The following is a 55,435-nucleotide window of genomic DNA, read 5'->3' on the forward strand; positions in this document are numbered from 1 at the left end:
CGGCCCGCCCTGTGGAGGAAACAACGCCCAAAAGACCCGCACCGGACGCCGGGAGAACGGTGGACCGACGTTGCTGACGGGCTGAACCGCAGGCCCGGACCCGGTCGCAGGCCCTACCCGACGGACGCCGACACGCAGGCTCGAGGACGCCCAAGCTTGGCTTCGCCTGCGCCGAAACACGGAAGCTCCGGTCCAACGGCAGGCTGCTGTTCCCCGGCGCCCGGCCGGTCCGTGCGGCCAGTGGGCGCACCTGCCCCGGCCATGCCGGGAGGGCCGAGTGGCCAAGTGAAAGGACAGCGTCATGGCTGGGGACGATGAGTCCGGGCGCCGCCTTCATCTGCACGGGCCCGAACCGGCGGCATTGCATGTAGCCGGCGTTTTTTGCAGTGCCCTGGATGCCTTCGCGGGCCCGCCCGGCACGCCGATTGAAGTTGTCATTCAGTGTGGGGCTGCCGCCGGGCTGCCGGCCGACGGGGCATTGGCTGGCCTGGCGGCCCAGGTCATGGAGGGCTGCGCGACCCTGACAGCCTGTGAAAACAGCATGGGTCCGCTGCCATCGACAGCGGCACGCTTCCGCTCGGTGTGTCGTCCGTGCCGTCCGGTGTCGTCCATCCCGCCCGGCTGCAGCGGAACCACCGTGCCTACGTCGGGCTGTAAATGCCGGCGACTGGCATCGCCAACCCTTCGATGCGGCCAGCTTGGGTGCCGGCGTGCCCTGCAAGCCCCGTCGCCGCCCGAGGCGCCGCCCACCGCCGCCGCCCGAGGAGGGGCCCGGCGTCGTGCATCCCACGGCCAGAAGGCGCCTTGCCCCGCGGCCGTGGCCGGCCCGGCACCGTGTGACCCGGCCCAAGAATCCCTTGCGCGCTTCCGGCTGCGCCTTTAGCGTGGAAAACGTAGCTGCAATATCCGGGTTGCGGGCCGTGCCCGCAGGGAATGGCAAGCGGGAGGCGCGAAATGCCAGGGAAGAAGAATCCAAGCCTGAAGGATCCCGAAATGTACGAGGAATTGCGGGACGATGGCGCGTCCAAGGAAAAGGCGGCCAGGATCTCCAACGCGGCGGCCAAAAGAGGGCGCGCAGCGGTGGGCCGTAAAGGTGGCAAGGCCGGGTCCTATGACGACTGGACCGTTGCACAGTTGCGTGCCAAGGCCAAGGAGATCGGCCTGAGCGGATATTCGAGCCAGCGCAAGCAGGAATTGATCGACTCACTGCGAAACTCCTAGTTCAGGCGGCGGTGCCGTGCAGGTGCAGTGCCGGGCGCGGTGCCGAGACAAGCGGGATCGCCCGCCCAGTGTGGGTCGCCAGCGTCAAGGCCGCGGCGGTTATTTCACCGTGAGCCGCAGGACCCGGTCTGCCCGGTGGGACATGGATTCGATGAGCCTGGCGTTGTCCTCGTCGCTTCCCAGGGCCCACAGGCGCGCGTCGGCGGCGGACTTGCCGTAGTCCATGTGGCGGGAAATGAGCCAATTGTGCCGGTGTTCCCGGGCCGGGTTGAGAAACCACGATTCAGTGAGGCAGTCGCGGGCCGACGGCCAGGCGCCCGACTCGGCGAGCAGGTAGTTTCCTTCCGTCACGACCAAGGGGACTTCGGCCAGGACGGGGATGCTGCCGGCTATGGGTTCCTCCAAGTCACGGTTGAAACTAGGGGCGTAGATGACTTCGCCGGACTTTTGCCCGCGAATTCGCTGAATCAGGTTGGCGTATCCCGCATCGTCAAAAGTCTGGATGGCACCCTTCACCTGGCGAAGCCCCTTCGCCAGCAATACGGCATTCGAGAGGTGAAAGCCGTCCATCGGAACCAGCACTGCCTTGTCAGGGCCCAGGGCATCCACAATCTGGCTGCCGACGGTGGATTTTCCGGCACCAGGGGGGCCCGTGATGCCCAGGATTGCCCGGCCTCCCGTCGCGGCCAGGACGCCGGCACTGGCGATGAGGTCTTCAAGATGGACAGTTGTTGTCATGGCCGTTCCGTCCTCAAGTGGTCAAGGGGTTTTTCCCCGGCAATCAGGCCGAGCCATTCCCGCGTACCGGGAACGGTGCATTTCAGTGCCGCCAGGCGGGCGGCAAATCCCAGCGAAGTGGCGGGGTCGGGCGCCTGCCCGGCCCCGTCAAGGGCTGTTCGGGCAAGGCTATAGGCACCGTGGAAGAAATCGCCCGCACCCAAGGTGTCCACGGCGTGGATCTGTTCCACGGCCACGCTGCCTTCACGGAGATGGGTCCGCCACTCGATGGGAGAGGGGCCGGCCGTCACGGCGGCAAGCGCGGCACCCCCGTCCAGGATCCACTGCATCGGCCCCTCCGGGTGGGACGGGACGGCAAAATCCGCCGAACAGATGACGTCCGTTGACAGCGGAACGAGCTCGGCCATGACCAGCTTCCACCGGCCGGCGTCGAGCACCCGGGGAATGCCCAGGTCCCTGCCCCATCTGGCCGCTGCCACCTGGAGGTCGGGATGGTGGCCGTCAAGATGCACGACGTCGGCGCGGCCCAGGGATTCCAGGACGGACCCGATGTCCCCTGCCGCGGCGGATCCCGCCCGGTTTCCCGGCGCTGATTGCGCGTCAGTCGAGACGATCTGCCGGTCGCCGGTCGCGTCGTCGATGGTGATGGTTGAGACCGCCGGTTGGTACCTGGCCCCTGCGAGGTCGGCCACGATCACACCGTGGGATGCGAGGTCCTCCCGAATGACAGTGGAAATGCTGCCGTGGCCCAGCCGCGTCACCAGGGTTGCCTTGCCCCCGAGCCGGGCGAAGAGCACCGCCGCGTTGAGGGCCGGGCCCCCGCCGGCAACGTCCTGGCGCAGGGCCGTGGCCTTCGCATTGCGCCCGGGCAGTTCGCTGACGCGCTGGATGATGTCCAGCGTGGCCAGTCCCACGAAGATTCCGTGCGGCCTGGAGGGCGGTTCATGCCCCACCGTTGCGTTCCTCCTCCGTTGGTTCCAGGGCGCCCGTCATCAACGCGACGACGTCGGACATGCTGCGCGCCGTGGGATCCACCACTGCTGCACGCTTGCCCAGGCGGTGCACGTGGATCCGGTCGGCCACTTCAAAGACGTGCGGCATGTCATGGCTGATGAGGATGACCGGCAGGCCGCGCTCCCGAATCTGGCGGATCAGGTCCATCACCATGCCTGATTCCTTCACGCCCAGCGCGGCGGTGGGTTCGTCCATGATGATGACACGCTTGCCGAACGCCGCGGAACGGACCACGGCCACGCCCTGCCGCTGGCCACCCGAGAGGGTCTCCACGGCCTGGGTAGCCGATTTGATGCCGATTTTCAGGTCGGAGAGGTGTTGCATGGATTCGCTGCGCATCCGCGGCTTGTCGAGTTGGCGCAGTACGGAGCCCATGAATCCCTTTTTGCGCAGTTCGCGGCCCAGGAACACGTTGCTGGCGATGTCCAGGGCAGGGATTACGGCCAGGTCCTGGTACACCGTTTCAATGCCATGGTGCCGGGCGTCAAGGGTGGTTTTGAACCGGACCGGTTCGCCGTCCATCTTGATTTCGCCGGAATCGGGCACGAGCGCACCGGACAAGGCCTTGATCAGGCTGGACTTGCCGGCACCGTTGTCGCCAATGACGGCCAACACCTCGCCGGCGCGTAATTCGAATTCAGCCCCGTTGATCGCGGTGACTGAACCATAGCGCTTGACCAGGTTGTGCGCTTCGAGCACGACTGCCTGTGGCTTGTTCACTGTGTCCTCCTGCGGGCCAGCTGGTCAAAGGCGACGGCCAGAATGACCAGGGCGCCTGTGGCAATGTTCTGGTAAAGGTTGTCCACCCCGATGAGTGTCAGGCCGTTGCGCAGGACCCCCACTATCAGCGTCCCGATAAGGGTCCCCACCACGGATCCCCGGCCGCCGAAGAGGCTCGTGCCGCCGATGACGACGGCGGTGATCGTATCCAGGTTGGCCGTCTGGTAGGCGTTGGGGTCGGCATTGGGGATGCGTCCCAGGGCCGCCCAGGCGGCAATCATGGCGATCACCCCGGTCATGATGTACACCATCACGAGGGTCCGGTTGATCTTGATGCCGGTGAAGCGGGCCGCCGTCGGATTGCCGCCCACCGCGTAGACGTGCTGGCCGCCGGCGGTTTGGCGCAAAACGTAGAAACAGACGGCGTAAACAATGACCAGCACCCCCACGCCCAGCGTGGTCCGCCAGGCGCCGATTCCAAAGTCCTGGCCAAAGAATGTCAGCAGCGGGCTCGTCACCGGATAGGTGGCCGAACCGGCATACAACTGGCTGGCGGCCGCGACCGCCGTATAGGTGCCCAGGGTGACGATGAAGGGCGGCAGCCGGAGAAACGAGACCAATGAGCCGTTGACCGCGCCGATGGCCACGCACACCACCAGTGCGATAAGCAGGGCCCCGAAGCCGCCGGCCTGCGGTACGGTCTTGGCCATCACGATGGTGCCCAGGACCGCAATGGCACCGATGGAAAGGTCAATGCCGGCCGTCAGGATCACAATTGTCTGGGCCACGGCCAGAATCCCAATCACAATGGATTGCTGGCCGATCAACGACAGGTTGTAGGGAGTCAGGAACCGGGGCGAGCCGATGGCAAACACGATGACGGCAACGATGAGTGCTGCCAGGGGGCCCACAAGCGGTTGCCGTGCAACCCAAGTCCAATCACGGTGTGTCCGTGGCGGGGCGGGGCTGATCTGGGTGGTGCTGGTAGTCATGGCTTACCTTCCTTGAGCGCCTGTGCAAGGGTGCCCTTCAGCGGCAGTGGCGGGTGAATGGCGGGCGCCGGGGCGGGGAGCGCGCACCGTCCGGTCCGGCCGTGCCCACCCCTGCCGGGGGACAGGGGTGGGCACGGCGTGGTGACTAGCCCCAGCAGTTCTGCAGGCCCCAGGCGGTGTCCTTTGAGTCCAGCCCGGCAACAGGGTGGTCGGTGATGAGCTGTGCCCCCGTGTCAATGAAGCCGCTGGGCTTGGTGCCGTTCTTGGCGAAAGTGACCACGGCGTCAACGCCCTGCTGGGCCATCTTGGCGGGGAACTGCATGACCGTGGCACCGATCTTGCCGGATTTCACGTTCTGCACACCCGTGCAGCTGCCGTCAATCGAGGCCATGGTGATTTGGCTCGTCTTGCCGGCTGCGGAAATGGCCTGGTAGCCACCGGCAGCGGCCGGTTCGTTGATCGTGTATACCGAGTTGGCGTCGGGAACACGCTGGAGCAGGTTTTCCATGGCGGTCTGGGCCTTGGTCTGGTCTCCGTTGGTGTTTTCCATGCCGGCGATCTCGGGGGAGCCGGGCTTGATGCCCATGCCTTCGAGGAAGCCGTTGTGGCGGAAATCGTCCACCGTGCCGCCGGGAGTGCCGTCAAGCATCAGGAGCTTGGGCGTCTTGGTGCCCAGCGTCCCCTTGACCCACTTGCCTTCGAAGACGCCCGCCTGCTTGTTGTCCGTGGCGTACGTTGCGTCCACCGCGTTGGCCGGGTCGGTTGCCGTGTCGAGGGCAATGACCACGACGCCGGCATCCCGAGCCTGCTTGATGGCGGAAAGAATGCCTGTGGATGAGTTCGGCGTGATCAGGATTCCCTTGACGCCCTGGCTGACCAGGTTTTCAATCGCGGTCACCTGGCCTTCATTGTCGCCGTCGAACTTGCCGGCGAGGGCAATCAGGTCGGCGCCCTTCTTGGCGGCTTCAGCCTTGGCCGCTTCGCGCAACTTGACGAAATACGGGTTCGTATCCGTTTTGGTGATCAAGCCGATCTTGACGTTGCCCGCCCCGCCGCTGCCAGAGGATGCGGGCGTCCCGGATCCTCCGCAGGCTGATGCCGTCAGTGCGATGGCGCCTGCCAGGACGAGGGCTGAAAGGGAGCGGTGGATCCCGCTGCGGGGGGTGGTTTTCCTGGGACTGCGGTTCTTCGTCATCTGGACTCCTTCGACCAGTGAGGCAGGGGCCTGCCATCGAGTGGCTCCACTCTAAGCACCTCGCAAACGCTTGCGCAAGCGTTTGAATTAAAATAATGTGAGAACTGCCACATCGTGGAACCACTGCACTGAAGGAGGCCCCCTTGGGCACCATGGCCGACGTCGCCCGGGAAGCGGGAGTCTCCATCAGCACGGTCTCCCATGTGCTCAACGCGACGCGGGCCGTCAGCCCGGAAACGCGGCAACGCGTGGTGGACGCCATGGCGGCAACGAACTTCCGGCGCAATGTCCTGGCCACGGCGCTGGTGACGTCGCGGACACACGCCATCGGCCTGTCCATCTCCGCCTTGCAGAACCCGTATTTCGCCAACCTGGTCCACTCCATCGAGAAACGCGCCTCCGCCAGGGGCTACAGCCTGGTCATGGGGGACTCGCACGACGACGAGGAGGTGGAGGGCGCGCTGTTGGGCACGCTGCTGGACCGGCGCGTTGACGGCATGATCATTGCCCCCGCCCCGCACAGCGAAACTGCCAACCTCCCGCGCGTGCTCAACGACGGCACCCCGGTGGTCCTGATCGACCGGCACGCGGACGTGGAGTGTGACCAGATCGCTCCGGACAACGTCGAGCCGACGCGACTGATCTCCAGCCACCTCGTCGAATTGGGCCACAGCTACATCGCGGCCGTCACCGGCCTGCCGGCGATACAGTCCACCGAGGAGCGGATCCAGGGTTTCGAAGCAGCCATTGCACAAGGCGGCCCTGGGGTGAAGTCGACCATGGTCCGCGGAAATTCCAAGGCCAAGGAGGCCTACCGGGCCGTCCACAGGCTGTTCAGCGGCACGTCGCACCGGCCCACGGCGCTGGTTGTCCTGAACAATGCCATGACCATTGGGTCGATGCAGGCCTTGAAGGACCTGGGGCTCAGGGTGCCCGGTGACGTCGCCCTGACATGCTACGACGACTTTGAATGGGCTGATGTGTTCGAGCCGCAGCTCACCGCCATCGAACAAGACGTCAAGGCCATGGGCCACACGGCCGTGGACCTTTTGATCGACAGGATTGACGGCAAGGCCGGGCCACGCAAAGTGCTGCGCACCAAGACCATTTACCACCACCGGAATTCCTGCGGCTGCACCAACTGACCAAGGAGCCTGCCATGCCCATTGCCACCCCGGATGAATACAGCGCGATGCTGGACACTGCCAAGGCGGAACGGTTCGCCTACCCGGCCATCAACGTCACCTCTTCCCAGACGCTGAACGCGGCATTGCGCGGCTTTGCCGAGGCGGAGAGTGACGGCATCATCCAGGTGTCCGTCGGCACCGCGCAATACCTTTCGGGAGCGGCACGAAACCGGATGGCGGGCTCGCTGGCATTGGCTGCCTATGCCCATGAGGTGGCCCCGCACTACAACGTGCGGATTGCCCTGCATACCGACCACTGCCCAAAGGCCAACCTTGACGACTGGGTCCTGCCGCTGCTGGAGCATTCGATCCGGCGGGTCAAGGAAGGGCGGCTCCCGCTTTACCAGTCCCACATGTGGGACGGCTCGCAATTGCCGCTGGCCCAGAATCTACAGGTGGCCGACCGCCTGCTGGCGCTGTCCGGCCGGGCACGGACCATCCTCGAGGTTGAAGTGGGCGTGGTTGGCGGCGAGGAGGACGGCCTCGTGGGGGCCATGGACGAGAGGCTCTACACCACCGTCGATGAAGCCCGGCAGCTCATGACGGCCCTGGGCACCGGGGACCGAGGCCGGTACCTGGCCGCCCTGACATTCGGCAACGTGCACGGCGCCTACAAGCCGGGCAAGGTGAAACTTCGGCCTGCCCTTTTGGGCGAAATCCAGGCCGCCCTGGCGCAGGAGACCGGCATTGAACGGCCCCTGGACCTCGTGTTTCACGGCGGTTCCGGCTCAACCGCCGGGGAAATCAGCGAAGCAGTCCGCCACGGGGTGGTCAAGATGAACATTGATTCGGACACCCAATACGCCTTCACCCGCTCCATTGCCGGCTACATGCTGTCCCGCTACGACGAAGTCCTCAAGGTGGACGGTGAGGTGGGGGTGAAGAAGTCCTACGACCCGCGGTCCTGGGGAACGCCCGCCGAGCAGGCCATGGCAGGCCGTGTCATGGAAGCGGCCCGGCAGCTCGGATCGGCCGGCCGAAGCCTGAAATAACGGACGGTTGGGGGTGTCCGGTACACAGTGCCGGGGCCCGCGCGGCGACACTGCCGCTGTGCCCTAAGTGCCGGGATCGCGGCCCCAATCGATGCTTGATAGGGTCGAGGTTCCACTGAAAGGACACATCATGGTTGAGCGCAACGACGCACCGCGGGGCCTGCTGATGCACGGATTCGGTGTGGGTGCCGAAAACGTGGCGGGAGTTTTCCGCAGTGCCCTGAACGCTGCCGCCGGCCTCCCCGGCGCGGACATTGAAATTGTCATCCAGGGCCCGGCCGTTGCGGCGCTGGTTTCCGGGGGCGCCCTGGCCGGGCCGGTGGGCGAGGCCCTGCAGCGCGGCATCGCCGTCCGCGCCTGCGAAAACAGCATGCGCTCGGCAACCGTGGATGCGGCCGGCCTGGCACCTGGCATCCTGCCGGTCCCGTCCGCCGTCGTCCACCTCGCCCAACGGCAGTGGGAGGGCTGGGCCTACATCCGCCTGTAAGCTCGGAAAGGCAGGCCGCCACCGCGCACCACCCGTGCCGCGCCGGTGACTTCGCATGGGCTGCCGGTGGCCTGTCCGGCCCCGTGTGGGAATGCGGAACTGGAACAAGGGAGACGATCATGGACGACCCCGAGAACGCCCGGCACGGCCGGAGGCACGCCCCCGAAGCCATGGTCGAACGCAGCCGGTTCGGTGCCACCGAACGGCGCAGGCCCCAGGAGCCGGACGAGAACCGCCCGCCGATCACCAGCAGCGAACTGAGCAAGGGGCCCGCCGAGCTGGCCACCGCGGCCCAGCTTGCCGAGGGCCGCAAGCCGCATGTCAACTGGCGCGTGTTCATTATTTCCGCCGCCATCATCATTGCCTTCTCCGTCTGGGCCATGGCCATGCCCCAAGGTGCCAGGGACACCATGCATGCGGTAGTCACCTGGATCGCGACGAACCTCGGCTGGTATTACGTCCTCACCATCACCCTGGTCATCGTGTTCGTCCTGTGGGTGGCGTTGTCCAAGGAAGGCAGTGTGCGCCTGGGGCCGGACCATTCCCGCCCCCAATACAACCTGTTCACCTGGGTGGCCATGCTCTTCGCCGCCGGGGTGGGCATCGACATGCTCTTTTACTCGGTGACCGGGCCCATCACCCAATACGTCTCGCCGCCGTCGGGCACGCCGGAATCCGCTGTCGCGGCCCAGGATGCGGTGGTCTGGACCATGTTCCACTACGGCATTGCCGGCTGGTCCATCTATGCCCTGCTCGGCATGGCCATGGGCTACTTCGCCTTCCGCTGGGGCATGCCGCTCTCCATCAGGGCCGCCCTCTACCCGCTGCTGGGCAAGCGGGTGCGCGGCGCCACCGGCGACGCCATCGACATCTTTGCCCTCGTGGGCACCGTCTTTGGCGTGGCCACCTCGATGGGGATCGGCGTGGTCCTGCTCAACGTCGGAATCGCCTGGCTCTTCGGGCTGCAGGAGGGCCTGGCCCTGCAGATTGCCCTGGTGGCCGTGGCCGTCATCATGACTGTCGCAGCCTGCACCTCAGGGGTGGACAAGGGCATCCGGATCATTTCCGAGCTGAACCTGTGGGCGGCGGCGGCCATGATGCTCTACATCCTGGTCACCGGCAACACCTCCTTCCTGCTCAACGCCATGGTGGAGAACATCGGCCGGTTCATCTTCACCCTGCCGGAACGCACCCTGCAGACCTTTGCGTATTCGCCCGGCGGCGTCGACTGGATGGCCGGCTGGACCTTGTTCTTCTGGGCTTTTTGGCTGGCGTGGGGTCCGTTTGTGGGACTGTTCCTGGCCCGCATTTCCCGCGGACGCACGCTCCGCGAGTTCGTCATTGCCGCCATCACCGCCCCGGTGCTGTGTGACTTCTTCATTGTCTCGATCTTTGGCAACAGCGCCCTGCGTGAAGTGCTGGACGGGAACGCCGCCTTTGCCCAGGAAGCCATCAAGAGCCCTGAACACGGCTGGTATTCGCTGCTGCAGATGTTCCCGGGTGCGCCGTTCCTGATTGGGCTGGCCACGCTGTCCGGGCTGCTGTTCTACCTCACCAGCGCCAATTCCGGGGCCATGGTGATGAGCAACTTCTCTTCCTCCATTCCGGACCCTTCCGTGGACGGGGCGAAGTGGCTGCGCATCTTTTGGGCCCTCGTCACCGCCCTCCTCACCGTGGCCATGCTGGTGGCCGGCGGCGTGGCAACCATGGAGTACGCAACGCTGATCTTCGCCCTGCCGGTGACAGTCATCGCCTACCTCGTCATGGCCTCCTTTTCGAAGGTCCTGCGGATGGAGCGGGCCGAACGCGAGGGCCAGGTGATGCGGCGCCGCTCGGCCGCGATGCACGGCGGGCAGACACCGGAAAAGACCTGGCGCCAGCGGCTGGCCCACCTGCGCTCCTACCCGTCCACCAAGGCCGTGGCGCAGTTCATGGACCGTGTGGTGGAGCCTGCGCTGCGGGACGTGGCCGATGAGTTCAAGCAGCTGGGCTACGATGCCGCGCTGACGTCCACCCCCAACGCCGAGACGGGCATCCACGAACACACCCTGGTGGTCAACATGGAGCAGCACCGCAATTTCCATTACCAGGTGGCCGCGGTGGAGGCCCCGGTGCCCATGTTTGGCGGACGCAGCATGTCCCGGGAGACCGACGTCTACTACCGCCTGGAGGTGTTCACGCTGACCGGCACCGAGGGCTACGACCTCATGGGCCTGACGCGCCAACAGGTCATCAACGATGTCCTGGACCGCTACGAGGCCCACCTGTCCTTCCTGCGGTACTCCAGTGAGCGCGACTACGCCTCCGTGCTCACCCCGCCCCCGCCGGGCACCGAGCCCATCCCCAGGGTGTCCCTGAAGGACGACGGCGGGGACGACGACGGACGGAAGGCGTAGCTCCCGGGGCCGGGCGGCACAAAAGCCCTCCGGCCCGGGTGCGGGGCCGGAGGGCTTTAGGTCCCGGGGTCAGGCCTGCTTCACGAGGGCCGCGTCAAGCTCAATCTTGACCTTGTCGCTGACCAGCAGTCCGCCGGCCGCCAAGGCAGCGTTCCAGGTCAGGCCGAATGCCTTGCGGCTGATCTCGGCCTCGGCGGTGAAGCCGGCGCGGGTGGCGCCGAAAGGGTCCACGGCCACGCCGGTGAACTCCACTTCCAGTTCCACCGGCTTGGTGACGTCGCGGATGGTGAGGTCCCCGGTCAAGGTGTACTCCTCGCCGTCGCCCTCGATTGCAGTGGCCCGGAACTTCATCTCGGGGTACTTGTCCGTGTCGAAGAAGTCCGCACTGCGCACGTGCTGGTCACGGTTCGCGTCGCCGGAGTCAAAGCTGGCGGTCTTGACGACGGCGTGCAGGGTGGAGTTGGCCAGCGAGTCGCCCACCCGGGCCTCTGCCGTGGCGTCCATGAAGCGTCCGCGGACCTTGCTGATGCCGGCGTGGCGGACGGTGAAGCCGATCTCGCTGTGGGCAAGGTCGAGCGTCCAAACGCCCTCGCTGAGTTCTGTAGGCAGTGTCATTGATATTCTCCTGATGGTGCGGATGGACAAATGAAGGTGTGGTCGGCAAGGGCCACGTCAAGCTAAACACAGCGTCCCGCCCGGCACCAGACCCCTTGGATCAACCCGCGGCGGGGGTCAGCCTTGGTCCGTGCCCGGCCCGTGGTTCGACGCCGGCTGACTGGCGGCCTGGCCCGCCGTCCGTCCCCGGCGGGCCCTGTATTCGCGCAGCGTGAGCCAGACGATGAAGATGTCGAAGGCGGTCAGCAGCGCCATTCCCCAGGTGAAGGCGACCACCAGTTCATAGCACTGGTAGACGATGAAGACCAGCAGGAAGACGACCATCCACGGGTATGCCCAGAGCCTGTCCCTGAGCACGGCCCAGACCAGGGCCACTTTCACCAGGCCGTGCAGCAGCAGGTAGATGGCGCCGAACAGGGTGGCGGAGAGGGTCAGGCTCCCGGCCAGGTGCACCAGCGTCGTGGCCACGAGGTCGTGGGGGTCCTCGGAGAGTTCGTGCTGCGTCAGGAAACGGACCACCGAGCCCAGCTGGGCGGGCGAAACCAGCAGCAGGAGGATCCCTCCCACCAGTTCCAGGACGCCGTCCAGGCCCTTCAGGACCAGGCTGGCCCTGAACGTCTTGTCCAGTGCCGTGCTGCGCGGGCTTGCGTGCGTCATTTTCCCTCCAAAACGTAACGACTGTTACAATTCCAATTGTGACACAACACAAGGGGTGGGTCCTGATCCTGCCACAGATTCCTTCCGAACCGTCCCGCCACCGCGTGGCCGTGTGGCGCCAGCTGCGCAAGGCCGGCGCCGTGCCGGTGTCCTCCGGGGTGTGGACGCTGCCGGCCGGCCCGGCATTCCAGGCGGACCTGGACCTCGCCGGCGAACTGTGCCGCAGGGGCGGCGGGACCCTGGCCGTCATTGACGCCTCCCCCCGGGATGAGGCGTCGGCCGCCATGCTCCGCGAGGCGTTCACCTCGGTCCGGCAGGATGAGTGGGCCGAGTTCACCGCCGATTGCGGCAAGTTCGAGGCCGAAATTGCCAAGGAGATCCAGAAGCGGAAGTTCACCTTTGCCGAGCTCGAGGAAGAGGAGCAAAGCCTGGAAAGGCTGCGGCGCTGGTACCGGGACCTGAAGAAGCGTGACGTGTTGGAACTGCCGGAAGCCAAGGCCGCCGGCGGGCGGCTGCGCGACTGCACGGTTGTCCTGGACGGCTACGCCGAGCGGGTCTACCAGGCCGTCCATGGCACGGCAGGTGACGGCGGCCCGTCGGCGTCAGCCCCGCCGGACGCTGGACAGGACTCCGCCCCGTGAGCGCCCCGCAACGCCGCAACGCCGCCGGGCCGGTGTCGACCGCCGCGCCCGGTCCCTCCGCCCGGGCCCTGGCCCCGCTCTATGCCGCGGGATTCACCACGGCCTTTGGCGCCCACAGCATCGCGGCAGGACTGGGCGCGGAAAGCGGCGGGATCGGACTGGGGCTGCTCACTTTTGGCGTGCTGCTGGCCCTGTACGACGTCGCCGAGGTCATCCTCAAGCCGGTCTTCGGATCACTGAGCGACAGGATCGGGGCCAAGCCCGTCATCGTGGCCGGCCTGGTGGGCTTTGCCGTCGCCTCCCTGCTGGGTACGACGTCGGCCAGCCCCCTCATGCTGGGGCTGGCCCGGCTGGGCCAGGGCGCGGCCGCCTCAGCCTTTTCCCCGGCCTCGTCGGCGGCTGTGGCGCGGCTCTCGGGCCCGGCGGCCGCCGGCAGCTACTTCGGCAAGTATGGTTCGTGGAAGGGATTGGGCTACGTGCTGGGGCCGTTGCTTGGTGCCGGGCTCATCTGGGCCGGCGGCTTCCCTGCCCTGTTCCTGTCGATGGCCGTCATCTCGGCCGTGGCCGCGGCATGGGTCTGGCTCGCGATGCCCGCGCTGCCGGTCCTCCCGCGCCCGCGGTACACCGTGGCCGAGCTGGTCCGCCAAAGCACCCGGCGGTCCTTCCTGGTGCCCACCCTGGTGCTGGCCGCAGCCACGGGTTCGCTGGGCGTGGCCGTCGGCTTCCTGCCGCTGCTGGGCAGCAGGCTGCACCTGGACGTGTTCGCCAGCATGGCCGTCGTGGCGTTCCTTGCCCTGTCCTCGACACTGACCCAGCCGTTGGCCGGCCGGCTGCGGGACCGCGGGCGCGTGTCCGCCCCGGCCGGCATGGGACTCGGCCTGGGCATGATCGCTGCGGGAATCGCACTGCTCGCGGTGGTGCCGCTTCCGGTCACGCTCTACAGCTCCGCGGTGGTCATTGGTTGCGGGATCGGGATGGCCACCCCGCTTGGCTTTGCGCACCTTGCCGCCGCCACGCCGGCGGAGCGGATGGGGCGGACCATGGGCGCCGCTGAAATCGGGCGGGAGGCCGGGGACGCCGGCGGCCCGCTGTTGGTTGGCGCCATCGCCACCGTGGCCGGCCTCGCCGCGGGGCTGGGGACGCTGGCGCTCCTGGTTGCCGCAGCGGCGGTGGCGTCCGGGGCCCTGCTGCGCCGGGACCCTGTGGCCTGACGCGACCGCGCCGCCCGTCGAGGAAGGGGCCAAGCCGCGAGAACGGTGTCTATTCACACCGTTCTCGCGGCTTGGCCCCGCTTTCGTTGGGGGAGCGCTGCGGAGCTACCCCCACTGGCGGCCGCGGCCGCCGATCCCGTCGACGTGCGCTTGAGGCGGGACATGGCAGGCATGGGTTCATCCTGCGATTTGGAAATGGCTGGCCCATGAAAGCCCTGACCGGCGGCTGGGAAGTGGTTGTGAACCCGGGAAACTGTGCCCGACGCCACGGTGAACGGCAGTGGCCGGTGCCGTCCGCGAGGGACCGGCAAAAGGCTGCCTGCCGGCCCCATCGCAGCCGCCGCGAAATCTACGGCGCGGGCGACGCTGCGGTGTCCGGGCCGGGCTGGTTCCCTGCCGGAACGCGCAGGCTGCCGTACCGCTCCATGCGGTGCCACCGCAGGTGCACGCCGGCCACGGCGGTGACCACCGATTGGATGACGACCAGGTACATGAGCTGGCGGTACACGAACTGCTGGAGCGGCAGCGTCCAGAGCGGGCGAAGCTTCTCATGGTCGAGCCGGAAGGCGTAGGCGGCCATGAGGCATTGCACCAGCAGGAACGCCAGCCAGAGGGCCCCGATGCGGACCGGGTCAAGAAAGATCAGCCCGTAGACGGCAAAGACGTCGACGACGGGGGCGAACAGCGGAAGCAGCACCTGGAAGACCAGCAGGTAGCTGAGCCCGCGCCGGCCCAGCTTGCCGGCCTGCCCGCGCTGCACCATCGCCCCGCGGTGCTTCCACATGGCCTGGAGCGTGCCGTAGCACCAGCGGTAGCGCTGCTTCCACAGCGCGCCCAGGTCCGCCGGGGCTTCCGTCCAGGCCCGTGCGTCTTCCTGGTACACCACGCGCCACCCGTCGCGGCACAGCGCCATGGTCAGGTCGGTGTCCTCGGCGAGCGTGTCGTCGCTGACCCCGCCCACAGCAGCCAGGGCGTCACGGCGGAAGGCTCCGATGGCCCCCGGGACGGTCGGCATGCACTCCGCGACGTCGAACAGGCGCCGGTCAAGGTTGAAGCCCACCACGTATTCAATGTGCTGCCAGGCACCCAGCACCCCGCCGCGGTTGGCCACCTTGGTGTTGCCGGAAATGGCGCCCACCCGCGGGTCGGCGAAGGGCTGGATGAGCGCATGGACGGTATCCGGCTCAAAGACGGTGTCGCCGTCGACCATCACCACCAGGTCGGGGCTGGCGGCTTCCAAGCCGGCATTGAGCGCCGAGGGCTTCCCGCCGTTTTCCTTGCGGATCACCCTGACGCCGGGCAGTCCCAACGCCTCGACGACGTCGGCCGTCCCGTCGCTCGAGCCGTCGTCGACCACGATGATCTCCACCGGGTGGCTCGAGGCGGCAATGGACCGGACAGCTGCCTCAATGCCTGCCGATTCGTTGTAGGCGGGCACGATGACGGTCACGGGTTCGGTGATCCCCCCGCCGACCGGCACGTCCACCCGCCTTCGCCCGCTGCCCTCCGCACGGCTGCGGCGCGCGGCGCGCCGGTGGCGGGCGGCAAAGCCCACCACCAGGACGGCCCGGATGAAGGTGACGATGCCGGCGGCCAGCAACGCCCAGGTGATGGCTGAGACAATGAAGTCGCTGACCCGGATGCCCCACACGAATGCCGTGCCGCTGAGCTTCTCCGCCGTGGTGGCCGGGCGCATGCTGTCAATGCCGATGGCGTGGCCCACCGTGGTGACGTGGTAACCCTTCGCGGCAAACCGGGACAGCGCGGAGTCGAGTGCGGCGACGGTCTGTGCCCGGTTGCCGCCGCCGTCGTGCATCAGGAGGACCTGGCCGTGCGGGCCGGCGGCCGTAAGGTTCCGTTCGATGGCGGCAACCCCCGGCCGCCGCCAGTCCTCGCTGTCCACCGTGCTCAGGACGGTGAGGTACCCCTGGCGGGCCACCGTCTGCATGGCCGACCACGTGCCGTTGGTGATCGCGTCGTTCTCGGAGCTGTACGGCGGACGCAACAGCGACGCGGCCTGGCCGGTGATGCCGATGACAGCGTTCCCTGCTCCCTGGACCTCCAGCTGGCGGCGCCAGGCGGGGGCCGTGCCGAGGTCGGTGTGGGTGAGGGTGTGGACGCCGATCTCGTTGCCGTCGGCGACGATGCGGCGCACGAGGTCGGGGTGGTCGATAGCCGCCGAACCAACGACGAAGAAGGTCGCGTGCACATGGTGTTTGCGCAGCACGTCAAGGATCTTCGGCGTCCACACGGGGTCGGGGCCGTCGTCGAAGGTGAGGGCGAGGGTGAGGGCCGGCGGGCTAACGGTCCGCACGGAACCGCCGCGGGCATCCACCACCGGGCCGCCGTGGGAGACGGCCTCCGGGACGGCGCTGGCAGAACCGCTGGAGGACACCGAGTCGTCGCCGATCCCGGCGAGGTGGTTCATGTAGCCCTGGACCATGAGGGCAAAACCCAGGGCGAGGATGACGGCGGCCAGGACCAGCCAATGGGCCCGGACACTGGCAGGGGCGGCACCCTTGCCCCGGCGCCCGGTCTGGCGGCGCACGCTCACGGGTGGGGGTGCGCCGTCGGCCGGGTGGCCTGGCCGGGGGCCGTCCCGCTCTTGCCGGGGGAGGTGGGTTGTGCGGTCGGGACGGCGGCGGGCGTGGGGACGGCAACCGCGGGCTGGGGCGTGGGGCTGGCGTTGCCCGGGGCGGGCGTCGTCGCCGGGAACGCCGCTGCCGGTGCGGGCGTGTTCCGGGCAACGGGGGCCGCTGCCGGTTGACGGTCGCTGGCGGGCACCGCCACGGCACTGGGCGCGGGCACCGCAGCGGCTGCCGGAAGCTGGCCGGGCGACGGCGTGGCAGTGGGGCGGGCCGGTGCCGCTGCCGGTGCGGGCGGAACGGGAACCAGCGGAAGGAAGGGGGCGGCAGCATTCGGCCCGGCGATCAACGCAACCAGCAGGAGGGCCACATAACCTGCCGCCAAGGCAAGTACCCCGAGACCCAGGACCTTGAACCGCCGCAGCCGGCGGCCGGACGCGTCGACAAAGACGGGTCCGTGCTGGGGCATGGGCAGTGTCTGGTCCGGGGCTTCGTGAATTGCTGGCATCAGTCATCGATTCTAGACGATGGGCCGCCAGTGTCACAAAAGGGTAACGGCCGGCGCTGCCGCGGCGCATCCCCGCGGGCCCGGTGCGCGTCGACCCCGAAGCGGGCGGCCAGGCATGAATAGTTGAAGCTACAAGTAATTGGTGTATCCTTGCATTGAGTCAACGGCAACAGGATTCCCACACCCAAGGAGATTGAATGAACACCACATTGCGCGACGTGCGCTCGCCCGGCTGGACCGCCAACCCCGTTCCCGATGCCGTGGTGCTCATGCTCCACGGCTTCGGCTCGAACGAGCATGACCTTGCCTCCCTGGCGCCGGCCCTCGGCCTCAACCTGCCGTGGGCATCCCTGCGCGCACCGATTGAGCTTGGCAACGGCGGCGCGGCCTGGTTCCCCATCACCACGCCCGGGGTCCCCGACGCCGCGCCGGTGGAACACGGAACGGAGGCCATCTGGGCCTGGGTTGAGGCCAATGTGGACCCCGGGACCCGGATTGTGCCCATCGGCTTCTCCCAGGGCGGACTCATGGCCACCCAGCTGCTGCGCACGCGCCCCGAGCGGGTGCAGGCCCCCGTCGTCCTGGGCGGCTTCGTGCTGGGCGCGCCGCAGCCGGGGGACGACGCACTGCTCGCCGGCCTCCCCACGCTGTTCTGGGGCCGCGGCGCCGAAGACAGGGTGATCGCCCCGGTCGCCGTCGCCCGCACGAGCGAGTACCTGCCACGGCACACCTCCCTGGTTGAACGCGTGTACCCGGGACTGGCGCACAGCATCAACGCCGCGGAGCTCGACGACGTCCGCGGCTTCATCGCGGCCGAGGTGGGTGCCGCGGCGGTCGCCCGCGCATGAGCGCCCCGGCGCCCTTTGAGATCGGCATCTTCACCTTCGGCGAGCTCACCCGCGACGCCGCAGGGAAGCCGATCGATGCCTTGGCACGCACCCGCGACATCCTGGAATGGGCGCGTGTTGCCGACCAGGCCGGCCTGGACGTCTTCGGGGTGGGCGAGCACCACCGCGAAGACTTCGCCGTCTCCTCGCCCGCCGTGGTGCTGGCCGCGGCCGCGGCACAGACGCAACAGATCCGCCTCACCAGCACCGTCACCGTCCTCTCCAGTGCCGATCCGGTCCGCGTTTTCGAGGACTTCGCAACACTGGACCTGGTCAGCGGCGGGCGCGCGGAAATCACCGCCGGGCGGGGCGCCTACCTGGAGTCCTTTCCGCTGTTCGGCCAACGGCTGGAACGCTATGACGAATACTTCGAGGACCGGCTCGGGCTGCTGCTGCAGATCCGCGACGAAAACCCCGTCACCTGGAACGGCACCACCCGCCCGGCCCTGACGGATGCGGGCGTTTGGCCGCGCCCGGCCCAGGCTGCACTGCCCGTGTGGCTGGCCGTGGGCGGGACGCCGGCCTCCGCCGCGCGGGCCGGCAGGCTGGGGCTGCCGCTGTACCTGGCGATCCTGGGGACACCGGCGCGGTTCGCGCCCCTGGCCGGGCTCTACCGCAAGTCAGCCGGCCAGGCAGGCCGGGGGCCGGGGCGGATCGGGGTGACCTCGCACTTCTATGTGGAGGAAACCTCGCAAGGGGCAAGGAACACGTTCTTCCCGCACTATTCGCAGTACATCGGCCAGAACATGCCCCGGACCGGCCGGCTGGACCGCGCGGCCTTCGAGGACTGGGCCGGCCCCCGCGGTGCGCTGTTCGCCGGGAGCCCGGCCGAGGTCGTCGAGAAGATCCTGTGGGAGCACGAGGTTCTCGGGCATACGCGCTTCCTCGCCCAGGTGGGCCTGGGCGGGCTGTCCCAGGCAGCGACGCTGCGTTCCATCGAGCTGCTGGCCACCGAGGTGCTGCCGGCGGTCCGTGCGGCCCTGGGGCGGTAGGCCGCCCGCCCGGCGGCAGCCGGACCCCGTCAGGTTTTGCCCTTGCCCTTCTTGTCGTCAATGATCCCGCCGATCAGCCCCCCGATGGCCCCGCCCAGGACGCCGCCGGGAACCCCGCCCAGCAGGGTGCCGATGCCCGCCCCGATCCCTGACAGGCTGGAGCCGTAGCTGACCCTGGCGATCGTGACCGTCGTCGAGCCTCCGGGGTCAACGGACACTTCGAAGGAACCCAGGGCCGCTGATGCGATGACAAGTGCCACCGGGCTGGGCTTGGTTCCGGCGAGCATCTTGGCGTAAATCTCCCGGGTTTCGAAGTAGGCCCGCCGGGGATCGCCCTTTGGCTCGCCCGCCTCATATCCGAGCTTGTAGAGCCCGAGCAGGGTCTCCGCCTCTTCCTCGCTGACGACCTCCACTGCCGTGAGCCTGGCCAGAACGGCCCGGTGTTCGGCAACATAGTCCCCCTTGTACTCCTCCATGATGCCCCGCGCCTCGACGCGTGCAGCGTGCATCAAATCCGGCAATCCGACGATGATGGCTGGTGTTGACTCCATGTGTCCCCTCCTATAGGTGCATGGACCTTTGGGTGCACGGACAACGCTACGCCGCTACTGGCCGGTTGTGACGGGTGTCACGTGGCATTCGGTGTTGATTTTGGGAGCGGTTCCCGTCCGTCGAGGGTCATCCCTGCCCTGCGGGTGTCGATCCGGCCGCCGCCCAATCGTCATCCTCGTGAAGCACGGCCACCCGGCAAGCCCGCCGCCGTCGTGCCTCGGACAAGACGCGGCGCCGCCCGTGGACGGCACCGCCCCGATCGAGGAGAATGAACCATGCGCTACACACTGCTTTTGCACTACCCGGAAATGGATGCCGCGGAGCTCGGCGAAGAGGCGCTTGCGGAGGGCCGGCAGGCCTTCCAAAGCTACGCGGCCGCGCTGCAGCAGGCCAACGTCCTGATCAGCGCCGAGGTGCTCCAGCCGTCGTCGAGCACCACCACGCTGACCACGGCCGACGGCGCCCTGCGGGTGCAGGACGGCCCGTTTGCCGACACGAAGGACCAGCTGGGCGGGACGTTCGTGATCGACGTCGCGGACCTGGACGCCGCCATCGGGTGGGCCGGGCAGGCACCGTCCGTGGAATGGGGGGCCGTGGAGATCCGCCCCGGGGCCACCTACACCGTGGACGGCGCCTGGACGCCCAACACATGACCTCCCCGGAGGCGCGGGCCGCGGCCGAACACGCAGCCCGCGTCTCCTACGGGCACCTCGTGGCGCTTCTTGCCGCGTCCACGGGCGATCTCGCCCTGGCCGAGGACGCCCTGTCCGCCGCCTTTGAACAAGCCCTGGTCAGCTGGTCCGCCGGCGGCGTCCCCGCCAAGCCGGAGGCCTGGCTGCTCACGGTGGCCCGCAACAGGCAGCGCGACGCCTGGAAGTCAGCCGCGAGCAGGACGTCGCTGCCGCTCACGGACGCAGGCAGGCAAGGAAGCCCGGCCATGCCGGCCCTCGACGAAATCGACGTCGACGCCATTGGCGACAAGCGCCTGGAACTGCTGTTTACCTGCGCCCACCCCGCCATCGACGCCGCCATCCGGACCCCGCTGATGCTCCAGGCGGTCCTTGGCTTTGACGCGGCCAGGATCGCCGCCGCCTTCGCCGTCCCGCCTGCGGCCATGGCGCAGCGGCTCGTGCGCGCCAAGAAGCGCATCAAGGCAGCCCGCATTCCCTTCACCGTGCCCGGCCGGGACGCCATGCCGGAACGGCTGCCCCCGGTGCTTGAGGCCATCTACGGCTGCTACGCGCTGTCCTTCGCCGACGGCCCGGAAGTGCCCGGCGGATCCGGTGTGGAAGACCTGGCCGGCGAGGCGCTCTACCTGGCGGCGACCCTGGCCGCCCTGCTGCGCACCGAACCCGAAGCGTGGGGGCTGGCCGCCCTGATCACGCTCTCCCAGTCCCGTGCGCCGGCGCGCGGAGGCCCGTTTGTTCCCCTCGAGGCGCAGGACACGGACAGGTGGGACGCCCGGCTCATTGCCGAAGGGGAGTCCCACCTGCGCCGGGCCGCCGCGGCAGGGGCCGCCGGCCGCTTCCAGCTTGAGGCCGCCATCCAGGCCGTGCACTGCGATCGGGCCCGCACGGGGCGGACCGACTGGCCGGCCCTGCGAACCCTGTACACGGCACTCGTGGCAACAGCCCCCAGCCTCGGCGCCCGGGTGGCGCTGGCCGCCGTCACGGGCCGCACTGATTCGCCCGCCGCCGGGCTGGCGCAACTCGATGCACTTGGTGCGGGGGAAGGCCCAACCGCCGCGTCCGCCGTCGAACACTTCCAGCCCTTTCTGGCCACGCGGGCGGACCTCCTGGCCCGGGACGGCAGGCGGGCGGAGGCCGCGGCGGCCTTTGCGGAGGCCGCGGCAGCCACCGCGCAGCCCGCCGTCCGCCGCTACCTCCTGCAACGGGCGGCCGGCACCGCCTGACTCCGGCGACCGGGTAACGTGGGACTGAAAGGGACCGTCGTCGCCGAAGGGAGCCATGCCGTGGGCAGCCGCAACGCCGGAAGGGACGCCCGGAGCCGCACGCATGGCAAGCCGCCGCGCGAATCGCCTGCCGCTGCGGGGCCGCACCTCCCCGCCGCCGAACCCGCCGTTGATCCAGCCTCCACCATCGACGGCGCCGCCGACATCGTCCGCCTGCGCCGCCGGGGCTTCGTGCTCGAAGGGGTGACGCTCGGCTGGAACGTGGTGGGCGTCGTCGTACTGGCCGTGGTGTCGATCAGGGCGGGATCCGTGGCGCTGGCCGGTTTTGGCCTGGACAGCCTGATCGAAATCGGGGCCAGCACGGTGGTGGTCTGGGAATTGTCCGGGAGCGGGGAAAACCGCCGGCGGCTTGCCCTGAAACTCATTGCCTGGGCATTCCTGGCGTTGGCCGCGTACCTGGTCCTGCAGTCCGGTGCCGCACTTGCCGCCGGCCACCGGGCCGGGCCGAGCCCCGCCGGGATCGGCTGGACCGCGGTCACGGCGGCAGCCATGTTCCTGCTGGCTGCCGGGAAGGCGCGCACCGGGCGGGCACTGGGGAATCCTGTGCTGGCGGCCGAGGGCCGGGTGACGTTCATCGACGGCTTGCTGGCGACGGCGGTCCTGGGCGGCGTGCTGCTGGACGATCTGGCCGGGTGGTGGTGGGCCGATCCCGTGGCAGGGCTGGTGATTGTCTACTATGCGGTCCGCGAGGCCCGGCACATCCTGCGTCCCCCGGGCTGACCGGCCCGGCCGGGGAAGGGCCAACGCCGCAGTATGGGCCAAGGCCGCGGGAAGGGGCCGGAGCGCGGGGAGTAGCATGGCACCCATGGCGGGAACTCCCAACCCAGGACCCGGACGGCTGCTGCGGATTGTTGGTGCGGTGGCCGTTGTGGGCGGGCCGCTCGGCTACCTGCTCGGCGGGCTGCTGGCGCCGGCAATCCACGGCACGGGCGCGGCAACCATCCAGGCCAACGCCGCTGCCGGCCCGGCGGCCAACGCAACCCACCTGGCTGCCTTCGTCGCAGCCTCCTACCTGCTGCCCATCGGCGCCGTCGCCCTGGCTTGGCTTGCCTACCGGCGCAGGCCGTGGCTGGCGGCCATTGGCGGCCTGCTGGGGATCATCGGGTGGGCGCCCTTCGCGGCACTGGCCGCCCTGGACGACCTCGCCAGCGTCATGGCCCGGCAGGCCGGCCAGGCGTCCAACGCAGCACTGTTGGACGCCTTCACCAACGATGCCGTCATGGGCAGCTACCTCATCATCTACGTCATCTGCCATCTCGTGGCCTATGTGTTGTTCGGGATCGCGCTGTGGCGTGCCCGCATCATTCCGGCCTGGGCGGGTTGGGCGATGGTCGTCAGCAGTCCGTTGACCGTCGCCGCCTTTGCCTTCCACGACACTGCCCGCACCGCCGTGGGCGTTGCCGCGCTGGCCCTGCTCCTCATCGGCAGCCTGCCGGCAGCGCGTGCCATTGCGGCCAGGCGGGTAGTCCGCAGCACGGCTCCCCGCTGACGGTGCCGCCCCGGTCACCGGGCCCGTAGGCTGTTGGGGGAATCAGCCGCGCGCCCGCGGCGTTGCCCAAGGCAAGACCCCCGCACCAGAAAGTTTTCCCCATGACAAAAGCGCTTTTTGAAGAGATCACCCTGCGCGGCCTGACGGTCCGCAACCGGATCTGGGTCACGCCCATGTGCCAGTACTCCGCGGAGCAGCAGGACGGGATGCCCGGCGACTGGCACCTGGTCCACCTCGGGTCGTTCGCCCGGGGTGGGGCCGGTGCCGTGTTCACCGAGGCCACCGCCGTCGTCCCCGAGGGCCGGATCTCGCCGCAGGACCTCGGCCTGTGGAACGACGCCCAGCGTGACGAATTCGCCCGGATCGTGCGCTTCATCCACTCGCAGGGTGCCGCCGCCGGGATACAGCTGGCCCACGCCGGGCGCAAGGCCTCGGTGTTCCGGACCTGGGACGAGCGGCGCGGCACGGTCCCCGCGGCCGACGGCGGCTGGACCACCGTGGGCCCCAGCACCGTGGCCTTCCCCGGCTACGACACGCCCGCTGCGCTGACGGCTGGCGGGATCCGGGACATCACCGAGGCCTTCGCCGCCGCCGCCCGCCGGGCCATGGACGCCGGCTTTGACCTGGTTGAAATCCATGCCGCGCACGGCTACCTCCTCCACCAGTTCCTCTCGCCGCTGAGCAACACGCGTACCGACAACTACGGCGGCACACTCGCCAACCGGGCCCGTGCGCTGCTGGAAACCATCGACGCCGTCCGGGGCGCGGTGGGCGACGGCGTCCCCGTCCTGGTGCGCTTCTCCGGCACCGACTGGGCCGACGGCGGCTGGACCCTTGAGGACACCCAGACCGTTGCGCGGTGGGCGGCGGAGCACGGCGCGGACCTGGCGGACATCTCCACCGGCGGGAACGTCCCCTCGGCCAGGATCCCCGTCGGCCCCGGCTACCAGGTGCCGTTCGCCACCGCGGTCCGCACAGCCGCGGGGATCCCGACGGCCGCCGTCGGGCTGATCGACGAGCCGCACCAGGCCGAGCAGATCGTCGCGACCGGGCTGGCCGACGTCGTCATGGTGGGGCGCGAACTCCTGCGGGACCCCAACTTCCCGCTGCGCGCCGCGGCCGCGTTGGGGGCCGAGGTGCCCTACGCGCCGAAGCAGTACCACCGCGCGCCCATCACGCGTCCGACGGCGTAGGCTCCGCGGGCGGGCGGCCTGGCGCGGGCTGCCCGCCACGGGGCGGCACGCAATTGTCCGTGGAGGGTTGTCCGGCGCACTCCGGTGGGATAGCTTACGAAAGGGGCCGTCCCCGCACCCGAAACCGGGGCCGGCCCGTTGCGAAGCGGCCGTACCAACCGGAGGCGCACCTTTCATGGACAAACGGATATCACTGCTGGTCGACGGCGAAGAGAGGACGCTGACCGTCGACACCCGCACCACGTTGCTGGACTCGCTGCGGGACAGGCTGGGGGTCACCTCGCCGAAAAAGGGGTGCGACCACGGCCAGTGCGGGGCCTGCACGGTGCTGCTCGGGGGCCGGCGCGTCAACTCCTGCCTGGTGCTGGCCGTCGCCCACGACGGGGCGGAGGTGGTGACGGCCGCGGGGCTGGGCGGCGGCGGTGGGGAACTGCACCCGGTCCAGGAGGCCTTCCTGGCCCGGGACGCGCTCCAGTGCGGCTTCTGCACGCCCGGCCAGGTCTGTTCGGCGGTGGGCATGCTGCAGGAGGCGGCCACCGGACAACCAAGCCACGTCACGGCCGATCCGGGCCGGGCGGTGGAACTCGATGATGCGGAAATCCGCGAGCGCATGAGCGGAAACCTGTGCCGCTGCGGCGCCTATGTGAACATTGTGGCGGCGATCCGCGACGCCGCTGATCCGGGCCGGACTTCTGGCACGGCATCGGCAGGGGCACGACCATGAGGCCCTTCGACTACCAACAGGCACCCGATGCCACCGCCGCGGTTGCCACCGTGGCCCGGCGGCCGGGCGCCATGTTCCTGGGCGGCGGGACCAACCTGGTGGACCTGATGAAGCTGGGGGTCGCCACCCCGGAGCTGCTGGTGGACGTCAGCCGGCTGCCGCTGGACACCGTGGCCGAACTCCCCGACGGCAGGGTCCGGATCGGCGCGGCGGTGCCCAACAGCGACCTCGCCGCCCACCCCTTGATCCTGCAACGCTATCCCGTCCTGTCGCAGGCGCTGCTGTCCGGGGCCTCGGGACAGCTGCGCAACCTGGCCACGACCGGCGGGAACCTGCTCCAGCGCACCCGGTGCCCATACTTCCAGGACGCCAGCCTGCCGTGCAACAAGCGCGAGCCCGGCTCCGGCTGCCCGGCCCGTGGGGGGTACAGCCGCAACCACGCCATCCTCGGGGCCTCGGACAGCTGCGTCGCCGTCCACCCCTCCGACATGGCGGTGGCGCTGGCCGCGCTGGATGCCACCGTCGTCATCCTCGGCCCCGGCGGCGAGCGCACCCTGCCGCTGACGGAGCTGCACCGCCTGCCCGGCGCCGAACCGGAGCGCGACACCGTGCTGGCGCACGGCGAGCTGGTCACGGCCGTGGACCTGCCGCCGGGCAGCCACCGCCGCTCGGCCTACCGCAAGGTGCGGGACCGGGCGTCGTTTGCGTTTGCGCTGGTGTCCGTGGCCGCCGTCGTGGAGCTGGCGGACGACGGCGGCACCATCGCGGGGGTGCGCATCGCCCTTGGCGGGGTGGCCCACAAGCCTTGGCGGGCCGAACGCGCCGAGGAACTCCTGCGCGGCGCGCAGCCGACGGAAACGAATTTCGGCAGGGCGGCCGCGGCCGAACTGGACGCCGCGGTGGCGCTGGCGGGCAACGCCTTCAAAATTCCCCTGGCGGCCAATGCCATGGTGGCGGTGCTCCGGGATCTCACGGGGAGGGGCGGCAATGGCTGAACTGCTGGCATCCAAGGCCATGGGCACCAGCCTCCGGCGCGTCGACGGCGTGGCGAAGGTGCGCGGCACCGCCCCCTACGCCTTCGACCACCCCGTGGAGAACCCCGTGTACCTGTTCCCCGTCCAGGCGACCATCGCGCGGGGGACGGTCAGCTGGATTGACACGGCGGAGGCGGAGGCGGTGGCTGGCGTGATCGCCGTCCTCACCCACCTCAACGCCCCCAGGCTGGCCCGCAGCGACGATGCCGAGTACGCCGTGCTGCAGGGGCCCGGGATAGGCTTCCGGGGCCAGTTCATTGCCGCCGTGCTGGCCGAAACAGGGGAAATTGCCTGCCACGCGGCCGGGCTGGTCGCCGTGGGCTATGACATTGCGGTCCACGATGCGAGCTTCACGGCCGGCCACCCCGGGCAGTACACGCCGGGGCAGGTCAACGGCGGGGCCGTGCCGGACACCGCCGCGGGCGACGTCGAGGCGGCACTGGCGGAAGCCGCCGTCGTGCTTGACCAGACCTACACGACGCCCGCCGGGCACAACAACCCCATGGAGCCTCACAGCACGGTGGCGGCCTGGGAAGGTGACAGCCTGGTGCTGTACGACTCCACGCAGGGCGTCCATGCCGTACGGCAGACACTGGCGCCGCTTTTTGGGATCGCGCCGGAGAACATCCAGGTGGCCGCCCCGAACGTGGGCGGCGGCTTTGGCTCCAAGGGCCTGCCGCACGCGCATGTGGTGCTGGCGGTGATGGCGGCGCAATGCAGCAACGGCAGGCCGGTGAAGTTTGCCCTGACGCGCCAGCAAATGTTTTCCCTGGCCGGCTACCGCACCCCCACGGTCCAGCACGTGCGGCTGGGCGCTGACGGCGCCGGCAGGCTCACCGCCATCTCGCACGAGGTGGTGGAGCTGACGTCGCGGATCAAGGAGTTTGCCGAGCAGACGGCCGTCCCGGCGCGGATGATGTATGCGGCCCCGAACCGCAGGACCAGCCACCGCCTGGTTCCGCTGGACGTGCCGGTGCCGTCGTGGATGCGGGCGCCCGGCGAGTGTCCCGGGATGTTCGGACTGGAAACGGCCATGGACGAACTGGCCGAAGCCTGCGGGCTGGATCCCCTGGAACTGCGGGCCCGCAACGAGCCGGACCTTGACCCGGAGACCGGGAAGCCGTTTTCCAGCCGGCACCTGCTTGAATGCTTCACCACGGGTGCCGGGCGGTTCGGCTGGGATCGGCGTTCCGCGGTCCCCGGGGGCCGGCTGGAAGACGGCTGGCGGGTGGGGATCGGGGCCGCCAGTGCCACGTACCCGTTTTACCGCAACCCCGGCAACGCGGCCCGCATTGCCTACGGCGGCGACGGGACGTACACGGTGCAGATCGGGGCCGCCGATCTCGGCACGGGAAGCTGGACCGTCCTGGCCCAGATTGCCGCCGACGCGCTGGACTGTCCGCTGGAGGCAGTGCGGCTGGAAATCGGCGACACCTCCCTGCCCGTGGCCAGCGTGGCCGGCGGGTCCTCGGGCACGGCCAGCTGGGGCGGGACCATCATCGCCGCGGCCGACGCCTTCCGGAAGGAGCATGGCGACCGGCCGCCGGCCGGCGCCGCGACCCAGGCGGCGGCGCCGGAGGATCCCGAGGCCGGGCGGTATGCGCTGCACTCCTTTGGCGCACAGTTCGCCGAGGTGCGCGTGCATGCCGACACCGGCGAGCTCCGCGTTTCACGGATGCTCGGGGTCTTCTCCGCAGGGCGCATCATCAATCCCCGCACGGCGCGCTCGCAGTTCATCGGCGGGATGACGATGGGAATCGGCATGGCCCTCCACGAGGCAGGCATCATGGATCCACGCTTCGGCCTGGTCGTCAACCATGACCTCGCCGACTACCACATACCCGCCAACGCCGACGTCGGTGACGTGGACGCCATCTGGCTGGAGGAGGTCGACCTCCACGCCGGGGCCCTCGGGGCCCGGGGAATCGGCGAAATCGGCATCACGGGTGCGGCGGCAGCCATCGCGAATGCGGCCTACAACGCCACTGGGATCCGCATCCGGGAACTGCCGCTCACAGCGGAGAAGTTTCTGTCCTAAAAGGGGCCGGGACGAGGGCACCCGGGTGTAGCATCTGGCCATGATCCTGTCGAAGGTTCCGGACCCGCGCCTCGTGACCATCCGGCGCGGCGGGACCCTGACCGACGCGGACCACCAACTGCTCGCCCTGTGGGCGGCAACGTGCGCGGAGCATGTGCTGGCCCTCTTCGAATCGGTCCGCCCGGATGACCCGCGTCCCCGCCAGGCGATCGGGCAGGCCCGTGCCTGGGCCCGTGGCGAGGTGAAGATGATGGAGGCCCGGGCGGCAGGCGGCCATGCCATGGGTGCCGCCAGGGATCTGCAGGGGGCTGCACGCCACGCGGCGTATGCGGCAGGCCAGGCCGGCGCCGTGGCCCATGTCGCCGCACACGGGCTTGGTGCCGCCGCCTATGCCATCAAGGCCGCCCGGGCAGCTGCCCTGTCCGGCGAAGGCGTGGCAGCGGGGCGGTCGGAGTGCCGGTGGCAGCGCGCGCAGCTTCCGGAGCCCATCCGCGAGCTGGTCCTCGACGACCAGCGGCTGCGCAATGACATCTGCTGGTCCGTGTTTGACTGCTGAGCCGGCAGCCGTCGCTTCTGCGCCGGACCCGGGGCGGGTTGTGCGCATAAACTCCCATGCGCCGGACCCGCCTCCGGTCCGGCGCAGATGCGCCAGGCGTCAGTGCCAGAATGCGCCGAGCTGTCCGGCGAGGGCGCTGCCCTGGCGGTAACCGGCCCGGGCGGCGGGCGGGCGCAGCGCGGGATCCAGTGCGTTGGCGCCGAACAGCTGTGTGGAGTTGCCGTCCGGGAAGACGGTCTCGACGCTGCTGCCGCCCGCGCGCAGCTCCCCGACCTGGGCCGCGAGCTGCATGCCCCAGCCCAGCGGGTGCCGCGTCCGGCCGCCGAAGGGGGAGAGCACCAGCACCCGCGCGCATCCGGCAGCCAGGTCCGCGTTCTCGTTTCTTCGGTAGCCGCCGTCGATGTACTGGCGGGCGCCGATGCCATGGGCCGTGCTGCTGGAACAGCTGGCGGCCACGGCGTCCACGAGGTCAACCCCGCTGTGGCGGTCGAACACGGCCGGTTCGCCGGTTTGTGCGTCCACGGCCGTGATGAGCAGGCGGCGTTGCGGCCAGTCCAGGCCAGACAGCCGGGAGGCGACGGTGGCGCGCCACCGTGCGGGCACGGAAGCGTCCGAAGCCGCGGCATTCCCGATCGCCCACGCCCCCATGCCGCGGCGCATCCCGGCCGCGTCCCGGGCCGCGGCAATGATGGCGCCGGTGGTCTCCATGTGGCTGCCCGCCGGACGCACCGGACCCTGTCCGCCGCCGGGCCGGGCCGGGTCTGTGCGGCGCGGGGCCTGGGCGGCCAGGATGGCGGCATACAGTTCCGCGGGCCGCGTCCCGCCGGTTATTTGGGCCGCCGCGGTCGCCCCGGCCGACGTGCCGATGACCAGGTCGGCCAGTGTTGCATCCAACCCGGCCTCAAGCAGCCCGGCGATCACGCCGATCAGCCACGCGTTGCCGGCCGCTCCGCCGCCACCAAGAACCAATGCCCGTTCGTCCACACGGCCACTCTACCGGTGCCGGTGATCCACGGCTGCGGCGTCGAGCAGCAGGGGCGGGCCGCCTTTAAGCGGGCAACAGGTGGTTGGGAAGCCTGTTGCCCGGCACCCGGCCACGGATTTCGAGCAGGTCGCGGGCGTGGGCATGCAGCGCCTTGTCCTCGCTGGAGATCGGCACCCAGGGCGGAACCGGGACGGAGGTGCCGGCGTCGTCCCGTGCCACCATCACGGTGAGGCAGTAGGTGGTGAGGTCCATCTCGCGCCCCTTCGGGTCCCCCGAACGGACGTGGACCGCGATGTGCATGCCCTTCATCCCGGTGTAAACGAGCCGGGCCTCCACTTCCACGACGTGGCCGATCAGCAGCGGCCGGTAGAACCGCACGCCGCCGGAGAACACCGCAACGGTGTCCATGCCGCAGTATCGCGACGCGCACACATAGGCCGCTTCATCGATCCACTTCATCACGATCCCGCCGTGCACCTTGCCGCCCCAATTCACATCCGTGGGCGCGGCCATGAACCGCAGGACCACACGCTCGGCCGTGCCGGCAGCGGTGTATTCCTGGGCCTTCATGGCCGCCACAATCTCGTCGCGGACCTTGATCCGGGCCAGGGCGTCGTCGCGAAGTGCAAGCTCCGCCGGCGTCACGGCCTCGAAGGGGGCCACCGGGACGGGTTTGCCGTCGTCGCCCACGGCCACGAATATGACCATGCACTGGCTGCGCATCGTAGGGGTGCCGCCCCTGGGGTCGCCGGAGGAAACCACGGTGCGGATGTGCATCGAGGACCGGCCGGTGTAGACAATGGTCGCCTCCACCTCCACCATGTCGCCGCTGTTGACGGGGTCGGCAAAGTGGATGTTGCCCACGTAGGCGGTCACACAATACGACTTCGCCCAGCCGACGGCGGCGGCATACGCTGCCTTGTCCACCCACTCAAGCACGGTGCCGGCATCCACCGAGCCGCTGTGCCCGATGTCGGTGGGGGCTGCGAGGAAGCGAAGGGTCACGGAATTGGCGGCAGTCTCACTCATGGAACGAGTGTAATGAAGTGGCAGGCCGCCCCCGGGCGGGGAGGTCTCATGCGCACCTCCCAACGTCACAATCGCCGCGTCGGCCGCGCGGGGGACCCGGACCGGGCTATGCAGGCACGCCGGCACGTGCCTAGGGTGGAAATGGTACGAAAGGAGCATTTCATGAAAAAGATCCTCATGGTACTGACAAGTGTTTCCGAGATCGGCGCTACGGGGGAGAGCACCGGCTACAACGTGGCCGAGGCCGCCCATCCCTGGAAAGTCTTCAAGGATTCCGGGCATTTCGTTGACTTCGCCTCCATCCAGGGCGGCCAGCCCCCGCGCGACGTGGTGGATGCCGGGGACCCCGTCCAGGTGGCCTTCACGCAGGACGAGACCACGCGCGCCGGCCTTTACAACACGGCCCGGGTCGACGTCGTTGACCCCGAACAGTATGACGCCCTCTACCTGGTGGGCGGCCACGGCGCCATGTGGGACTTCCCGGACAGCGAAGGCCTGCAGAAGCTGGTGGCCGGCGTCTACAACGCCGGCGGCGTGGTGGGCGCGGTGTGCCACGGCCCGGCCGGCCTGGTGAATGTGGATTTGGCGAACGGGATTCATCTGGTCAACGGCCGGAAGGTGGCCGCCTTCACCAACGACGAGGAAGTCGCGGCAGGGAAGGACAAGGTCATCCCGTTCTTCCTGGCCGACCGGCTCGAGGAACAGGGCGCCACCCACGTCTCCGCCGGCGTCTTTGAGGAAAAGGTTGTGGTCGACGAGCGGCTGGTGACCGGCCAGAACCCGGCCTCGGCGGCCGGCGTGGCGAAGGAAATGGAGAAGCTGCTGGCCGGGGTCATCCACCAGGAAAAGGCTGAGGAACAGCAGCAGGCAGAGGCCCTGCGTGCCGAGAAGGACGCAAAAAAGGCGGCCGCCGCCGAGATGGAGCACCGGCACCACCCGTGAAGTGCAGCCGGCCCCGCCGGGGCAAAACACCCCGGATGCGCCGTCGTGCCGATCCGGCCGTTGCGGTGCCAGGGAACGGGCAGCAGTCCCGGGCTAGGCGACCAGGTTCCCGGCGGCCACGTCCATGTGGTCCACCACGGCGGACCGTGCCGCTTCGGGGTCTCCGGTCTCAATGGCCGCAACGATTTCGTAGTGACGGTCCACGCGCATGTTCCTGACGGCCTTCTCCAACCCGGCGAACATGATGGACATGCGGATGGATCCTTCCAGCGACGCCCACGAGTGCAGCAGCGTCTGGTTGCCGGTCAACGTGCACAGGGTCCGGTGGAATTCGAGGTCTGCCTCAATCCGCTCCTCGAGGGATTCGTTGGCTACTGCGTTCATCCGGTCGACGGCGCTGCGCAGCGACTTGATGACGGCGGTCCGGTTCGGCCGTTCGCAAAGCGTGAGCACCGCCAGGGATTCCAGGGCCGCGCGGACGGCGAAGATGTCGCGGATTTCCTTGGCATCCAGGTGGCGGACGGAGAGGCGTCCGCGTGTGCCGGAGGTGAGCAGCCCTTCCTGGGCGAGCTGGCGCAAGGCCTCGCGCAGCGTGCCGCGGCTGATTTGGAGCATGTCGGACAGCTCGGTTTCGACGAGGTGCCGGCCAGGCTCCAGGGCGCCGCTGGTGATTGCGGTGCGGAGGGAGGACACGGCCTGCTCCCGCAGGCTCTTCTTTTCCAGTCCCAGAAGGGACGCGGTGGCTGCTGGCATGGTGTGTTCCTCGGCGTGGGCGGGCAGTTGTTTACTGTCAGGTGTTAACAGTTGATACTACGCCACGGGCGCGGGACCTTTGGGAGGTCCCGCGCCCGTTTGCGTCGTATTGTGCGACGGAGGGCGGGTCAGCCCAGTTCCGCCAGTACCTTCCCCACAATCCTTGCCACGGACAGGCCATAGCGGTCGTGGAGCGTCGGCAGCGCACCGGCGTCCAGGAAGGCATCCGGCAGGCCGATGGGCACGACGCGCTTGTTGAGGCCGGCCGTCACCACTGCGGAGGCGACGGTCTCGAACAGCCCGCCTACCACGGTGTGGTTTTCCAGTGTCAGGGCCAGGCGGTCGCCGGCGAGTTCGGCCAGCACGGTGGCCGAGTCAAAGGGCTTGATGGTGGGGGTGTGGACGACGGCGGCATCCACCTTGTGTGCCTCCAGCGCCTGTGCGGCCTGGAGTGCGCGCATCGTCATGAGCCCGCTGGATACCAGGACCACGTCGGTGCCCCCGCGCAGCACCTTGGCCTTGCCCAGTTCAAAGGTGTAGTCGTATTCGTCCAGGACGGTGGGCACGTTGCCGCGCAGCAGACGCAGGTAGGTGGGCCCGTCGCTGGCGGCCAGCTGGGGGACGGCCTGCTCAATGTCGACGGAATCGCAGGGGTCCACGATGGTCAGGTTCGGCATGCCACGGAAGATGGCCATGTCCTCGGTGGCCTGGTGGCTGGGGCCGTATCCGGTGGTCAGCCCGGGAAGCCCGCCGACGATGTTGACGTTCAGGTTTGGCTCGGCAATGTCGAGGCAGAGAAAGTCGTAGGCACGGCGCGCGGCGAACACCGAATACGTCGAGGCAAAGGGAATGAGCCCGGTCTGGGCCATGCCGGCGGCGGCGCCGAAAAGGAGCTGTTCGGCCATGCCCATTTGGAAGAAGCGGTCCGGGTGCTGCCGGGCAAAGATGTGCATGTCCGTGTACTTGCCCAGGTCCGCGGTCAGGCCCACAATCCGCTGGTCGGCCTCGGCGGCCTTCGCCAATGCATGCCCGAACGGTGCCGGCGAGGTCTTCTGTCCGGGATCGGCAAAGGAGGCGATCATGGCGGATGTCTTGGGTTTATTGGCCGGTGCCAGTGTTGTGGCCATCACAGGGCCGTCCTTTCGTAACCGTTGCTGAGCTGGTCGCGGCAGAGTTGCCACTCGTGTTCTTCGATGCGCATGAAATGCGCCTTTTCGCGGTCCTCCAGCAGGGGAACGCCGCGGCCCACCTTCGTGTCGCAGAGGATGACGGACGGCTGCCCGTGGGGCTTGGCGTTCGCCGCCGCGTTGTCAAAGGCCTCCAGCAGCGCGGCGGTGTTGTTGCCGTCGACGCGCTGTACGTACCAGCCAAACGCCTGCCATTTCTCGGTGAGGGGTTCGGTGCGCAGGACGGTGTCCGTCCTGCCGTCGGCCTGGAGGGCGTTGATGTCCACCATGGCGGTGAGGTTGCCCAGCTGGTGGTGGTGGGCGCCCATCGCCGCTTCCCACGTGGAGCCTTCATCAAGCTCGCCGTCGGACAGGAAGTTGAACACTCGGGCGCCGGACCCCTGGTGGCGCAGGCCGAGGACCGTGCCGACGGCGATGGAGAGTCCGTGGCCCAGGGAACCGCCGGAAATTTCCATCCCGGGCGTGTAGGTGGACATGCCCGACATGGGCAGGCGCGAGTCGTCGGAGCCGTAGCTTTCCAGTTCCCCGACGGGGATGATGCCCGCCTCGGCCAGTGCCGCGTAGTGGCCGATGGCGTAGTGGCCGGTGGAGAGCAGGAAGCGGTCGCGGCCTTCCCAGTCCGGCTCGCCGGCCCGGAAGGTGAGCTGGCTGGTGTAGACGGTGGCGAGGATGTCCGCCGCCCCCAGGGCCTGCCCGACATAGCCCTGGCCTTGGACTTCGCCCATGTTCAGGGCGTGGTGCCGGATGCGGTACGCGGCCTGGGTGGCTGCGCCCACCCGGTCCTCGAAGGTGCCTTCGGCCAGGGGCCGGCTGGTGGTCGTATCCAATGTGGACATGATGTGGGTTCTGCCTTTCGTGGGCTTAGGCGTCGATGGTCAACGGTGTGCTTTTGGTGGCCTCATCCGCCAGCTGGCGTTCCCGCCTGCCCCAGGTTTCGCGGGTGCTGATGGCGGCGACCAGGCCGATGAGGCCGTAGAGCAGGAAGAGTGCGGCGGGGCCGGCCCAGCCGAAACTGAGGAACAGCAGCGTGGTGATGAAGGGCGTGAAGCCGGAGACCATGGCCGAGACCTGATAGGCCAGGGACGCGCCGGAGGCGCGGGTCTTGGCCTGGAACAGTTCGGGGAACCACGGGCCCTGGGCACCGGCCAGCGAGTTCTGGCAGACGGCGTAGGAGATGATGACCGTCAGGATGACGAGGATGGACAGCCCCGTGTTGACCAGCAGGAACATGGGGAAGGCGAACAGCACGGCAAAGGCGCAGGACCAGATGTAGAGCGGCCGGCGGCCAATCTTGTCTGTGAGGTGGCCCCACGCCGCAGTTGCGAAGATGCCGATCGCCGCGGCAATGCTCAGGGCCAGAAGGGTCTCGGTCTTGCTGGACAGGCCGGTGGTGTGGAGGTAGGAGATCATGTAGGTGATGGAGACGGCGTAACCGGCCGTTTCAGCGATGCGCAGGCCGATGCCGCGCACGATGTTGCGCCAGTCGGTCTTGATGACTTCCACGATCGGCGACTTCACGATGGAGCCCGAGGCCTTCACTTCGTCAAAGACGGGGGACTCGGGAACCTTGGAACGGATGACCAGCCCCACGGCGACCAGGAAAATGCTGGCCAGGAACGGTATGCGCCAGGCCCATGAATTGCCCAGGTGGACGCTGAAGAGGAAAACAAGGTTGGCCAGCAGGAGTCCCACGGGGAAGCCGGCCTGGACCATGCCGGTGTACTTGCCCTTCTTCTTCCAGGGTGCGTGCTCGTAGCTCATGAGGATGGCGCCGCCCCATTCCGCGCCGAATGCCAGGCCCTGGACAATGCGGACAAACACCAGCAGCGCCGGGGCCAGTAGGCCCACGGTTGCATACGTGGGCAGCAGTCCGATGGCGAAGGTGGCAAGGCCCATCAGGACCAGCGAGGCCACCAGGACCGGCTTGCGCCCCAGCCTGTCACCCAGGTGGCCGCCGAGAATGCCGCCGAGGGGCCGGGCGGCAAAGCCGACGCCGAGGGTGGCGAAGGAGGCCAGTGTCCCGGTCACGGGGTCGGCACCGGGGAAGAAGGCAGTGCCGAAGTACAGGGCGGCCGCCGTCCCGAAACCGATGAAGTCGTAGGTTTCGATGACGGCGCCCACGCTGGAGCCGAGGGCAACGCGCCGGGCGTCCTTGGTGCCGTGGACTGGTCCGCGCATCGAGAGAGCATCGTTGCTCATGGTCTTATATCCCTTTCAAACGGCGACCGATGCATTCGGCATCGTGATGTCGACTGTTAACAGATGATACGACAGTGTGACCCGGATCATTCATTCTTGTCAACAGTCAACTTCAGAGGTTGACTGTTGACACTGAAAAGTCCTAGTGTGGTTCCCATCACCCGCCACTGAAATTTTTCACCCCATCCAGTTTCGCCCAACCTTCAAGGAGAATCATGTCCAACTCCATCCAGCGCACCGCCGTCCTGACCGGAGCCACGTCCGAGCGGGGCATCGGCCTGGCCGCCGCCCGCCGCTACGCCCGTGAGGGGTGGGCCGTGGCCATCCTGGACCTCGACGGCGAGAAGTCGGCCAAAATTGCCAGGGAAGTCGGCAACGAATTTGATGTCCCCGCCTTCGGCCATGCCGTCGACGTCGCCAGTGAGGACTCGGTTGCTGCCGCCCACGGTGCCGTCAGCGCCGAGTTGGCAGCCGGCAACCTGCCCGTGGTCGGCGCCGTGGTCAACATTGCCGGGATCACCTCGCCGGTGCCGTTCCTGGAGACCACCCTGGAACTGTGGAACAGGATCATGGCCGTCAACGCCACCGGCACCTACCTCGTCACCAAGGCGTTCCTTCCGGAAATGATCGACGCCGGATGGGGCCGCATCGTGAACATGTCCTCCGTCTCCGCCCAGCGCGGCGGCGGCGTGTTCGGCAAGGTCCCCTATTCCTCGGCCAAGGCTGCGATCCTCGGCTTCACCAAGGCGCTGGCCCGCGAACTTGGGGACTCGGGGGTGACGGTCAATGCCATTACGCCCGGCGCCGTGGACACCAACATCCGGGTCGGCAGCACCGATGACCAGGAAGCGGCGATCGCCCGCGACATTCCCGTGGGACGGACCGCCACCACCGAGGAGGTCGCCGCCGTCATTACGTTCCTGTCCTCCGAGGATGCCGCCTACCTCACCGGCACCACGGTCGACATCAACGGCGGCAGCCACCTCCACTGAGGCCTGCACCCGGGCCGGGGCGCCGGGGTGCTCCCGCTCACGGTGTGAGCGGGCCGTGCAGGACCCGGCGTGCCAGGTCCGCGTCACCGTCGACGGCCGCGCTTCCGGCCAGGTTCCAGCGGCCCCAAAGGCCAAGGTACATTTCCCGCACCGGGGCGGTGATCGAGGCAGTGACGGGCCCTTCGCCGAGTGTCCAGCCGGTGGCCCCGGGGACGTGGAAGGCCACGGCCCCGTCCGGGGGCGGCATGCGCTTGAGCCGGAGCTGGCGTGGGGCGAACATGGCCAGGACCTCGTCAACCCCGTCGACCATGAAGCCATCCGCGAATCCCGGCACGTCCACACCCGAGGCGAGGGAAGCGTCGACCAGGTGGATGGCGTGTTCGTGTGCCTGGCGCCGAAGCCAGAAACCGGCCTTGCGCGGCGGCGGGCCAAAGTTCCAGCACGGCGCCTCGGGGTCGAGGGCTCCCATCGCGGCGAGGAAGGGGCCCGTGCCGTCGAGGAACCATGCCGCGGCGCCCGTTGCCGGCGGGGCCGGTTCCTCGACGTATGTCCCTGTTTGAACGATGTTCGCCGCCCAGCGTTCGATTGACCCGAGGTGCCCGAAAAGTTGCCCGAGCGTCCAGTCGGGGCAGGCCGGAACGGGGCGGGCGGGCAATCCGCCGGGCTGGCGCGCAATCGTCATGAGACGCTCGAGGCTGCCGGCCAGCGCTGCGAGGTGGTCATCGGGGGTCATGCGTCGAGCATATCCGGCCGTGCGGGATTCCCGCCCGGGAATGGGGCTGACTGCCGCCTTGCCGGGCAGGGTGCATCTACTGCCGGCAGTACTTGCAAAAAAGCAAGTACGGCCCGCCTTTCGCGCCACTCTAAGCCGCAAAAGACGGGTACCCGCCACTCGTGCGATCCTGCATTGACGTCCATAGCCTGTTCATAGGATATTCAGCGTGGCTCCGTCATTGAATCGTAGGTCCCAGTCGTGGCACACAGCTATCCTGCTTTGGTTGCAGGCATGGAAAATCCAGGCACGGTCCCTGGCCAGGGTGACGGGGCCTGCCTCGCCGGGCCCACTGTCCCGGGGCTTAATATCCCCGGGCCCGACGGCACCTACCGGACCATCTCGTCCCCCCGCTACGAGAAAGCACGATTGGCCCTCATTGAGGCCTGGGAGCACCGGCCGCCGGCCTGCTCCTGGGAGCGTGCCGTGTTCGAAAAGATGATCATGCCGGACGCCCGCGCGGAATTGCAGGCTGCCTGGCTGGAAGCAGCGGAGATGTCAGGGTTCGTGCATCCGGGAGCCGGGCCCCAACTGCCGTGACCGGGAATACACCACCGTGATGGCCAGGTCCAACTGGCGACACGGCACCCAAACGCAGTCGGCCGCGGGTGGAAACGGCCGGAACATGATGTGCTGGGGTCCCGAGCGGCCGCCCAGGTACCGTCCGCGGTCAACGAATCCGGACTTGAGATAGGCCGCCCGGCCCGCACCATTGCGCTCGTTGACACCAAGAACAACGCCGTTCGCCGGCAGCCCCAGCTCGGCGGCGATGTCCCGGGCAAGCCCGACGGCGGCCAGCGCCGCCTTCGTCCCGTAGCCGTGGCCCTCGTGCCTGTGGTCCACGAGGAATCCACGGAGCGAAATGGCACTGTCATCGTCGACCCAGCCCGCGGCCGTGGCCGCCCCGACGTGCAGGACCCCCATGCCCACGACGTTCCTGCCGCGCGGCAACTGTGCGGCGGTTCCCTGGGTAGGGGTTCCCTGGGTGGACGATCCCGGGGTGGACGATCCCGGGGTGGACGCGGGCGCCGGCCGGTCCGGCGGCCGGCCCGGGACCGGCGGGCCTATGCGGTGGCGGGGGCGAGGACGATGTCGAACCGGGCACGGGCCCAGACGTCATTGCCCAGTTCGCGCCCGTCGGGCGTCGGCGTCCCGGCGGGTTGCGGCACGAAGTCCTTGATCAGCGATTCCTTGACGCCGAACACGGTGTCGTACTTGAGCAATTTGTCGCCGGTGACGAAGATATGCGTGACCAGGGTGCGCAGGCCGGGGGCGGTGACCATGAAGTGCAGGTGGGACGCGCGCATGGGGGACCGGCCGGTGGCTTCGAGCATCTTCCCGACGGGACCGTCGTGCGGGATCGGGTACGGTGTCGGGGTCAGGCCCCAGAAGTTGTAGTTGCCGTCCGTGTCAGAGAACAGGTGTGCCCGACCGGCGACGCGGCCGTCGGTGTACTGGACGTCGTAGAACCCGTCTTCGTCGGCTTCCCAGACTTCGATCCGCGCGCCGGATACGGGGTTGCCGTCGGTGTCCCGGACCGTGCCTTCGATCCAGCATGGTTCACCGGCCGCCCCGCCGGCGATGTCGCCGCCGCGGGGGATCTCGGGGGCGTCGTCGACGAAGAACGGGCCAAAGACGGTGGCCTCGGTGGCGTCCTTGTAGGCGGCGTTGTTGACGTTGATGGTCTGCATCGAGGCGCCCAGCACGTCGGAGAGCAGGATGAATTCCTGGCGCTTGTCGTCGGTGATGTGCCCGGCGGCGGTGAGGAACGCGATGGCGGCGTCCCATTCCTTCTCGGTCAGCCGGACATCGCGGATGAACGCGTGCAGGTGGGTGACCAGCGACTCCATGAGTTGTTTCAGCCGCGGATTCGCGCAGTCCTGGAACGACCGGAGGACGTTCCCGGTGAGGCGCTCCTCGACGGCGGCCTGTGCTGTGGCTGCGGCGGTGGCTGCCGCGCCTTCGGCGGTGGAAGGGGAGTTCTGGCTCATCGTGGTTCCTCCTGGAACTGGTCGGAAAGGGTTTTGGGGTCGTCGCCGTTAAGTGCGGCGGTGAGCAGCGCGGTCAGGTTCGCGGCGGTGACCGGGCGGGGGTTGTTGGCCGGGATGGCGGGCAGGGCCACCGCCACGGCTTCGGGGATGTCCGCGGCGGTGAAGCCGTAGTCCTTCAGTGCCTTGGGTGCATCAAGCCTCCCGCGCAGCTCCTGCAGCCCGCCCAGTGCGGTGTCGGAGCCGAAGGCCGCCGCGATGCGGGCCCGGGCTTCGGGCGCGGCCGGGCCGTTGAACGCGAGGACGTAGGGCAGCACGGCGGCATGGGTCTGGGCGTGGGGGAGGTTGAACGTCCCGCCGAGCACATGGCAGATCTTGTGGTGCATGCCGGATCCGGCCGAGGCGAATGCGACGGCGGAAAGGTACGCCCCGTAGAGGGCCTGCTCGCGGCCGGGCAGTCCTGCCGGTTCGGCAACGATCGCCGGCAGCCCCCGGCTGAGCGCGCGGATGCCTTCGGAGGCCATGGCCGCGTTGATCGGGTCCGCCCGCGGGCCCCAGAGCGAGTCGATGCAGTGCGCCATGCCGTTCAGCCCGGAGGCCACGGACATCTCCACGGGCAGGGAGAGGGTGAGTTCGGCGTCGTAGACAACCGTCACCGGCAGCACCTTGTCATCGACCCCGGTGGTCTTGCGGGACGCCTCCGTCAGCCCCCACACGTTCGTGGCCTCCGAGCCGGCATAGGTGGTCGGGACCGCGAGGATCGGCAAGCCGGTGGTCAGGGCAACCGCCTTGGCCAGCCCGGTGGTGGACCCGCCGCCCACGCACACGATGAGGTCGACGCCGGCCTCTTCCGCGGCCGTGCGGGCGGCCTGGGCCGTCTCGAGCGGTACGTGCATCACCACCCCGCTGTGCCACAGCGCCACGTCGATTCCGGCCGCGACGGTGCGGGCCATCGCCATCTCGAAGTCGGAGGCGATGACCATGGCCTTGCCGGCGCCGAGCCGGGCGGCCTCCGCGGCCACCAGGTCTGCGGCCTGGCCGGAACCGAAGAGCACCCGCTGGCCCAGGGTGGTGTGTTCGAATGTCAGCTTCATGATTTGTCTCCGTTGCCCAGGATGGTTGAGATGGCGCCTTGCAGTGCGGCTTCCGGATCGGCCGGCAGGCCCTGCGAACGCCAGCCTACGTGCTTGTCGGGCCGGACCAGGACGGCACCGTCCTCGGCCACGCCGCGCAGGCGCTCCCAGTCGAAATACAGGTCCGTGACCTCCTGCCCGGGGCCGATCACCACCGCCTTGACCGGGACCCCGAGCTGGGCGGAGACCTTCCGGGCGGCGCCGTCCCAGGCCGTGCCGGTGATGCCGGTGAAGAGCGTGAACCGGCCGTACGGGGCGAGGTCGTGCGTTGAGAACTTCCGGGTCCAGTCGCCCACCCACGCATGGGGCAGGCGGACACCGGGATGGGTGGACGGTTCGTAGTACAGCTCGGCGTCGCGCGCCGGCACGGGCCGTTCCGTGCCGTCGGAGGCGATGGCGGCCGAGCGGTAGTACTGGCCCAGCTCCACGCCGTGCGCGTTGAACTCGTAGTTCTTGATTTCCATCGCCTCGCGGATCGCGGCGCGCTTGGCGGCGCCCGCGGCCGTGTTGTCCTTCCGCGATTCGATGGCAGCGAGCATCTCGGCCTCGCTTTGCCCTGCGGTGAGGCCCAGGGCGTCGAAGAGCTTCACAAACTCGCGCCCGGACTGGTTGGCGCGGGTGACGATCTGCTTCGCCACCGGCGCACGCTCGGCAGTGTAGGTCTCGAGCAGGCCGGCCGGGGCCTGCCCGTTGAGCACGGCGGCGATTTTCCACGCCAGGTTGTAGGAGTCCTGGATGGACGTGTTCGAGCCCAGCCCATTGCTCGGCGGATGCTTGTGGACGGCGTCACCGGCACAGAAGACCCGGCCGGACTGCAGGGTGGTGGCGTACTGCTCGTTGTTGCCCCACAGCGAGATGCCGGTGATCTCGGCCTCCAGGTCGGGGACGCCGATCAGGTTGCGGATCACCTGCAGTGCGTCCTCCCGGGTGACCTCGGGCGTGCCCTGGGAGATGTCGAATCCCCAGACGATGAGCCATTCGTTCCACGGTCGGACCATGCGGACCAGTCCGGCGCCGATCCCGCCGATGTTGGAACCGGGCTGGACCACCCAGTACAGGACGGAGGGGCGGTGGCCCACCAGTTTGGCCAGGTCGGCCTTGAAGGTGATGTTCATCGACCCGGCGATGTCCATCTTTCCCTCCAGGGGAAGGCCGACGTCGGCGGCGACCTTCGAGCGGGCCCCGTCGGCCCCGATGAGGTACTTCGCGCGGATCGTGTACGCGTGGCCGGAGAGCCGGTTGAGCACGCGCACGGAGACGCCGTCGTCGTCCTGGGTGTGGGAGAGGTATTCGGTGGAGAACTGGGCCTGCGTGCCGCGCATGGTCGCGTTCTTGACCAGGATCGGCTCCAGGTACGTCTGCGGGATGTCGCAGTTCAGCGACGGGGAGGCGAGCTCGTAGTCCGCATGGCGTGCCGGGTGGTTGCCCCAGGTGAGGATCCGCCCGATCTCGTCGCCGGCGATCGACGTGCAGAAGACGGTGTCCCCGATCATCGCGTGGGGGGTGGCCTCGGCCAGGACCTGTTCCTCGATCCCGAGGTCGCGGAAGATCTCCATGGTGCGCTGGTTGGTGATGTGCGCCCGCGGCGTGTTGGCCGTCCAGCGGTACTTGGTGATCATGATGTTCGCCACGCCCAGCGAGGACAGGAAGAGGGCCGCGGACGAGCCGGCGGGGCCGGAACCGACGATCAGGACGTCGGTCTCCACGAGCGTGGTGTCCGGCGTTTGTGTCTCGGCGACGCCGTCGTTGAAGACAACCATGGGAACTCCTTGTTGTTGGCCGGCTGCTCGGCCGGCGGGGTTGAATCAATCATGGGTGTGAGCGGCGTCTCACGGCAGGGAGAGGGCGATCATGGCGGAAAAACACAAAAAAGCGTCCACTGCAGGGCGGCTATGGTGTGGCGAGGAGCTCGCGCCGGTGTCGCAGGGGCGGCACGCCGAACAGGTCCCGGTAGCTGCGGGCGAACTGGGCCTGGGAGGAGAATCCGCACCGGCTCGCGATGTCGGAGATGGGAAGGTGGCCCAGTGCCGCGGTGCCGAGCAGCCGGCGGGCGCCCTCGAGCCTGGCGGCGAGGATTGCCTGGGGCACGCTGCGTCCCGAGGCGGCGAAAACGCGGGAGAGCTGGCGTTCGGACAGGCCGATGGCCGTGGCGATGCCGGGGACGGACAGTTCCCGGCGCCGGTAGTGGGTGCGGATGAAGGCCTCGGCTGCCTCCAGGTGCCCGGCGGCGGGCCCGTCCGTGAGGAGTTCGGTGACGAGCCCGATGAGTGTGTCCTCGAGGGCGTCCCAGGGTGCAGGGCGTCCGGACAGGGCGCTGCCGGCGGCCGCGGCGAGCCGGGCGCCGGGCGCGTCGGCGGAACCGCCGAACTCGAACAAGCGTGGTTGGGCCAGGTACGCGGCGCCGGCCAGGACGCCGCGGGGCACCTTGACGGCCAGCTCGGTGAGGCCCTCGGCGAAGTCCCGCTCGAAGGGCTGGTCGGCGTCGATCAGCAGGCCCTGCCCGGGGGCCACCGTTTCGGTGCCGCCGCGGTGCATGAAGCGCCCGGCACCCCGGACCGCGAGGTAGGCGACGATCCCGCCGGCCGGGTGGGCGGCGACCTGCGCCTCGTCCCGGGACACCCGGTGGGCCGTTCCCGTGACCCTGGCCAGGCCGAGCCGCGGCAGGGAGAGGTTCAGTTCCGTGGCACGAAGCCCTGCCGCACCGTCGGTGGCCGCCGCGAGGCCAACCAGGGCACGGGCGTTGTGGCGTTCCCACTGGGGGATGCGCCGCCCGCTCGGCAGGCCGTCGGTTGAAAACCGGGTGAATCCCGCTGGAAGTGTGGTGCCTGAATGTGACATGTGTCTCCAGTGTAGGCGGGTGTCCGTGCCCTGCACCATCGGCGCAGGGCACGTGCGCGCTGCAGCTACGCGCCTCCGGTCCGTGGGGGCCCGTCGGGTGCGCCGAGGCCGAAGGCCATGAGGTCCTCGCCGACGACGAGGGTGCCGGAGAAGCCGACGCCCGCCTTTTCCCACTTTTCGACGGGCGTGTTGCCGGGGACCAGGTGGGTGAGCACGAGGGTGTCGACGCCGGCCTTCCCGGCCTGGGGTCCGACCTCTTCGATGGCGGTGTGGGCGGCGAGCATGTGCTGCATCAGGTTGGGGTCCGGCTTGGGGGAGTCGGGGCCCATGAGCCCGTCGACCCAGTCCATGTCGATGCACTCGTGGAGCAGGATGTCGGCTCCCTGGGAGATGGTCACCAGGTTCTGGCACACGCCGGTGTCCCCGGAGACGACGATGGCGCCGTCGGGGGTTTCGAAGCGGAAGGCGAAGGCGGGGAAGATCGGCCGGTGGTCCACGAGGATCGCGGTGACCCTGATGTTCTCGTCGCGGTAGACCTCGAAGGGTTCCATGGCCGGGGACGGGTTTCCGTTCGGGTCGTGGCCGGTGCCGCCGGGCAGTTCAATGTCGTGGAATTCAAAGATCTCGCGCAGGTCCTGCTTGGCGTTGTCGCGCATGCGGTCGTTGATGTCCATGGAGTAGGCCTGCAGGAGGCGTTGCGTGGATTCGACGAGGCCGGGGGTGGGGGAATCGGGGTTGAACACCTCGGGAAGGTGTTCGCGCCTTTCCTCGGCGAAGATCGGGGGAAGCGCGCCGCGGTCGCCCGGGCCCACCACCTGGATGGGCTGCTTGAGCCCGTCGGAGCCGTTGTGCCAGGCCAGCAGCAGCAGGTTGGGGTAGTCGATCATGTGGTCGGAGTGGTGGTGGGTGATGAAGACGCCGCGGAGGTTGTCCAGGCCCTTTTGGAAGCCGGCGGGTCCCAGGCCGGACTTGCGGAATTGCGGGCCCCAGCCCTCGCCGCAGTCGATGAGGTAGTGCTCGTCGCCGACGGAGATGACGGTGGAGATGCCGGCCCGGTCCGAGCCGTCCCACCAGGGCGGGCCGCCGGCCGTGCCCAGGAGGGTGACGCGGGTGCGGTGCAGGGCGGCCTGCTCGGCCGTGAGGGGGAGGTGTGCCATGGGGATTTTCCTCGAGGGGTGCTAGGCGATGGAGGCGTGGGATTGGGCGGCCTGGATGAGTTCGAAGACCTCCGCGCGGAGCCGTGCGTAGTCGGGCAGCAGCTTGGTGTCCCGCTGGTCGCGGGGGCGGGGGAGGTCGACGGTGATGTTGCGGGTGACCTTGGTGGGTGCCCCGGAGAGGATAATGACGCGGTCGCCGAGGTAGACGGCCTCGTCGATGTCGTGGGTGACAAAGATGACCGTGGTGTCGAAGTCCTGGCGGACGCGCAGCACAAGGTCCTCCAGCTCGATGCGGGTCTGGGCGTCGACGGCGGCGAAGGGCTCGTCCATGAGCAGGACGTCGGGCTGGTAGGCCAGCCCGCGGGCGATGGCGGCACGTTGTTGCATGCCCCCGGACATCTGCCAGGGGTACAGGCCGCCCTTCCCGGACAGGCCGACGGCGCGCAGGACTTCCTCGATCCGTGCCGGGCGCCCGGCCTTGGGCAGCTTGTTTTTCAGCGGGAGCCCGATGTTGGCGGCCACGGTCATCCATAGCAGCAGTGAGCGGGAGTAGTCCTGGAAGACGACGGCGAGCTTGGCCGGCGGCTCCGTGACGGTCTCACCTTCGAAGACGGTGCGGCCGCCGCTGGGATCGAGCAGGCCGGCCATGCATTTCAGGAGCGTGGTTTTTCCGGAGCCGGAAGGGCCCACGATGCACACGAATTCGCCCCTGCGCACGGAGAGGTCGACGCCGTCGAGGATCTGGGTGGATCCGTAGCTTTTGCGCAGTTGTTCCAGTTCGAGGAGGACGTCGCCGAAGGGCGGTGTGGCGGGGGCCGCGGGGTTGGGCGCCCCGGGGTTGGGCTCGGTGGTGGTGGGTTGGGTGGTCATGTCAGGCGTCCTTTCCGGAGGCTGCGCGCATCCCGGAGTGCCAGCGCAGGACGCGGGACTCGATGCGCAGGAAGAGAAGGTTGGCGACGTAGCCCAGGGCCCCGAGGAGCAGGGTTCCGGCCCAGGTCTGGGGGACGGCGAAGGTTTGTTGGGAGTTGAGCAGGTAGTAGCCGATCCCGTTGACGGAAGCGACCATTTCGGAGACGACGATCAGGATGATGGAGATCTGCAGCGTGGTGCGCAGGCCGGCGAAGATCTGCGGCCCCGCGTTGGGCACGACGATGTAGCGCACCCGCTGGCCCAGGGTCAGCCGGTAGGAGCGGGACATGTCCCGGACCTGGGAGTCCAGCGACCGGACGCCGTCGATCGTGTTGAGCAGGGTGGGCCAGACGGCGCCGAAGGCGATGATGGCGATGTTCATGGGGGCGCCGATGCCGAACACGAGGATCCCGATCGGCAGCAGCACCGGCGGTGGCAGGGAGCGCAGGAACTGCACGATCGGTTCGACGGCGGCGGCGAGGGTGCGCGACATGCCGATCAGCAGCCCGAATACGATCCCGCAGGCGGCGGCGATCAGGAAGCCGGCCAGGAACTTGCCCAGGCTGGGGAGGAGGTTTGCCGTCAGGCCGGGGCCCAGCCAGTCGTGCTGAAGCGTCTCGAGGATGGTGGACAGTGGCGGGAAGTACAGCGACCTGCTGCCGGCGGAGGCGAGCCACCACCAAACGATCAGGACAACTGGCAGCCAGGTGCGCAGTGCGAGCAGCCGCAGGGGATGCGGGCGGGTTGTGGCGCGGGTGGCGGTCTGGGTGACGGCGCGTGCCGCGGCGCGGGTGGTGGTCATCGGGACGCCTCCTCGCGCATGGACGGGTGCCAGAACAGCAGGGGCTTTTCGGCTGCCCGGAAGGCCGCGTTGAGGCCCAGGCCCAGCAGGCCGGCGGCGAGGATCAGCGCGTACATTTGGGTAAGGGCGCCGGCCGACTGGGCCACGACGATGCCTTGGCCCAGGCCCGTGGCGCCGCCGATCATTTCGGTGACGACGGCGACGATGATGGCGATGGCCGCGGAAATGCGCAGGCCGGTCAGCGCGAACGGAAGGATGGACGGCGCCACCAGGCGGGAGGTGGTGAGCCACCAGCCGAGGCGGTAGCTGCGGGCCATGTCGGTGGCGACGCCGTTGACCTCCTTCACGCCGTAGACCAGCTGCGTGAGCAGCGGCCAGAGGGCACCGAGGACGATCAAAAACAGTTTCATTCCCGGGCTGGGACCCCAGAGCAGCAGGCCCAGGGGGATCAGGGCGACGGGCGGGATGGGCTTGAGAAACTCCACGAGGAACCAGGTCGACTCCGCGAAAGGCTTCACCAGCCCGATCAACAGGGCCAGCGGCGTGGCGATCACGATGATCAGCACCAGGCCCAGAAGCGCCACGGAGAGTGTGGCCCAGAGCGAGGCCCAGAACGCCGGCAGGAAGAGCTGCGCGGCGAACTCCGCGAGCACCGCGGACGCCGGCGGGATCGCGTCGGGCGGCAGGGCGCCGGTGCGGGAGAGGACCTCCCAGAACGCGAGTGCGAGGACGACGGTGCCGGCTCCCAGCACGAAGCGGCCGGCGGACGTGGCGGCCGGGTGGCGCCGCCGTCGTGCCTGTGGAGGGGAGGGGCGGAGGGCCGCCCCGGAGTCAAGGACGGTGGTGTTGGTGGTCATGGCCAGACGGCTCCTTTGACGTCAACGGGTCCGGGCAAAAAGCCCAGTTCCTGCATGAGTTTTGCCGTGTTTTCGATGGCGGGGATGCTCATTTTGTCGGTGTACATCGGCACCCGCATCTTGGCGAAGACCTCCGGCGGAAGCTTGCCGTATTTCGCCAGGACCTGCCCCACCTTTTCCGGGTGGCTGGCCGCGAGCAGGCTGGCCCGGTCCATGGCCCGTTGGAATTTTTTGACGGTCTCCGGGTTCTTCTCCGCAAACGGGCCGGCGGTGAAGATCACCGTAAACGTGCCGTCCGGGGTCAGGCTGGCCGAATACGGGTGGGCGATCACCCGGGCACCCGTGGCGACGGCCTTGACCTGGAACGGCTCAACCAGCGACGCGGCGTCAATGGCTCCGCGGTGGAGCGCCGGGATCATGTCGGGGAACGGCATGGCCACGAAGGTGACCTTCGAGGGATCGCCGCCGTCCTTCTTGATGGCAGCCGCCGCGACAACGTGGACGATGGAACCGAGGGCATTCACCGCGACGGTGTGGCCTTCGAGGTCGCGCGGGCCCTTGATGGTGCTGCCCTTGGCGACGACGAGTGCGGAGGGGTCCAGGGCCGGGTTTGCCGCGATCGAGGAGCCGTTGGCGACGGCCTTGAGCGGCAGCCCCTTTTGGACCGCAGCCAGGAACGGCGTGATTGCAGCGGTGCCGAACTGAAGCTGGCCGTTGATCACGGAGGGGGCGATGGCGGCGGCGTTCTGCATGACCTGGGTTTGGACGTTCAGGCCTTCGTCCTTGAAGTAGCCTTCCTCCTGGGCGATGTAAACGGGCGCGAAGTCCGCCACGGGGATGACGCCGACCTTGATCGGATCGCCTGCGCCAAGGACTTTCGCGCTGCCCATGCCCACGCCGCACCCGGCGATGGGCAGGACCACGCACAGGCCGGCCAGCGCGATGGCTGTTCGGCGGGTGATGGATGGGGCACGGCTCATGGGACCTCCGCTAAGACAAGTTGGTGTGTTGTGAATCACTATCAGCTTGGGGCAGGGATATGCATATGACAAATATCAATTACCGCCTAACCCCATATAAAATGCGACTATGAACCTGCGAAGACTCGAATATTTTCTGGCCGTGGTGGAGGAAGGGTCCGTCTCCCTGGCCGCGCGCCGGTTGCACATGACGCAGCCGCCGCTGAGCCAGGCGATCCAGGCCCTGGAACGCGAGGTGGGGACGGAACTGCTGCAGCGCCTGCCGCGCGGGGTCGAGCCCACCGCCGCAGGGCGTTTGCTGGCGGAACAAGGGCGGGACCTGCTGCGGTGGTCCGAGCGGGTCGGGGAGTCGGTCCAACGGATCGGGCAGGGGCTGGGAGGGCGGCTGCGGATTGCGTGCGTGCCCTCGATCTCCTGGTCGCTGCTGCCCCCGCTGCTCAAGCGCTTCCGTGTGGAGGCGCCGGAAGTGGAGGTCCTGCTGTCCGATCCGCAGCCGCTGCGTGTGCTGAACCTGGTTGCCGACGGCGGCGCCGACGTCGGGTTCATTGCGCCGACGGATACCGCATCCGTGGCGGCCGCCTACCCGTCGCTGGTCGTTGAGCCGCTGGCCGAGATGCCGCTCGGGCTGGTGACGCCCCTGGACCGGGAGCAGGCCGGCGGTCCCGTGGACGCTGCCGCCTTTGCGCAGGACGCCTGGATCATCCCGGAGGCCGTGCCGGGTTTCCCCGGGCTGGCCGAGCTGGCGGACGAGCTCTGGCGCAGGGAGGGGTTCAGGCCGGCCCGGGTGCAGTACGTCTCCACCTTGCAGACCACGCTGCCCCTGGTTGCGGCGGGCATCGGGGTGGGCCTGATGCCGATGGACCTGGTGGGCCCCTTTACGCCGGGTGTGCGGATCGCTGAGGTGGCCGGCGGGGTGGCGCCGCTGCGGCCGGCCCTGATCCGCTCCGCCCAAATGCGCCCCTCGCCTGCGCTGGAACGGTTCCTCGGGGTCGTCTCCGCCGCCTTCGGGGCCACGGGGCCCGAAGCGGTGTAGCCGGCCGGTCCCCGGGCTTCCTGCAGTCCCGCGGCAGGGCTGCTCGGCGGCAAGTGCCGTCATGGGTGCACCGTTCCGGGCCAGGACGTCGCGGCTGAAATCCCGCAGCGCCCGCACCTTGGCGTTGCCCAGGGAGCCGGGCGGGTAAAAGAGCTGGAGCGAGTTGGCCGGGAGGTCGTCGGCGATCTCCTGGTAGACCAGCGGGTCGCCGCGGTAGGTGCGGTCACCCAGCGGCCTGCCCATGATGACCGAATACGCCAGGCCCCGCCCGACGACGGCCCGGATGGTTTCGACGTTGCGGGACCTCCACTTGATGTTGGCGCGGAAGCCGGCGGCCTGCCTGCAACACGAGCTGGAGCCTCATCCCCGAGATCGTGGTGCTCTCCAGCGGGACGCTGGCGTGGAGGCGGTAACATGAAGGCGGCATCGGGCTGGCCGCCCTGGAGCAGGGCCTGCAGGCCGTCCGATGACGCCTCGTGCAGGATGGTCCCAACCCGCGGGTGGCATCGGGCGAAGTGTTCCAGCACCAGCGGCATGGGCCAGGGGGAGATCGTGTCGAAACAGCCGAGGTTGAGCGGACCGGGCAGCTCGCCCCGGATGTCCCCCGCCGCCGTCTGAAGGGACGCGGCGGCGCCCAGCACGTGCCGGGTGAGCGCGATGAGATCGCGCCCCGCGGCAGTGAGGGAGGCACCCTTGGCCCGGCGGCGGACCAGCGGCTGGAGGCCCAGAGCGTGCTCGAGCCCGCTCAGCGCAACGGACAGCGACCCCGGGGTGATGTGAAGGCGCCCGGCTGCGGTGACGAGCGAACCTTCCTCGGCAACCGCGAGGAAGTACTCGAGCTGCGAAGGGTGACTGCCTGATTCATTGATTTACTCAAATATCGTTTGGAAACAGTTTCGTTTTTCATAATATGTTGCGCAGCTCATAGTGGAGACATCCCAGCTGTCCCCTTGAGGAGCATCCCTTGCCGGACCTGAACCCACGCGTTGTTCTGCTCGGCACCGCCGGAGGCCCGCGGTGGTGGCCGTCCCGGGGCGGCAGGCCCGCCCGCCATGGCATTTCCACCGCCGTCGTGGTGGGCGACGCCGTCTACCTCGTGGACTGCGGACGCGGGGCAGGCGGGCAATGCGCGCAGGCCGGGCTTGAACCGCACGACCTTCGGGCCGTCTTCCTCACCCACCTCCACTCAGACCACACGGTTGACCTGCCGAACCTCCTGCTGTTCGGCTGGATGATGCGGGACCGCCGGCCGGGCCGGCGGTGGGCATCATCGGCCCCGGTGACCGTGTCCTCCTGCCACCCGTCAACCCCCGGGCCGCCTCCACCGTTGCCCCGCTTTTCGCGGACACCCCGACGGCCGGGACCGTTGCCAGGGTCGGCCATCTTTTGCGCGCCTACCCTGCCGACACCACGGACAGGATGTTCGATTCCCTGCGGGACTCCCCGCACAGCATCTTTGCCGCCGAGGACATCCGGATCCCTGACGGCACCGGCTACGGGCCGAACGCCAACCCGGCCCCGGACGCTCGGTCACGATCTCGGGCGACACCGCCCCGCGCCGGAACCTGGTGGCGCTGGCCGCCGGAACGGACCTCCTCCTCCACGAGGCGATCGGTTTCGACTGGGTGCAGGACGACTACAAGGAAACCGACGCGGCAACCCGGACCGCCACGATCGAACACCACAGGAAGTCCCACACCTCACCGGCCGACGCCGGGTCCCTTGCGGCCGCCGCCGGCCCACGCTGAAGGCAACAGGCCAGCCCTACCTACAGGGAGATATCGACGCACCCCACGCTTGGGAAGACGGCGGCCGGAGCTGTGCTCGCCGTTGCCAACCAGCCATTCCTGTGGCTCTGTGCCATCGCCGCCTTCGCCGCCATCAGCCTGGGCGGGGCCATGTGGATGATCGGCGCCCTGGTCCTCACGCCCCTTCTGATGAAGGGCAACACGGCGCTGACGCACACCAACCCGACCCTGCTGGCCATCGTTCCGGCCGCGGCGATGCTTGCCGCATTCTTCACCCTGGGCCTTGAACAGTTCACCATCTCAAGCGCACACATCTTCGCCTACCTCGGCGCTGCCGGCGCCATGGCAGCCTGCATCTTCATCTCCCGGGCCACCCGGAAGAAATGGGTCACCGAATGGTCCCAGGGCATTTCGATAGTCGCCGGACTCGCCGTCGCCTACTTCATCACGACCGCGCACTGAAAGGGGACGCCATGACCATGCCAGGCACCACCGAGAATATCCGCAGCCACGCGGGACGGCCTCAGGGAGTTCGACCGGACCGTGTCCCGGTGGGGACGGCTGACCATGCTCGTTGGCCTCGCCATCTCGCTGGCCGCACCGGCCTACCTGCTGTTCTTCGCCGGGCTGGGTGCCACCCCGGCCCAGGTCCTCACCGCCTTCCTGGCCGTCGCCGGGGCCTTCGGTTTCCTGTGGATGATTGAGCCCGTGACGTATTTCCCGATCCTCGGCGAGTCTTCCATATACCAGGCGTTCATGACCGGCAACATCGCCAACAAGCTCCTCCCCGCCGCACTGACGGCACAAACGGCAATCGGGGCGCGCCCGGGCACCCGACGGGGCGGGCCGGCCCCGGTGTCAGCCATCAGCGGGGCCGTGATGGTGCACCTGACCTCGCTGGTCCTCGTCGTCGGGTTCTTCGGCACGTGGTTCATTGCCAATCTCCCGCCGACCATCCTGCACGTCATGCAGGTCTACATTGTGCCGACCGTGTTCGGCGCGGTGCCCGTCCAGGCCCTGGCACACCTCAAGCAGCCCCGGACCGCCGCCATCGCGGTGCTGGTCTCCGTCACTGTGGTCTTCGTGATCAGCCCGGCGGTCCCCGCATTCGGCATGTACGCCACCGTGGCCGCGGTTGCCTCCACGATCATCCTGGCCTGGGACCTGCGCAAGCGCCGCACGGCCCAGTAAACCAGCGCCGCACGGGCTCCCCGGACGGTGCCGCGCCGTCGCTGGGGGGACGCTGAGAAGGCAGGGGGCGGCAATTAGGCAATCGACACCCGCGGAGGCAAGGTTGAACCATGATTCCACCCAAGCCGCGGCCCCGCCCGTCCCGACGCCGGGGACGTGCCTGGGGCGTTCGCAAAAGGGCGACGGCGACGGCCGTCACCGTGGTTGCCCTTGCCCTGGTTGCCGGCGGCCTGCTGTTGCTGGTGCTCCTGCAGAGCTCACTCATCGCCACCACTGAAAGGGCCGCGAAGTCCACGGCATCGGACGTGGTGGCGATGATCACCAGCGAGGATGTCGAGGACGCGGGGGATTCACTGGCCACCACGGCCCACACCGGCCAGTATGTGCAAATCATCAGCCCGCAGGGGGCCGTGGTGGCGGCCTCGCAAAAATCGGCGGCCAGGGCTCCGCTCTCGCAATTGCGCCCCGGCCCGGGGGCGACCAAGACCGAGGACGTCTCCAGCCTGCAGGGCATTGGCGACACGGACGCGTTCCTCATCACCGCCGAAGGTGTGCAGACCGGGCAGGGCACCTACACCGTCGTCGTGGCCTCGACAGTGCAGGTCGAGGCGGACTCCGTCGCCACGGTCGCCTGGTTCCTCCTGGGCGCCACACTCGTGCTTCTCGTGGTGGTGGGCGTTTCGGTGTGGATCCTGGTGGGGAGGTCACTGCGCCAGGTCGGGAGGATCCGCGGCCAGGTGGCCCGGATCAATGCCAGCCACCTCAGCGAGCGGGTGGACGTCCCGGCCACCAACGACGAAATCCACCGCCTGGCCCTGACCATGAACACCATGCTCGACCGGCTCCAGGCCTCCGACGTCGAACAACGCCGCTTCGTTTCCGACGCCAGCCACGAACTGCGCAGCCCCCTGGCCACCATCAGCGCCGGGCTGGAAATCGCCGTCGCCGACCACAGCGGGGAGAGCTGGCGGGAACTCCAGAACATGCTCAGCAGCGAGACGGCCCGCATGAGCTACCTTGTCGATGACCTGCTCACCCTGGCCAAGGCCAATGACGACGGCATCCACGTCACGGCCCAGGACGTCGACCTGGACGACATCCTGGCGGCCGAAATCCGCCGGCTGCGGTCCCTGAGCCCGCATCACATCACGGCCAGCCTGACCCCTGCCCGGGTCACCGGCGATGGACACCGCCTGGGCCAGGTGCTGCGCAACGTGCTGGACAACGCCAACCGCCACGCAAGGTCGGCCATCACCGTGGGGCTGGGTGCAGGCCCGGGGGTGGTGCGCGTCGTCATTGACAACGACGGCGACCCCGTACCCGAGGCCGACCGCGAGCGGATCTTTGAGCGGTTCGTCCGCCTGGACCAGAGCCGCTCCCGCGAAAGCGGCGGCAGCGGACTGGGCCTGGCCATCGCCGCCACCATCATGAAGGCCCACCACGGCACCATCACCACCAGCTCGACGCCGGCCGGAGGCTGCCGCTTTGAACTGCTCCTATCCCCGGGTGCCGTGGACTGGGGCCTGGGCGGGGTCACGGTCTGCGGAGAGCAGGTAACCCATGCCACGGACGGTGGAGAGGGTTGACAGATTGAAGGGGGCGTCGATCTTGCGACGCAAATACCCTATGTAGACCTCCACGACGTTGTCGCCGCCTTCAAAGGTAGGATCCCAGACGTTGTCGAGGATTTCGGCCTTCGAGACCACCGCGTCATGCCGGCGCATGAGGAAATGCAGGAGCCCGTACTCGCGCGCGGTCAGGGGGACCAGCGTGTCGCCGCGGTGGACGCTGCGGTTCATTGGATCCAGCCGCAACGTCCCCAACGTCATCACGACGGGACGCTCGGGTGCCCCGCGCCGGATCAGGGCCCGCAGCCTGGCCACCAGCACCAGGAAGCTGAATGGCTTCGTCAGGTAGTCATCCGCGCCCAGGTCAAAGGCATCGGTCTGGTCATATTCACCGTCCTTGGCCGTGAGCATCATGACCGGTGTCCAGATCATGCACCCGCGCAATTCCTTGAGCACGTCATAACCGCTCTTCATCGGCAGCATCAAGTCCAGGACAATCACGTCGTAGGGATTTTCCGTTGCAGCCCACAGGCCGCTGACCCCGTCATGGACGACCTCCACAACAAATCCTTCATTCGTCAAGCCGCGCCGCACCGTCTCGGCCAACAGCGTCTCGTCTTCCACCAATAAGATCCGCATCCATCTCCTTCCCTCGTAGATGAGTATGGCGCACCCAAGCTGAGACGTTCCTGAGGAAAAGGCAGGACCGTCGCGGCGCCGGCTGCGGTCACCGCACCGCGCCCGGGCGTCCCGGACCTTCTCAGCGGCTTCTCAGCGTGGTCCTGTGACACTGGCAATGCGGGAAACGCCACGGGCATCCCCGATGCAGGCGCCGTGGATCCACAGCGGATCCACGGCGAAAACCGGTAACACGCAAGGAGAACTGCAGATGCGATATTGGTGGGTCCACCATGGCCGGAACTACGGGACAGCGATCGAGAAGGGCACCCTCTGGGTCTGCCACGCGGCCGACGGGGCCCCGGCGCAAAGCCTTGAGGCGTTGAAAAAGATGGAACAGGGCGATGTCGTCTTCCACTACTTCGGGCCGTACGTGCGGGCCGTCAGCGTTGTCGCGAAGGAACGGCACGCCCATGCGCGGCCTGAGGGATACGAGCGGCTGGTGGGGGAGGGCGACGACGGCTGGCTCGTCCGGGTCAACACCGTCGCGACCGGGTTATGCGTCCACCGGGACCGCGCGGCGAAACTGTCCGGGCGCGGCGGCCCGGGGCCGTTCACCGAGTCGGGGAAACCCGTGCGGCGCTATGTGTCCCCCCTCAGCGACGACGACGGCGCGGCACTCCTGGCTGCAGCTCGCATCGACGGGTTGCCGTCGCCGGCGGGGAGCCTGCGCGGACGCCCGGGCAGTGTGTGGGGCACTGGAGACCCGGCCGATTCGGCCACCCGCCTGGAACAGGAGTATCTCCATAAAAACCTGTTGCGCGGACGCCGGAGTGCGAGCTGCTCCATCTGCGGCGAAGATCTGCCCGCCCGGCTCCTGAACGCCGGTCACATCAAGCCGCGCGAGCAATCCACCGACCGGGAACGCATGGACTTCGAGGCCAACGCCATGCTCACCTGTGCGCTGGGCTGCGACGCCCTGTATGCGTGGGGCTGTGTCCTCATCGACGGCGACGGCACCATCCGGAGGGGTGTGCCGGCTGAGACCCGCTGCCTCGAGGAAGCCGTCAATGCACTGCTCGGGCGGCGATGCACCGCCCATGACGAACGGACGGCACCTAATTTTGCCGCAACCACCCGGTTGGTCCTCGGATAGGG

54 protein-coding genes and 3 pseudogenes are annotated in these 55,435 nt (G+C 68.7%); 27 read left to right on the plus strand and 30 right to left on the minus strand.

The window, feature by feature from the left end:
* Nucleotides 1-954 precede the first annotated feature (954 nt).
* Nucleotides 955-1,221, plus strand: coding sequence for a Rho termination factor N-terminal domain-containing protein (locus tag G6035_RS05130; RefSeq protein ID WP_176616008.1), 267 nt, complete (start codon nt 955-957; stop codon nt 1,219-1,221).
* A 99-nt stretch (nt 1,222-1,320) separates the two neighbouring features.
* On the opposite strand, the gene G6035_RS05135 is transcribed toward G6035_RS05130, so the two are convergent.
* From G6035_RS05135 to G6035_RS05155, 5 genes are all read right to left on the minus strand, one after another.
* Nucleotides 1,321-1,959 carry a nucleoside/nucleotide kinase family protein gene (locus G6035_RS05135; RefSeq protein ID WP_176616009.1) on the minus strand — a complete coding sequence of 213 codons (639 nt, stop codon included), beginning with the start codon at nt 1,957-1,959 and terminating at the stop codon, nt 1,321-1,323.
* Nucleotides 1,956-2,873: a PfkB family carbohydrate kinase gene (locus G6035_RS05140; protein ID WP_176616010.1), complete on the minus strand. Its 918-nt coding sequence runs from the start codon at nt 2,871-2,873 to the stop codon at nt 1,956-1,958. The genes G6035_RS05135 and G6035_RS05140 overlap by 4 nt, the downstream gene beginning before the upstream one ends.
* A 28-nt stretch (nt 2,874-2,901) precedes the next feature.
* Nucleotides 2,902-3,693 carry an ATP-binding cassette domain-containing protein gene (locus G6035_RS05145; protein ID WP_256883923.1) on the minus strand — a complete coding sequence of 264 codons (792 nt, stop codon included), beginning with the start codon at nt 3,691-3,693 and terminating at the stop codon, nt 2,902-2,904.
* Nucleotides 3,690-4,685: an ABC transporter permease gene (locus G6035_RS05150; RefSeq protein WP_176616011.1), complete on the minus strand. Its 996-nt coding sequence runs from the start codon at nt 4,683-4,685 to the stop codon at nt 3,690-3,692. Before G6035_RS05150 ends, G6035_RS05145 begins: the two co-directional genes overlap by 4 nt.
* 145 nt (nt 4,686-4,830) lie before the next feature.
* Nucleotides 4,831-5,880, minus strand: coding sequence for a substrate-binding domain-containing protein (locus tag G6035_RS05155; RefSeq protein WP_176616012.1), 1,050 nt, complete (start codon nt 5,878-5,880; stop codon nt 4,831-4,833).
* Nucleotides 5,881-6,032: 152 nt separating this feature from the next.
* Between G6035_RS05155 and G6035_RS05160 the strand changes: the two genes are divergently transcribed.
* The 4 genes from G6035_RS05160 (at nt 6,033) to betT (ending at nt 10,942) form a co-directional block, all read left to right on the plus strand.
* A complete protein-coding gene (locus G6035_RS05160) occupies nt 6,033-7,025 on the plus strand; it encodes a LacI family DNA-binding transcriptional regulator (protein WP_256127764.1) in 993 nt (330 codons plus the stop codon).
* Between the two features lie 14 nt (nt 7,026-7,039).
* Nucleotides 7,040-8,059, plus strand: a complete 1,020-nt coding sequence (gene fbaA, locus G6035_RS05165; RefSeq protein ID WP_176616014.1) for a class II fructose-bisphosphate aldolase — start codon at nt 7,040-7,042, stop codon at nt 8,057-8,059.
* A 130-nt stretch (nt 8,060-8,189) separates the two neighbouring features.
* Nucleotides 8,190-8,546: a DsrE family protein gene (locus G6035_RS05170; RefSeq protein ID WP_176616015.1), complete on the plus strand. Its 357-nt coding sequence runs from the start codon at nt 8,190-8,192 to the stop codon at nt 8,544-8,546.
* Between the two features lie 119 nt (nt 8,547-8,665).
* Complete coding sequence (gene betT / locus G6035_RS05175; RefSeq protein WP_176616016.1) at nt 8,666-10,942, plus strand: choline BCCT transporter BetT; 2,277 nt, start codon at nt 8,666-8,668, stop codon at nt 10,940-10,942.
* Between the two features lie 69 nt (nt 10,943-11,011).
* Here the strand turns inward: betT and G6035_RS05180 are convergent, their stop codons facing one another.
* A complete protein-coding gene (locus G6035_RS05180) occupies nt 11,012-11,557 on the minus strand; it encodes a YceI family protein (RefSeq protein ID WP_176616017.1) in 546 nt (181 codons plus the stop codon).
* A gap of 117 nt (nt 11,558-11,674) precedes the next feature.
* Nucleotides 11,675-12,214: a DUF2127 domain-containing protein gene (locus G6035_RS05185; RefSeq protein WP_176616018.1), complete on the minus strand. Its 540-nt coding sequence runs from the start codon at nt 12,212-12,214 to the stop codon at nt 11,675-11,677.
* Nucleotides 12,215-12,252: 38 nt separating this feature from the next.
* Here G6035_RS05185 and G6035_RS05190 point away from each other — a divergent pair, with 38 nt between their 5' ends.
* Together G6035_RS05190 and G6035_RS05195 are read left to right on the plus strand one after the other, a co-directional pair.
* A complete protein-coding gene (locus tag G6035_RS05190) occupies nt 12,253-12,855 on the plus strand; it encodes a Chromate resistance protein ChrB (protein WP_218062980.1) in 603 nt (200 codons plus the stop codon).
* Nucleotides 12,852-14,066, plus strand: a complete 1,215-nt coding sequence (locus tag G6035_RS05195; RefSeq protein ID WP_371130855.1) for an MFS transporter — start codon at nt 12,852-12,854, stop codon at nt 14,064-14,066. Before G6035_RS05190 ends, G6035_RS05195 begins: the two co-directional genes overlap by 4 nt.
* Nucleotides 14,067-14,415: 349 nt before the next feature.
* Here the strand turns inward: G6035_RS05195 and G6035_RS05200 are convergent, their stop codons facing one another.
* A complete protein-coding gene (locus G6035_RS05200) occupies nt 14,416-16,620 on the minus strand; it encodes a bifunctional polysaccharide deacetylase/glycosyltransferase family 2 protein (RefSeq protein WP_371130856.1) in 2,205 nt (734 codons plus the stop codon).
* On the minus strand, nt 16,617-17,159 hold the full coding sequence (locus G6035_RS19720) for a hypothetical protein (protein ID WP_218062991.1): 543 nt from the start codon (nt 17,157-17,159) through the stop codon (nt 16,617-16,619). Before G6035_RS19720 ends, G6035_RS05200 begins: the two co-directional genes overlap by 4 nt.
* A gap of 197 nt (nt 17,160-17,356) precedes the next feature.
* Between G6035_RS19720 and G6035_RS05210 the strand changes: the two genes are divergently transcribed.
* Together G6035_RS05210 and G6035_RS05215 are read left to right on the plus strand one after the other, a co-directional pair.
* Nucleotides 17,357-18,007 (plus strand): alpha/beta hydrolase, encoded by a 651-nt coding sequence (locus tag G6035_RS05210; RefSeq protein ID WP_176616019.1) that lies wholly within the window; start codon nt 17,357-17,359, stop codon nt 18,005-18,007.
* Complete coding sequence (locus tag G6035_RS05215; protein ID WP_176616020.1) at nt 18,004-19,038, plus strand: LLM class flavin-dependent oxidoreductase; 1,035 nt, start codon at nt 18,004-18,006, stop codon at nt 19,036-19,038. The genes G6035_RS05210 and G6035_RS05215 overlap by 4 nt, the downstream gene beginning before the upstream one ends.
* 29 nt (nt 19,039-19,067) lie before the next feature.
* On the opposite strand, the gene G6035_RS05220 is transcribed toward G6035_RS05215, so the two are convergent.
* A complete protein-coding gene (locus G6035_RS05220) occupies nt 19,068-19,589 on the minus strand; it encodes a hypothetical protein (RefSeq protein ID WP_176616021.1) in 522 nt (173 codons plus the stop codon).
* 276 nt (nt 19,590-19,865) lie between these two features.
* On the opposite strand from G6035_RS05220, the gene G6035_RS05225 reads away from it, so the two are divergent.
* The 9 genes from G6035_RS05225 to G6035_RS05265 all read left to right on the plus strand — a co-directional run bounded on the left by G6035_RS05225 (nt 19,866) and on the right by G6035_RS05265 (nt 28,596).
* The gene (locus G6035_RS05225; RefSeq protein WP_176616022.1) at nt 19,866-20,243 is read left to right on the plus strand and encodes a YciI family protein; all 378 of its coding nucleotides are present in this window, start codon (nt 19,866-19,868) and stop codon (nt 20,241-20,243) included.
* Nucleotides 20,240-21,502, plus strand: a complete 1,263-nt coding sequence (locus G6035_RS05230; RefSeq protein WP_176616023.1) for an RNA polymerase sigma factor — start codon at nt 20,240-20,242, stop codon at nt 21,500-21,502. The genes G6035_RS05225 and G6035_RS05230 overlap by 4 nt, the downstream gene beginning before the upstream one ends.
* Before the next feature lie 18 nt (nt 21,503-21,520).
* Nucleotides 21,521-22,282 (plus strand): cation transporter, encoded by a 762-nt coding sequence (locus G6035_RS05235; RefSeq protein ID WP_371130857.1) that lies wholly within the window; start codon nt 21,521-21,523, stop codon nt 22,280-22,282.
* 85 nt (nt 22,283-22,367) lie between these two features.
* On the plus strand, nt 22,368-23,051 hold the full coding sequence (locus G6035_RS05240; RefSeq protein ID WP_176616024.1) for a hypothetical protein: 684 nt from the start codon (nt 22,368-22,370) through the stop codon (nt 23,049-23,051).
* A gap of 101 nt (nt 23,052-23,152) precedes the next feature.
* A complete protein-coding gene (locus G6035_RS05245) occupies nt 23,153-24,244 on the plus strand; it encodes an NADH:flavin oxidoreductase/NADH oxidase (protein WP_176616025.1) in 1,092 nt (363 codons plus the stop codon).
* Nucleotides 24,245-24,419: 175 nt separating this feature from the next.
* Nucleotides 24,420-24,968 carry a (2Fe-2S)-binding protein gene (locus G6035_RS05250; protein WP_176616026.1) on the plus strand — a complete coding sequence of 183 codons (549 nt, stop codon included), beginning with the start codon at nt 24,420-24,422 and terminating at the stop codon, nt 24,966-24,968.
* Complete coding sequence (locus G6035_RS05255) at nt 24,965-25,963, plus strand: xanthine dehydrogenase family protein subunit M (protein ID WP_176616027.1); 999 nt, start codon at nt 24,965-24,967, stop codon at nt 25,961-25,963. The genes G6035_RS05250 and G6035_RS05255 overlap by 4 nt, the downstream gene beginning before the upstream one ends.
* Nucleotides 25,956-28,040, plus strand: coding sequence for a xanthine dehydrogenase family protein molybdopterin-binding subunit (locus G6035_RS05260; protein ID WP_176616028.1), 2,085 nt, complete (start codon nt 25,956-25,958; stop codon nt 28,038-28,040). Before G6035_RS05255 ends, G6035_RS05260 begins: the two co-directional genes overlap by 8 nt.
* Nucleotides 28,041-28,080: 40 nt before the next feature.
* Nucleotides 28,081-28,596, plus strand: coding sequence for a putative immunity protein (locus G6035_RS05265; RefSeq protein WP_176616029.1), 516 nt, complete (start codon nt 28,081-28,083; stop codon nt 28,594-28,596).
* Nucleotides 28,597-28,695: 99 nt separating this feature from the next.
* Here G6035_RS05265 and G6035_RS05270 read toward each other — a convergent pair whose 3' ends face one another.
* Nucleotides 28,696-29,580 carry a patatin-like phospholipase family protein gene (locus G6035_RS05270; protein WP_176616030.1) on the minus strand — a complete coding sequence of 295 codons (885 nt, stop codon included), beginning with the start codon at nt 29,578-29,580 and terminating at the stop codon, nt 28,696-28,698.
* A 64-nt stretch (nt 29,581-29,644) separates the two neighbouring features.
* Nucleotides 29,645-30,610, minus strand: coding sequence for an acyl-CoA thioesterase (locus tag G6035_RS05275; RefSeq protein WP_176616031.1), 966 nt, complete (start codon nt 30,608-30,610; stop codon nt 29,645-29,647).
* A 162-nt stretch (nt 30,611-30,772) separates the two neighbouring features.
* Here G6035_RS05275 and G6035_RS05280 point away from each other — a divergent pair, with 162 nt between their 5' ends.
* The gene (locus G6035_RS05280) at nt 30,773-31,552 is read left to right on the plus strand and encodes a type 1 glutamine amidotransferase domain-containing protein (protein ID WP_176616032.1); all 780 of its coding nucleotides are present in this window, start codon (nt 30,773-30,775) and stop codon (nt 31,550-31,552) included.
* 93 nt (nt 31,553-31,645) lie between these two features.
* Here the strand turns inward: G6035_RS05280 and G6035_RS05285 are convergent, their stop codons facing one another.
* The 4 genes from G6035_RS05285 to G6035_RS05300 all read right to left on the minus strand — a co-directional run bounded on the left by G6035_RS05285 (nt 31,646) and on the right by G6035_RS05300 (nt 35,691).
* Nucleotides 31,646-32,305 carry a GntR family transcriptional regulator gene (locus G6035_RS05285; protein WP_176616033.1) on the minus strand — a complete coding sequence of 220 codons (660 nt, stop codon included), beginning with the start codon at nt 32,303-32,305 and terminating at the stop codon, nt 31,646-31,648.
* Nucleotides 32,306-32,433: 128 nt separating this feature from the next.
* Complete coding sequence (locus tag G6035_RS05290) at nt 32,434-33,432, minus strand: transketolase family protein (RefSeq protein WP_176616114.1); 999 nt, start codon at nt 33,430-33,432, stop codon at nt 32,434-32,436.
* A complete protein-coding gene (locus G6035_RS05295) occupies nt 33,432-34,328 on the minus strand; it encodes a transketolase (protein ID WP_176616034.1) in 897 nt (298 codons plus the stop codon). The genes G6035_RS05290 and G6035_RS05295 overlap by 1 nt, the downstream gene beginning before the upstream one ends.
* 25 nt (nt 34,329-34,353) lie before the next feature.
* Nucleotides 34,354-35,691, minus strand: coding sequence for an MFS transporter (locus tag G6035_RS05300; RefSeq protein ID WP_176616035.1), 1,338 nt, complete (start codon nt 35,689-35,691; stop codon nt 34,354-34,356).
* A 215-nt stretch (nt 35,692-35,906) separates the two neighbouring features.
* Between G6035_RS05300 and G6035_RS05305 the strand changes: the two genes are divergently transcribed.
* Nucleotides 35,907-36,683 carry an SDR family NAD(P)-dependent oxidoreductase gene (locus G6035_RS05305; protein ID WP_176616036.1) on the plus strand — a complete coding sequence of 259 codons (777 nt, stop codon included), beginning with the start codon at nt 35,907-35,909 and terminating at the stop codon, nt 36,681-36,683.
* Nucleotides 36,684-36,720: 37 nt separating this feature from the next.
* Here G6035_RS05305 and G6035_RS05310 read toward each other — a convergent pair whose 3' ends face one another.
* The 11 genes from G6035_RS05310 to G6035_RS05360 all read right to left on the minus strand — a co-directional run bounded on the left by G6035_RS05310 (nt 36,721) and on the right by G6035_RS05360 (nt 48,119).
* Nucleotides 36,721-37,416, minus strand: a complete 696-nt coding sequence (locus G6035_RS05310) for a maleylpyruvate isomerase family mycothiol-dependent enzyme (protein ID WP_176616037.1) — start codon at nt 37,414-37,416, stop codon at nt 36,721-36,723.
* A gap of 537 nt (nt 37,417-37,953) precedes the next feature.
* Complete coding sequence (locus tag G6035_RS05315; RefSeq protein ID WP_176616038.1) at nt 37,954-38,379, minus strand: GNAT family N-acetyltransferase; 426 nt, start codon at nt 38,377-38,379, stop codon at nt 37,954-37,956.
* A gap of 140 nt (nt 38,380-38,519) precedes the next feature.
* Nucleotides 38,520-39,446: a dioxygenase gene (locus tag G6035_RS05320; protein WP_176616039.1), complete on the minus strand. Its 927-nt coding sequence runs from the start codon at nt 39,444-39,446 to the stop codon at nt 38,520-38,522.
* On the minus strand, nt 39,443-40,537 hold the full coding sequence (locus G6035_RS05325) for a maleylacetate reductase (protein ID WP_176616040.1): 1,095 nt from the start codon (nt 40,535-40,537) through the stop codon (nt 39,443-39,445). The genes G6035_RS05320 and G6035_RS05325 overlap by 4 nt, the downstream gene beginning before the upstream one ends.
* Complete coding sequence (locus tag G6035_RS05330; RefSeq protein ID WP_176616041.1) at nt 40,534-42,336, minus strand: FAD-dependent monooxygenase; 1,803 nt, start codon at nt 42,334-42,336, stop codon at nt 40,534-40,536. The genes G6035_RS05325 and G6035_RS05330 overlap by 4 nt, the downstream gene beginning before the upstream one ends.
* Before the next feature lie 130 nt (nt 42,337-42,466).
* On the minus strand, nt 42,467-43,414 hold the full coding sequence (locus G6035_RS05335; protein ID WP_176616042.1) for an AraC family transcriptional regulator: 948 nt from the start codon (nt 43,412-43,414) through the stop codon (nt 42,467-42,469).
* 65 nt (nt 43,415-43,479) lie between these two features.
* A complete protein-coding gene (locus tag G6035_RS05340; protein ID WP_176616043.1) occupies nt 43,480-44,571 on the minus strand; it encodes an MBL fold metallo-hydrolase in 1,092 nt (363 codons plus the stop codon).
* A 21-nt stretch (nt 44,572-44,592) separates the two neighbouring features.
* Nucleotides 44,593-45,441, minus strand: coding sequence for an ABC transporter ATP-binding protein (locus tag G6035_RS05345; protein ID WP_176616044.1), 849 nt, complete (start codon nt 45,439-45,441; stop codon nt 44,593-44,595).
* A 1-nt stretch (nt 45,442) separates the two neighbouring features.
* Nucleotides 45,443-46,282, minus strand: a complete 840-nt coding sequence (locus G6035_RS05350) for an ABC transporter permease (protein ID WP_176616045.1) — start codon at nt 46,280-46,282, stop codon at nt 45,443-45,445.
* Entirely contained in the window at nt 46,279-47,139 is an 861-nt protein-coding gene (locus tag G6035_RS05355; protein WP_176616046.1) for an ABC transporter permease, read from the minus strand. The genes G6035_RS05350 and G6035_RS05355 overlap by 4 nt, the downstream gene beginning before the upstream one ends.
* On the minus strand, nt 47,136-48,119 hold the full coding sequence (locus G6035_RS05360; RefSeq protein ID WP_176616047.1) for an ABC transporter substrate-binding protein: 984 nt from the start codon (nt 48,117-48,119) through the stop codon (nt 47,136-47,138). The genes G6035_RS05355 and G6035_RS05360 overlap by 4 nt, the downstream gene beginning before the upstream one ends.
* 109 nt (nt 48,120-48,228) lie before the next feature.
* On the opposite strand from G6035_RS05360, the gene G6035_RS05365 reads away from it, so the two are divergent.
* Nucleotides 48,229-49,152 carry a LysR family transcriptional regulator gene (locus G6035_RS05365; protein ID WP_176616048.1) on the plus strand — a complete coding sequence of 308 codons (924 nt, stop codon included), beginning with the start codon at nt 48,229-48,231 and terminating at the stop codon, nt 49,150-49,152.
* 93 nt (nt 49,153-49,245) lie between these two features.
* On the opposite strand, the pseudogene G6035_RS20495 reads toward G6035_RS05365, so the two are convergent.
* Both G6035_RS20495 and G6035_RS20500 read right to left on the minus strand, forming a co-directional pair.
* Nucleotides 49,246-49,479: pseudogene (locus tag G6035_RS20495) on the minus strand (hypothetical protein); the annotation flags it as partial.
* Nucleotides 49,480-49,520: 41 nt separating this feature from the next.
* A pseudogene (locus G6035_RS20500) lies at nt 49,521-50,021 on the minus strand (LysR family transcriptional regulator); the annotation flags it as partial.
* A gap of 206 nt (nt 50,022-50,227) precedes the next feature.
* Here G6035_RS20500 and G6035_RS20505 point away from each other — a divergent pair.
* The 5 genes and pseudogenes from G6035_RS20505 to G6035_RS05400 all read left to right on the plus strand — a co-directional run.
* A pseudogene (locus G6035_RS20505) lies at nt 50,228-50,359 on the plus strand (MBL fold metallo-hydrolase); the annotation flags it as partial.
* Between the two features lie 361 nt (nt 50,360-50,720).
* Nucleotides 50,721-50,900 carry a hypothetical protein gene (locus G6035_RS05385; protein ID WP_176616050.1) on the plus strand — a complete coding sequence of 60 codons (180 nt, stop codon included), beginning with the start codon at nt 50,721-50,723 and terminating at the stop codon, nt 50,898-50,900.
* A gap of 72 nt (nt 50,901-50,972) precedes the next feature.
* Nucleotides 50,973-51,362 carry a DUF5058 family protein gene (locus tag G6035_RS05390; protein ID WP_176616051.1) on the plus strand — a complete coding sequence of 130 codons (390 nt, stop codon included), beginning with the start codon at nt 50,973-50,975 and terminating at the stop codon, nt 51,360-51,362.
* Nucleotides 51,363-51,443: 81 nt separating this feature from the next.
* Entirely contained in the window at nt 51,444-52,091 is a 648-nt protein-coding gene (locus G6035_RS05395; protein ID WP_371130858.1) for a hypothetical protein, read from the plus strand.
* A gap of 110 nt (nt 52,092-52,201) precedes the next feature.
* Entirely contained in the window at nt 52,202-53,677 is a 1,476-nt protein-coding gene (locus G6035_RS05400) for a cell wall metabolism sensor histidine kinase WalK (protein WP_176616052.1), read from the plus strand.
* Here the strand turns inward: G6035_RS05400 and G6035_RS05405 are convergent.
* Nucleotides 53,588-54,298: a response regulator transcription factor gene (locus G6035_RS05405; protein ID WP_176616053.1), complete on the minus strand. Its 711-nt coding sequence runs from the start codon at nt 54,296-54,298 to the stop codon at nt 53,588-53,590. The two genes, G6035_RS05400 and G6035_RS05405, sit on opposite strands and share 90 nt — an antisense overlap.
* Before the next feature lie 250 nt (nt 54,299-54,548).
* Between G6035_RS05405 and G6035_RS05410 the strand changes: the two genes are divergently transcribed.
* Nucleotides 54,549-55,433, plus strand: coding sequence for a hypothetical protein (locus tag G6035_RS05410; RefSeq protein WP_176616054.1), 885 nt, complete (start codon nt 54,549-54,551; stop codon nt 55,431-55,433).
* Nucleotides 55,434-55,435: the final 2 nt, after the last annotated feature.

This window comes from Arthrobacter sp. SDTb3-6, assembly GCF_013376095.1.
In the GTDB taxonomy this organism is placed as follows: Bacteria; Actinomycetota; Actinomycetes; order Actinomycetales; family Micrococcaceae; genus Specibacter.

What these genes read in the sequence shown, in the direction of transcription:
- G6035_RS05260 (WP_176616028.1), top strand. Translation starts at nt 25,956, where the DNA reads ATGGCTGAACTGCTGGCATCCAAGGCCATGGGCACCAGCCTCCGGCGC.
- fbaA (WP_176616014.1), top strand. Translation starts at nt 7,040, where the DNA reads ATGCCCATTGCCACCCCGGATGAATACAGCGCGATGCTGGACACTGCC.
- G6035_RS05400 (WP_176616052.1), top strand. Translation starts at nt 52,202, where the DNA reads ATGATTCCACCCAAGCCGCGGCCCCGCCCGTCCCGACGCCGGGGACGT.
- G6035_RS05215 (WP_176616020.1), top strand. Translation starts at nt 18,004, where the DNA reads ATGAGCGCCCCGGCGCCCTTTGAGATCGGCATCTTCACCTTCGGCGAG.
- G6035_RS05225 (WP_176616022.1), top strand. Translation starts at nt 19,866, where the DNA reads ATGCGCTACACACTGCTTTTGCACTACCCGGAAATGGATGCCGCGGAG.
- G6035_RS05345 (WP_176616044.1), bottom strand. Translation starts at nt 45,441, where the DNA reads ATGACCACCCAACCCACCACCACCGAGCCCAACCCCGGGGCGCCCAAC.
- G6035_RS05300 (WP_176616035.1), bottom strand. Translation starts at nt 35,691, where the DNA reads ATGAGCAACGATGCTCTCTCGATGCGCGGACCAGTCCACGGCACCAAG.
- G6035_RS05220 (WP_176616021.1), bottom strand. Translation starts at nt 19,589, where the DNA reads ATGGAGTCAACACCAGCCATCATCGTCGGATTGCCGGATTTGATGCAC.
- G6035_RS05240 (WP_176616024.1), top strand. Translation starts at nt 22,368, where the DNA reads ATGGCGGGAACTCCCAACCCAGGACCCGGACGGCTGCTGCGGATTGTT.
- G6035_RS05160 (WP_256127764.1), top strand. Translation starts at nt 6,033, where the DNA reads ATGGCCGACGTCGCCCGGGAAGCGGGAGTCTCCATCAGCACGGTCTCC.
- G6035_RS05170 (WP_176616015.1), top strand. Translation starts at nt 8,190, where the DNA reads ATGGTTGAGCGCAACGACGCACCGCGGGGCCTGCTGATGCACGGATTC.
- G6035_RS05285 (WP_176616033.1), bottom strand. Translation starts at nt 32,305, where the DNA reads ATGCCAGCAGCCACCGCGTCCCTTCTGGGACTGGAAAAGAAGAGCCTG.
- G6035_RS05245 (WP_176616025.1), top strand. Translation starts at nt 23,153, where the DNA reads ATGACAAAAGCGCTTTTTGAAGAGATCACCCTGCGCGGCCTGACGGTC.
- G6035_RS05340 (WP_176616043.1), bottom strand. Translation starts at nt 44,571, where the DNA reads ATGGCACACCTCCCCCTCACGGCCGAGCAGGCCGCCCTGCACCGCACC.
- G6035_RS05315 (WP_176616038.1), bottom strand. Translation starts at nt 38,379, where the DNA reads ATGGGGGTCCTGCACGTCGGGGCGGCCACGGCCGCGGGCTGGGTCGAC.
- G6035_RS05290 (WP_176616114.1), bottom strand. Translation starts at nt 33,432, where the DNA reads ATGGCCACAACACTGGCACCGGCCAATAAACCCAAGACATCCGCCATG.
- G6035_RS05155 (WP_176616012.1), bottom strand. Translation starts at nt 5,880, where the DNA reads ATGACGAAGAACCGCAGTCCCAGGAAAACCACCCCCCGCAGCGGGATC.
- G6035_RS05310 (WP_176616037.1), bottom strand. Translation starts at nt 37,416, where the DNA reads ATGACCCCCGATGACCACCTCGCAGCGCTGGCCGGCAGCCTCGAGCGT.
- G6035_RS05410 (WP_176616054.1), top strand. Translation starts at nt 54,549, where the DNA reads ATGCGATATTGGTGGGTCCACCATGGCCGGAACTACGGGACAGCGATC.
- G6035_RS05405 (WP_176616053.1), bottom strand. Translation starts at nt 54,298, where the DNA reads ATGCGGATCTTATTGGTGGAAGACGAGACGCTGTTGGCCGAGACGGTG.
- G6035_RS05360 (WP_176616047.1), bottom strand. Translation starts at nt 48,119, where the DNA reads ATGAGCCGTGCCCCATCCATCACCCGCCGAACAGCCATCGCGCTGGCC.
- G6035_RS05365 (WP_176616048.1), top strand. Translation starts at nt 48,229, where the DNA reads ATGAACCTGCGAAGACTCGAATATTTTCTGGCCGTGGTGGAGGAAGGG.
- G6035_RS05265 (WP_176616029.1), top strand. Translation starts at nt 28,081, where the DNA reads ATGATCCTGTCGAAGGTTCCGGACCCGCGCCTCGTGACCATCCGGCGC.
- G6035_RS05185 (WP_176616018.1), bottom strand. Translation starts at nt 12,214, where the DNA reads ATGACGCACGCAAGCCCGCGCAGCACGGCACTGGACAAGACGTTCAGG.
- G6035_RS05250 (WP_176616026.1), top strand. Translation starts at nt 24,420, where the DNA reads ATGGACAAACGGATATCACTGCTGGTCGACGGCGAAGAGAGGACGCTG.
- G6035_RS05255 (WP_176616027.1), top strand. Translation starts at nt 24,965, where the DNA reads ATGAGGCCCTTCGACTACCAACAGGCACCCGATGCCACCGCCGCGGTT.
- G6035_RS05355 (WP_176616046.1), bottom strand. Translation starts at nt 47,139, where the DNA reads ATGACCACCAACACCACCGTCCTTGACTCCGGGGCGGCCCTCCGCCCC.
- G6035_RS05325 (WP_176616040.1), bottom strand. Translation starts at nt 40,537, where the DNA reads ATGAAGCTGACATTCGAACACACCACCCTGGGCCAGCGGGTGCTCTTC.
- G6035_RS05295 (WP_176616034.1), bottom strand. Translation starts at nt 34,328, where the DNA reads ATGTCCACATTGGATACGACCACCAGCCGGCCCCTGGCCGAAGGCACC.
- G6035_RS19720 (WP_218062991.1), bottom strand. Translation starts at nt 17,159, where the DNA reads ATGCCAGCAATTCACGAAGCCCCGGACCAGACACTGCCCATGCCCCAG.
- G6035_RS05180 (WP_176616017.1), bottom strand. Translation starts at nt 11,557, where the DNA reads ATGACACTGCCTACAGAACTCAGCGAGGGCGTTTGGACGCTCGACCTT.
- G6035_RS05210 (WP_176616019.1), top strand. Translation starts at nt 17,357, where the DNA reads ATGAACACCACATTGCGCGACGTGCGCTCGCCCGGCTGGACCGCCAAC.
- G6035_RS05230 (WP_176616023.1), top strand. Translation starts at nt 20,240, where the DNA reads ATGACCTCCCCGGAGGCGCGGGCCGCGGCCGAACACGCAGCCCGCGTC.
- betT (WP_176616016.1), top strand. Translation starts at nt 8,666, where the DNA reads ATGGACGACCCCGAGAACGCCCGGCACGGCCGGAGGCACGCCCCCGAA.
- G6035_RS05330 (WP_176616041.1), bottom strand. Translation starts at nt 42,336, where the DNA reads ATGGTTGTCTTCAACGACGGCGTCGCCGAGACACAAACGCCGGACACC.
- G6035_RS05335 (WP_176616042.1), bottom strand. Translation starts at nt 43,414, where the DNA reads ATGTCACATTCAGGCACCACACTTCCAGCGGGATTCACCCGGTTTTCA.
- G6035_RS05305 (WP_176616036.1), top strand. Translation starts at nt 35,907, where the DNA reads ATGTCCAACTCCATCCAGCGCACCGCCGTCCTGACCGGAGCCACGTCC.
- G6035_RS05130 (WP_176616008.1), top strand. Translation starts at nt 955, where the DNA reads ATGCCAGGGAAGAAGAATCCAAGCCTGAAGGATCCCGAAATGTACGAG.
- G6035_RS05135 (WP_176616009.1), bottom strand. Translation starts at nt 1,959, where the DNA reads ATGACAACAACTGTCCATCTTGAAGACCTCATCGCCAGTGCCGGCGTC.
- G6035_RS05350 (WP_176616045.1), bottom strand. Translation starts at nt 46,282, where the DNA reads ATGACCACCACCCGCGCCGCGGCACGCGCCGTCACCCAGACCGCCACC.
- G6035_RS05275 (WP_176616031.1), bottom strand. Translation starts at nt 30,610, where the DNA reads ATGAGTGAGACTGCCGCCAATTCCGTGACCCTTCGCTTCCTCGCAGCC.
- G6035_RS05320 (WP_176616039.1), bottom strand. Translation starts at nt 39,446, where the DNA reads ATGAGCCAGAACTCCCCTTCCACCGCCGAAGGCGCGGCAGCCACCGCC.
- G6035_RS05150 (WP_176616011.1), bottom strand. Translation starts at nt 4,685, where the DNA reads ATGACTACCAGCACCACCCAGATCAGCCCCGCCCCGCCACGGACACAC.
- G6035_RS05280 (WP_176616032.1), top strand. Translation starts at nt 30,773, where the DNA reads ATGAAAAAGATCCTCATGGTACTGACAAGTGTTTCCGAGATCGGCGCT.